Source organism: Fictibacillus sp. Mic-4 (assembly GCF_049843615.1).
Taxonomy (GTDB): Bacteria; Bacillota; Bacilli; order Bacillales; family Fictibacillaceae; genus Fictibacillus_A; species Fictibacillus_A gelatini.
Genome location: NZ_JBBHZM010000032.1, coordinates 1 through 42,224, shown reverse-complemented (window position 1 = coordinate 42,224; position 42,224 = coordinate 1). Strand labels below are relative to the sequence as shown.

At 41.3% G+C, this 42,224-nt stretch carries 46 protein-coding genes and 2 tRNA genes; all 48 read right to left on the bottom strand.

The genetic code is table 11. The features are described 5' to 3' along the window. Positions 1-579: 579 nt before the first annotated feature. The 48 genes from lysS to veg all read right to left on the bottom strand — a co-directional run bounded on the left by lysS (position 580) and on the right by veg (position 42,111). The gene (lysS, locus tag WD019_RS17205) at positions 580-2,073 is read right to left on the bottom strand and encodes a lysine--tRNA ligase (RefSeq protein ID WP_026678080.1); all 1,494 of its coding nucleotides are present in this window, start codon (positions 2,071-2,073) and stop codon (positions 580-582) included. Positions 2,074-2,084: 11 nt separating this feature from the next. Next, the gene (locus WD019_RS17200; protein WP_026678081.1) at positions 2,085-2,510 is read right to left on the bottom strand and encodes a GreA/GreB family elongation factor; all 426 of its coding nucleotides are present in this window, start codon (positions 2,508-2,510) and stop codon (positions 2,085-2,087) included. 96 nt (positions 2,511-2,606) lie between these two features. Continuing rightward, positions 2,607-3,602: a tRNA dihydrouridine synthase DusB gene (gene dusB, locus WD019_RS17195; protein ID WP_425712280.1), complete on the bottom strand. Its 996-nt coding sequence runs from the start codon at positions 3,600-3,602 to the stop codon at positions 2,607-2,609. Beyond that, positions 3,586-3,828 carry a helix-turn-helix domain-containing protein gene (locus WD019_RS17190; protein ID WP_026678083.1) on the bottom strand — a complete coding sequence of 81 codons (243 nt, stop codon included), beginning with the start codon at positions 3,826-3,828 and terminating at the stop codon, positions 3,586-3,588. The genes dusB and WD019_RS17190 overlap by 17 nt, the downstream gene beginning before the upstream one ends. Beyond that, positions 3,780-4,307: a 2-amino-4-hydroxy-6-hydroxymethyldihydropteridine diphosphokinase gene (gene folK, locus WD019_RS17185; RefSeq protein WP_026678084.1), complete on the bottom strand. Its 528-nt coding sequence runs from the start codon at positions 4,305-4,307 to the stop codon at positions 3,780-3,782. The genes WD019_RS17190 and folK overlap by 49 nt, the downstream gene beginning before the upstream one ends. After that, on the bottom strand, positions 4,307-4,669 hold the full coding sequence (gene folB / locus WD019_RS17180; protein WP_026678085.1) for a dihydroneopterin aldolase: 363 nt from the start codon (positions 4,667-4,669) through the stop codon (positions 4,307-4,309). The genes folK and folB overlap by 1 nt, the downstream gene beginning before the upstream one ends. Then, on the bottom strand, positions 4,662-5,519 hold the full coding sequence (gene folP, locus WD019_RS17175; RefSeq protein ID WP_026678086.1) for a dihydropteroate synthase: 858 nt from the start codon (positions 5,517-5,519) through the stop codon (positions 4,662-4,664). Before folP ends, folB begins: the two co-directional genes overlap by 8 nt. Beyond that, the gene (gene pabC / locus WD019_RS17170) at positions 5,516-6,397 is read right to left on the bottom strand and encodes an aminodeoxychorismate lyase (protein ID WP_026678087.1); all 882 of its coding nucleotides are present in this window, start codon (positions 6,395-6,397) and stop codon (positions 5,516-5,518) included. The genes folP and pabC overlap by 4 nt, the downstream gene beginning before the upstream one ends. Beyond that, entirely contained in the window at positions 6,382-6,978 is a 597-nt protein-coding gene (pabA, locus tag WD019_RS17165) for an aminodeoxychorismate/anthranilate synthase component II (RefSeq protein WP_026678088.1), read from the bottom strand. Before pabA ends, pabC begins: the two co-directional genes overlap by 16 nt. Then, positions 6,975-8,372 (bottom strand): aminodeoxychorismate synthase, component I, encoded by a 1,398-nt coding sequence (gene pabB / locus WD019_RS17160; RefSeq protein ID WP_425712281.1) that lies wholly within the window; start codon positions 8,370-8,372, stop codon positions 6,975-6,977. The genes pabA and pabB overlap by 4 nt, the downstream gene beginning before the upstream one ends. 144 nt (positions 8,373-8,516) lie before the next feature. Continuing rightward, positions 8,517-9,449, bottom strand: coding sequence for a cysteine synthase A (gene cysK / locus WD019_RS17155; protein WP_026678090.1), 933 nt, complete (start codon positions 9,447-9,449; stop codon positions 8,517-8,519). Positions 9,450-9,656: 207 nt separating this feature from the next. Then, complete coding sequence (hslO, locus tag WD019_RS17150; RefSeq protein WP_026678091.1) at positions 9,657-10,544, bottom strand: Hsp33 family molecular chaperone HslO; 888 nt, start codon at positions 10,542-10,544, stop codon at positions 9,657-9,659. A gap of 12 nt (positions 10,545-10,556) precedes the next feature. After that, entirely contained in the window at positions 10,557-11,333 is a 777-nt protein-coding gene (locus WD019_RS17145) for a type III pantothenate kinase (protein WP_425712279.1), read from the bottom strand. A gap of 94 nt (positions 11,334-11,427) precedes the next feature. Next, positions 11,428-13,332, bottom strand: a complete 1,905-nt coding sequence (gene ftsH, locus WD019_RS17140; RefSeq protein WP_026678093.1) for an ATP-dependent zinc metalloprotease FtsH — start codon at positions 13,330-13,332, stop codon at positions 11,428-11,430. A gap of 76 nt (positions 13,333-13,408) precedes the next feature. Further along, the gene (gene hpt, locus WD019_RS17135) at positions 13,409-13,951 is read right to left on the bottom strand and encodes a hypoxanthine phosphoribosyltransferase (RefSeq protein WP_026678094.1); all 543 of its coding nucleotides are present in this window, start codon (positions 13,949-13,951) and stop codon (positions 13,409-13,411) included. Positions 13,952-13,964: 13 nt separating this feature from the next. Then, entirely contained in the window at positions 13,965-15,365 is a 1,401-nt protein-coding gene (gene tilS, locus WD019_RS17130; RefSeq protein WP_425712278.1) for a tRNA lysidine(34) synthetase TilS, read from the bottom strand. Positions 15,366-15,474: 109 nt separating this feature from the next. After that, complete coding sequence (locus WD019_RS17125) at positions 15,475-16,452, bottom strand: protein kinase domain-containing protein (RefSeq protein ID WP_425712277.1); 978 nt, start codon at positions 16,450-16,452, stop codon at positions 15,475-15,477. Next, positions 16,409-17,164, bottom strand: a complete 756-nt coding sequence (locus tag WD019_RS17120) for a VWA domain-containing protein (protein WP_026678097.1) — start codon at positions 17,162-17,164, stop codon at positions 16,409-16,411. The genes WD019_RS17125 and WD019_RS17120 overlap by 44 nt, the downstream gene beginning before the upstream one ends. Before the next feature lie 119 nt (positions 17,165-17,283). Next, complete coding sequence (spoIIE, locus tag WD019_RS17115; RefSeq protein ID WP_026678098.1) at positions 17,284-19,770, bottom strand: stage II sporulation protein E; 2,487 nt, start codon at positions 19,768-19,770, stop codon at positions 17,284-17,286. Positions 19,771-19,952: 182 nt separating this feature from the next. Beyond that, positions 19,953-20,474, bottom strand: coding sequence for a hypothetical protein (locus WD019_RS17110; protein ID WP_026678099.1), 522 nt, complete (start codon positions 20,472-20,474; stop codon positions 19,953-19,955). 13 nt (positions 20,475-20,487) lie between these two features. After that, entirely contained in the window at positions 20,488-21,936 is a 1,449-nt protein-coding gene (locus tag WD019_RS17105; protein ID WP_051291483.1) for a ribonuclease YeeF family protein, read from the bottom strand. Positions 21,937-21,943: 7 nt separating this feature from the next. Next, positions 21,944-22,222, bottom strand: coding sequence for a YwqI/YxiC family protein (locus WD019_RS17100; RefSeq protein ID WP_026678100.1), 279 nt, complete (start codon positions 22,220-22,222; stop codon positions 21,944-21,946). Positions 22,223-22,331: 109 nt separating this feature from the next. Further along, a complete protein-coding gene (locus tag WD019_RS17095; RefSeq protein WP_154657979.1) occupies positions 22,332-22,481 on the bottom strand; it encodes a hypothetical protein in 150 nt (49 codons plus the stop codon). Further along, a complete protein-coding gene (locus tag WD019_RS17090; protein WP_425712276.1) occupies positions 22,478-23,200 on the bottom strand; it encodes a hypothetical protein in 723 nt (240 codons plus the stop codon). The genes WD019_RS17095 and WD019_RS17090 overlap by 4 nt, the downstream gene beginning before the upstream one ends. Next, entirely contained in the window at positions 23,148-23,576 is a 429-nt protein-coding gene (locus tag WD019_RS17085) for a hypothetical protein (RefSeq protein ID WP_425712275.1), read from the bottom strand. The genes WD019_RS17090 and WD019_RS17085 overlap by 53 nt, the downstream gene beginning before the upstream one ends. 248 nt (positions 23,577-23,824) lie before the next feature. Further along, positions 23,825-23,899, bottom strand: a tRNA-Glu gene (locus WD019_RS17080). Between the two features lie 106 nt (positions 23,900-24,005). Continuing rightward, positions 24,006-24,079, bottom strand: a tRNA-Met gene (locus WD019_RS17075). Between the two features lie 169 nt (positions 24,080-24,248). After that, a complete protein-coding gene (locus tag WD019_RS17070) occupies positions 24,249-24,680 on the bottom strand; it encodes a S1 domain-containing RNA-binding protein (protein ID WP_026678102.1) in 432 nt (143 codons plus the stop codon). Between the two features lie 65 nt (positions 24,681-24,745). Beyond that, positions 24,746-25,129, bottom strand: coding sequence for an FtsB family cell division protein (locus tag WD019_RS17065; protein ID WP_026678103.1), 384 nt, complete (start codon positions 25,127-25,129; stop codon positions 24,746-24,748). Between the two features lie 17 nt (positions 25,130-25,146). Beyond that, entirely contained in the window at positions 25,147-25,740 is a 594-nt protein-coding gene (gene yabQ, locus WD019_RS17060; RefSeq protein ID WP_026678104.1) for a spore cortex biosynthesis protein YabQ, read from the bottom strand. Further along, positions 25,737-26,042, bottom strand: a complete 306-nt coding sequence (gene yabP / locus WD019_RS17055; protein ID WP_026678105.1) for a sporulation protein YabP — start codon at positions 26,040-26,042, stop codon at positions 25,737-25,739. Before yabP ends, yabQ begins: the two co-directional genes overlap by 4 nt. Before the next feature lie 122 nt (positions 26,043-26,164). After that, positions 26,165-26,437, bottom strand: coding sequence for an RNA-binding S4 domain-containing protein (locus tag WD019_RS17050; RefSeq protein ID WP_425712274.1), 273 nt, complete (start codon positions 26,435-26,437; stop codon positions 26,165-26,167). 1 nt (position 26,438) lies between these two features. Next, the gene (locus WD019_RS17045) at positions 26,439-26,711 is read right to left on the bottom strand and encodes an HU family DNA-binding protein (RefSeq protein ID WP_026678107.1); all 273 of its coding nucleotides are present in this window, start codon (positions 26,709-26,711) and stop codon (positions 26,439-26,441) included. A gap of 117 nt (positions 26,712-26,828) precedes the next feature. Then, complete coding sequence (gene mazG / locus WD019_RS17040) at positions 26,829-28,280, bottom strand: nucleoside triphosphate pyrophosphohydrolase (protein ID WP_425712273.1); 1,452 nt, start codon at positions 28,278-28,280, stop codon at positions 26,829-26,831. Between the two features lie 2 nt (positions 28,281-28,282). Next, positions 28,283-29,878: a putative polysaccharide biosynthesis protein gene (locus WD019_RS17035; RefSeq protein ID WP_425712272.1), complete on the bottom strand. Its 1,596-nt coding sequence runs from the start codon at positions 29,876-29,878 to the stop codon at positions 28,283-28,285. 119 nt (positions 29,879-29,997) lie between these two features. Next, entirely contained in the window at positions 29,998-30,534 is a 537-nt protein-coding gene (gene spoVT, locus WD019_RS17030; protein ID WP_026678110.1) for a stage V sporulation protein T, read from the bottom strand. Between the two features lie 154 nt (positions 30,535-30,688). Then, positions 30,689-34,240: a transcription-repair coupling factor gene (gene mfd / locus WD019_RS17025; protein ID WP_425712271.1), complete on the bottom strand. Its 3,552-nt coding sequence runs from the start codon at positions 34,238-34,240 to the stop codon at positions 30,689-30,691. 79 nt (positions 34,241-34,319) lie between these two features. Beyond that, a complete protein-coding gene (locus tag WD019_RS17020; protein WP_026678112.1) occupies positions 34,320-34,550 on the bottom strand; it encodes an anti-sigma-F factor Fin family protein in 231 nt (76 codons plus the stop codon). Positions 34,551-34,645: 95 nt separating this feature from the next. Further along, positions 34,646-35,206, bottom strand: a complete 561-nt coding sequence (pth, locus tag WD019_RS17015) for an aminoacyl-tRNA hydrolase (protein WP_026678113.1) — start codon at positions 35,204-35,206, stop codon at positions 34,646-34,648. A 110-nt stretch (positions 35,207-35,316) separates the two neighbouring features. Beyond that, on the bottom strand, positions 35,317-35,952 hold the full coding sequence (locus tag WD019_RS17010) for a 50S ribosomal protein L25/general stress protein Ctc (RefSeq protein WP_425712270.1): 636 nt from the start codon (positions 35,950-35,952) through the stop codon (positions 35,317-35,319). 96 nt (positions 35,953-36,048) lie between these two features. Then, positions 36,049-36,999 carry a ribose-phosphate diphosphokinase gene (locus WD019_RS17005; RefSeq protein ID WP_026678115.1) on the bottom strand — a complete coding sequence of 317 codons (951 nt, stop codon included), beginning with the start codon at positions 36,997-36,999 and terminating at the stop codon, positions 36,049-36,051. A 45-nt stretch (positions 37,000-37,044) separates the two neighbouring features. Continuing rightward, entirely contained in the window at positions 37,045-38,427 is a 1,383-nt protein-coding gene (gene glmU / locus WD019_RS17000) for a bifunctional UDP-N-acetylglucosamine diphosphorylase/glucosamine-1-phosphate N-acetyltransferase GlmU (protein ID WP_026678116.1), read from the bottom strand. 164 nt (positions 38,428-38,591) lie between these two features. Beyond that, positions 38,592-38,882: a septation regulator SpoVG gene (gene spoVG, locus WD019_RS16995; RefSeq protein ID WP_026678117.1), complete on the bottom strand. Its 291-nt coding sequence runs from the start codon at positions 38,880-38,882 to the stop codon at positions 38,592-38,594. A 343-nt stretch (positions 38,883-39,225) separates the two neighbouring features. Then, positions 39,226-39,600, bottom strand: a complete 375-nt coding sequence (locus WD019_RS16990; protein ID WP_026678118.1) for a RidA family protein — start codon at positions 39,598-39,600, stop codon at positions 39,226-39,228. After that, positions 39,597-40,433: a pur operon repressor gene (purR, locus tag WD019_RS16985; RefSeq protein WP_026678119.1), complete on the bottom strand. Its 837-nt coding sequence runs from the start codon at positions 40,431-40,433 to the stop codon at positions 39,597-39,599. Before purR ends, WD019_RS16990 begins: the two co-directional genes overlap by 4 nt. Before the next feature lie 105 nt (positions 40,434-40,538). Then, positions 40,539-41,408 (bottom strand): 4-(cytidine 5'-diphospho)-2-C-methyl-D-erythritol kinase, encoded by an 870-nt coding sequence (gene ispE / locus WD019_RS16980; RefSeq protein ID WP_026678120.1) that lies wholly within the window; start codon positions 41,406-41,408, stop codon positions 40,539-40,541. 98 nt (positions 41,409-41,506) lie between these two features. Next, positions 41,507-41,683, bottom strand: a complete 177-nt coding sequence (locus WD019_RS16975; protein WP_026678121.1) for a small, acid-soluble spore protein, alpha/beta type — start codon at positions 41,681-41,683, stop codon at positions 41,507-41,509. Positions 41,684-41,856: 173 nt separating this feature from the next. After that, positions 41,857-42,111: a biofilm formation stimulator Veg gene (gene veg, locus WD019_RS16970; protein WP_026678122.1), complete on the bottom strand. Its 255-nt coding sequence runs from the start codon at positions 42,109-42,111 to the stop codon at positions 41,857-41,859. Positions 42,112-42,224: the final 113 nt, after the last annotated feature.

Here is a 42,224-nt window from a genome sequence, read left to right as displayed (position 1 = left end):
TGGGATGGTTTATCCCTGACTTACCTGGCTTTTGTTTAGTTTTCAAAGAACATTTTAAGATGTTTTTTGTTCCGTCGCTCGTTTTGGCGACTTTGTCATCTTACCACGTTGTCGCTTTTCTTGTCAACTACTTTTTTTAAAAAACTTATTTGTTCTTGCGATTAAGTAGTATTTCCGGCGACAAGAAATAATATACCACCTTTTAAAAACGTGTGCAATACTTTTTTTAGAAAAACTTTATTCTTCATTTTGGATAAGAAAACCCATACGAGACGTATGGGTTTTCAGGCTGTCGAGAAAGAAATCAACAGCCTTTCAAATGGACAAAAGCAGACAGATAGACTTGATTTCTTCATTCGTTGAATTATGCCTTAAGTCGGTTGAATTAATTCTAAAATTGGTTGAATTATGATCAATTTCCGTTGAATTATGATCAAATTACGTTGAATGATCTTTAAAATCGGCTGAATGAATAGGAGTGAGAAGTCGATTAATTTCTTCTAAATAAAAAAGTGTGGCGAAAACTTAGGTTTCCCCACACTCTGAAAACCCATACGAGACGTATGGGTTTTGCGATGATTACTTATCAGCATGGCGCATTTGCGGGAATAACAGTACATCACGGATCGATGGAGAATTTGTAAGAAGCATGACAAGACGATCAATACCAATGCCAAGTCCTCCAGTAGGTGGCATTCCATATTCTAAAGCTTCTACAAAGTCTTCATCCATTAAATGGGCTTCATCATTTCCTTGAGCGCGTTCTTTTAGCTGTTCTTCAAAGCGTTCTCTTTGATCGATCGGGTCATTAAGTTCGGAGAATGCATTTGCATGTTCACGGCCAACGATAAATAATTCGAAACGATCTGTAAAGCGTGGGTCATCCGGGTTCTTTTTCGCAAGCGGCGAAATTTCCACTGGATGTCCATATACAAAGGTAGGTTGGATAAGCGTTTCTTCAACAAAATGTTCAAAGAACTCATTGACAATATGGCCATATGTCATACTTTCTGTTACAGGCACATTATGTTTCTTCGCTAAAGACCGGGCTTCTTCATCGCTCATTTGTGCCCAGAAGTCTACTCCCGTCGCTTCTTTAACGGCATCAACCATGTGCACTCTTTTCCACTTCGGCTCAAGATTGACTTCATACTCTCCGTATTGAACAGTCGTTGATCCATATACTTCTTTTGCAATATGAGCAATCATATTTTCTGTCAGTTCCATAATATCGTGAAAATCAGCATATGCCTCATAAAGCTCCATCATTGTAAATTCCGGGTTATGGCGTGTGGAAACCCCTTCATTCCGGAAGACACGGCCAATTTCATATACTTTTTCTAATCCGCCAACAATCAAACGCTTTAGATGAAGCTCGATGGCGATCCTCATGTAAAGGTCCATATCAAGCGCATTATGATGGGTAATAAACGGACGTGCCGCCGCTCCGCCAGGAATTGAATGCATCGTCGGCGTTTCTACTTCCAAATAGCCTTGATCATCTAAATACCGTCTCATCGCGCGAATAATCTTACTTCGGCTAATAAACGTATCCTTTACTTCAGGATTCATAATGAGATCGACATAGCGCTGGCGGTAACGTTGTTCTACATCTTTAAGACCATGGAATTTATCAGGAAGGGGGCGCAACGATTTCGTTAACAGCTGAAAATCGCTTGCTTTTACAGACAGTTCCCCTACTTTTGTTTTAAAAACAACTCCCGTTACACCAACAATGTCTCCAATATCGATCGAATCAAACAATTCATATTGCTCTTCTCCAACCGCATCCATTCTGACATAAATTTGGATTTGTCCAGTAAGATCTTGAATATGTGCAAATCCCGCTTTACCTTTGCCACGTTTAGTCATAATCCGGCCGGCTATCGTAACACTAATGTTGCGTTCAGCAAGGTCTTCTTTTGTCATATCCCCATATTGTTCAACAATTTCTTTTGCTGAATGGGAACGCACAAATTTTGTACCAAACGGATCCATCCCTTTTTCACGAATGGCGTTCATTTTTTCTCTGCGAACCCGCAGTAGATCATTTAATTCCAATTCCTGGCTCATTTAACCCACTCCTACTTTTTGCAGTTTTGTATATCAACAATTTTGTATGAGAGTACACCCCCTGGTAAGGGGATGTCAACTTTTTCAAATAATCTTTTCCCGAGTATAGCCTTTGCTATTGGAGAATCAAGAGCAATCTTATGTTTTAGCGGATCCGCTTCTAGAGGGTGAACGATCGTATATGTATACTCATCCATATATTCTAAGTCTAAAACCGTAATCGTTCCTCCTATTTCTACAGAATCCCCCGCTTCTTTTTCATCTGAAAGAATGATTGCATTGTTTAAAACTTCTTTTATTACTTCGATTCTCTCGGAAAGGAAGTTAGACTCTTCTTCTTTTAACTTCTGTGAATGTTGTTCACTTAATAAATCTTGCAGCTCCTGCTTGAGTTTCCTCGTTCCTTCATTTGTCAGCATCACCGGTGAAAACGCCATTTGTAATCCCTCCATTTTAAAAATGAAAAGCATGATGAAATCACCAAGATGTTATTATATTCAACAACAGCCAGAAATGTTTCTGGCTGTTTGTTGTTATACTGCCTCTTCTTGCTGCTTCGCCTCTAGTTCGTCAACATAACGATAAAGTAGTTTACTCATCTCATCACGAGTCGTTTGGTTGTTTACATCTTTGCGAACTTGTGCCGTTTTCGGCAGTCCTTTTAAATACCATGCGGCGTGTTTACGCATTTCGCGAACCGCAACGTTTTCTCCTTTTAAATCAATGAGACGGTCCATGTGAAGCATGCATATATCAATTTTTTCCCGTGCCGTAGGCTCAGGTGTTACTTCTCCCGTCTCGAGATATTTTACGGTCTGGTATAACATCCACGGGTTCCCAAGAGCAGCGCGGCCAATCATGACACCGTCAACGCCGTATTCATCTAATGCACGTTTTGCATCTTGTGGAGTAGAGATATCTCCATTACCAATGACCGGAATCGATACGTTTTCTTTTACTTCTTTAATGATATCCCAGTTTGCTTTTCCTTCATACATCTGAACCCTTGTACGACCATGAACAGCGACCGCCGATCCTCCCGCCCGTTCTACGGCACGGGCATTTTCAATCGCAAAAATATGATCCTCGTCCCAACCAATACGCATTTTTACCGTTACTGGCTTTTCAACGGCATCAACGACAGACGAAACCATTTCATAAATTTTATCGGGATTGAGCAGCCATCTTGCTCCCGCATCGCATTTTGTAATTTTCGGAACCGGGCACCCCATATTAATATCAATAATGTCCGCATTCGTATTTTTGTCTACATATTTCGCTGCAGCCACCAATGATTCCCGTTCGCCTCCGAAAATTTGTAAACTTAACGGTTTTTCACGCTCATCGACGTAAAGCATTTTTAACGATTTTTCGTTTTCATAAAGAATCCCTTTGTCGCTCACCATTTCAGCGCAGACAAGCCCGGCTCCGAACTCCTTGGCGATCAGGCGAAATGCCGGATTGCAAACGCCAGCCATTGGTGCTAATACGACGGGATTTTTCAATTCGATGTCACGAATTTTTAACATGCAATTTCACCTCTTTCCCGTGTTGCTCTGGCATTAATTCTTCTATAGAAACCTGGAATATGCTTGCAATCTCTTTGATCAATTCTTCTTTCGGTTTTCGGTTTCCCCGTTCCACTTCACCAAGTACCGAAACAGAAATCCCTAAATCTTTAGCAAGCTCTTCCTGTGTATATCCTTTCAGCTTTCGAAAAGCTCGAATACGCCGTCCCCATTTTTCCTCTTCCATATGCGTACACCTTCTTTATCCTGTAGTTCGCTGAGGATTTGGTCTAGCGAAAACTGCCAACCCGGGAGAGTCACATCCGGAGCAATTTCGCGAAGAGGTATCATCACAAATGCCCTTTCCGTCATTCTTGGATGCGGAATGCGCAAAGTTTTAGTTGTGATACTTTCACTATTATACAACAAAATGTCAAGATCAACTGTTCTCGGTCCCCAATGAATTTCCCGCTTCCGTTTTAAACGGTGTTCAATCGTTTGGATAAGCGCAAGTAGCCGGGTGGCAGAATAGCTTGTTTGAAGCTTAATTACCATATTTAAAAACGGAGGCTGGTCGATGTATCCGACTGGATCAGTTTCATAAATAGAGGAAACACTTTCCACCGAAATACTAGAGTCGTCATTCAAAAACTCAATTGCTTGTCTAAGATAGCCTTCGCGGTCTCCTAAATTTGAACCTAAAGAAAGGTAGACGGTGTTATCCATTATGATCTTCTCCTCGTCATTTCAACCGCTACCGACTCATAATGACCGGGAATAGGAGGATCCGGCTTAATTACTTTTACCGTGCACTGTTTAATTTTTTCAAAACGGGAAAGGAGCGTAGAAGCAATGGACTCTACAACGGACTCTACTAAATTTTTCGGTTCGCCTTCCACAATTTCTTTTACCGTTTTATATACTTCTCCATAGTCCACCGATTGTTCCAGCCGATCTGATTTTCCCGCAGGTTCAAGATCCGCTTCTAATATAAGGTCAACATAAAAACGCTGGCCTAATTTATTTTCTTCTGGAAAAACACCGTGATAACCGTAAAACTCCATTCGGTTCATATAAATTTTATCCATCGATCCCACGTCCTTTTCCTAGCATCGCATCCATCATTTTTGCCATCCGGCTCATTTCCTTCACATCGTGAACCCGGACGATATGGCAGCCTCGTTCAATTCCAAGGCATACCGTCGCGCCTGTTCCTTCCATTCGTTCATCCACCGGTAAATTTAAAGCGTGACCGATCATCGACTTCCTTGATGTTCCTAACAGAACGGGATAACCTAAATCGACAATTTCATTCAGTCTTTTCATCGTTTCCAAGTTATCTTCATATGTTTTGGCAAACCCAATCCCTGGATCCAAAATGATCTTTTCGGAACGAACACCGGCTTTCTTTGCAATTTCAATGCTTTCTTCTAAGTCGGATATGATGTCAGCCATTAGCTCTTGATACTCCATATTGTCGCGATTGTGCATTAATATAATGGGAACTGCGAGTTTAGCGGCAACTTCTCCCATCCGTTTATCGGCTTTTGCTCCCCATACATCATTAATGATATGGGCGCCGGCATGTACCGCTTTTTCTGCTACCTCCGCTTTATACGTATCAATCGAAAGAGGTACATTTATTTCTTTTGCCAATGCTTCAATAACCGGAATCACACGGGCGATTTCTTCTTCAAGACCTACTTTTTCGGCACCGGGTCTTGTTGATTCCCCGCCAATGTCTATAATGTCAGCTCCATCTTCCACCATTTTCCTAGCATGCAAGAGAGCTTTTTCCACACTTGTGTAGTGTCCTCCATCTGAAAACGAATCCGGAGTAATATTCAGAATCCCCATTACAAATGTTTTTTTAGAAAAATCGAGAGTGTATGGTCCGCATTGAATCGTTTGTGATGATTTCTCTTGCAATTGTGTCATTCGCTTTCAACTCCTGCTATCAATAGATCCTTAATACTCCATAGCTTGCGCTTATTAAAATTGTAATACGATTGAATCTTCTTAGTGTGCTTTCCAGATTGACCAGGGAACGTTCGGCCATTCAATAATGAAACAGGAATGATTTCCTGAATGGAATTCGTTAAAAAAATCTCTTCCGCTTCTAAAAGCTCTTCAGAGATATACATCCCCTCGCAGACAACCATTCCTAAGCGTTCTGCAAGAACCATGACAAACTGCCTGGTGATGCCGTTTAAAATGCCTGTATGAAGTGAAGGTGTATATAAAGTCCCTTCTTTTATCCAAAAAATATTGGAGACGGTTCCTTCACTTATAAAACCGTCCTTCGTTAAAAAAAGGCCTTCTTGTTCGAGTGGATTTTTCAGCTCGCGTTTTCCAATAATGTTGTTCAAATAATGGTGAGACTTTAAGCGTGAAAACCCCTCGGGTGTATTTCTTCTCGTTTTTAAGATGACAAGCTCTTTTTCGACATAAGGCCCGTCCTGTGGCAGCGGTTTCCCATAAATAATAATCGTTGGTGCAAAATAAGGGGCCGTTTGCAAGCCGAGTTCTCCGGCTCCTGCTGACACATTGTATCGAATATACGCGTTCGACCATTCGTTTTTCTCTAAAAAAGACTGCACTTCTTCCCAGACTTGTTCGCGACTCAGGCTATAGTCAATATTTAATTCATTTAGCGCGCTTTGAAGCCGCTCAACATGGTTAGCCAATAAAAACGGATGGCCATCGTAGACACGGAACGTTTCAAAAACACCGAGTCCGTACATAAAGCCATGATCAAAAGGTGAAATCGCGGCATCCTTGTCTTTAACGAGTTGACCGTTTAAATAGATATACATAAAGATGATTTTCCTTTATAGGTTGAAATAAAATTTTTCAACAGTCTTTTCCCTTCAAGAGTCATAATCGATTCAGGGTGAAATTGAACACCTTCAACCGGAAGTTCTTTATGCCGAATGGCCATAATCTCATCTTCTTTTGTCCAGGCTGTAATTTCCAGGCAATCTGGAAGTGTTTCTTTTTTGACGATAAGTGAATGGTATCTTGTTGCTGAAAAGGGCTGCGGAATTCCTTCGAAAATGGTTTTTCCGTCATGAAAAACGGGTGATGTTTTTCCATGCATAAGCTGCTTAGCGCGAACGACTTCGCCCCCGAATACTTGAGCAATAGACTGATGGCCTAAACAAACGCCAAAAATCGGGATTTCCCCGGCAAATGCGCGAATCGCATCCATGCTAATACCCGCTTCATTCGGCGTGCATGGCCCTGGTGATATCATTAAAAAGTCAGGGTTTAATGCGCGAATTTCAGCGAGCGTAATTTCATCATTTCTTTTCACCATTAATTCTTCGCCAAGTTCACCTAGAAATTGCACAAGATTAAACGTAAATGAATCATAGTTATCAATCATTAAAATCATCCGTTTTGCTCCCTTTGTCCAAGATCCATTAATTGATTTTCACTAAGGTCTTTTGCTCGCCAGAGGGCCTTAGCTTTTTTTAGCGATTCCTTGTATTCGGCTTTTGGATCTGAATCAATGACAATGCCCGCCCCTGCTTGAACATGGGTCAGCCCATCTTTTACGATCATCGTTCGAATCGCAATGTTCAGCTCTAAATCACCATTATACCCGATCCAGCCTATGGAGCCTGTATAGATGCCTCTTCTCGTCGGTTCCAGTTCTTCAATGATTTCCATTGTTCGAACCTTTGGGGCACCTGTAATCGTACCACCCGGAAACGCCGCTTCGATGACATCAAAAGCATCACATTCTTCGCGAAGCATCCCGCGCACATTCGATACAATATGCATCACATGGGAGTACTTTTCAATAACCATAAACTCATTGACTTCTACCGAACCGTATTGACTCACTTTACCAAGATCATTGCGCTCCAGATCAACAAGCATGACATGTTCGGCCCGTTCTTTTTCATTTTCGATAAGCGATTTGGCAAGTTCGTCATCTTCCATTTCCGTTTTTCCGCGTGAACGGGTTCCGGCAATAGGACGTGTACTGATTTCGCTGCCTTTCTTTTTCACAAGAAGTTCGGGTGATCCGCTTACTAATTGAAACTCTGGTGTATGAAAATAACTCATATACGGTGAAGGATTAATAAGCCGCAGCTGTTCATAAATGTCCATCGCTTGCGTTTCAAGCGGCTTTGACTGGCGCACTGACAGATTCACTTGAAAGACATCGCCTGCTGCAATATACTCTTTTACTTTATCGACAGCTTTCATAAACTGTTCTTCTGTAAATGAAAAAGAATCTTTTTGTTCGATTTTTTTATGAACATGCCTTTTTACGGGTTTTTCAATAATGGCAGCCGTCCAGCTTTGAACATGTTCTTTTAGCCGTTTTTGTGCAAGCGTTTCGGACTCTGTGTCATTCACAATAATCCAGAGGACTTCTTTTTGATGATCATAGACAAATACATCGTCAAAAACGAGTAAATAAATATCTGGCATATCGAGATCATCAATGGCCATCTCTGGCAGGCGCTCAATTTCACGAACGACATCATAACTAATATAGCCGATCGCACCACCGTAAAAATCGGGAAGCCCCTCGATTGGCTCATTTAAATGGTGGGAAAACCACTCTTTCACATTTTGAAGTAGGGGCCCGTTTTTTACGGATTGCTTTCCATTTTCGACAATCGTTAATCGGTTATTTTTCCCTTTTACTATCGCAACCGGCGACAGGCCGATGATGCTGTATGTTCCGCTACGTCCGCTTTCAAGAAGCACGTGGTTATCCATATTTATAGATAATACATGATACCGTTCGAACCATTCGAATGGCTTCATCGGGATTTGTTCATATATCACTTTTCTTTTTTTAGCTGCTTTTTGTGACACTCGCTTCACGCTCCTGCTTTCTCTTATGGTCTTATTGTACATGATGACAGCAACAAAAAAAGCCCCTTTCAGGGCGTTTTTTGTTTCCATTTATTATACAGTTTCGTCAAATTGGTAAAGCGGAGTGCTCAAATAGCGTTCACCATTACTTGGAATAATAGCAAGAACCTTTTTCCCTTTTCCAAGATCTGATGCTACTTTTAACGCGGCACGAATGGCTGCCCCTGAAGAGATGCCTCCTAAAATCCCTTCTTCGCGAGCGGCTCTTCTTGCCCATTCAAACGCTTCCTCATTTTTCACCGTAATGATTTCATCATAAATTTCGGTATTTAATGTATCTGGTACAAAACCGGCACCAAGTCCTTGAATTTTATGAGGACCGGGCTTTCCGCCGGATAAAACAGGTGAATCTGCAGGTTCTACTGCGACAATTTTAATGTTCGGGTATTTTTCCTTTAGCACCTGGCCGGCTCCGGAAATTGTTCCGCCTGTACCGATCCCTGAAACGAAAGCATCCAGGCCATCTGGAAACTGTTCAACAATTTCAGGGCCTGTTGTTAAACGATGAATTTCCGGATTGGCTTGATTTTTAAATTGCTGAGGCATGAAATAACCGTTCTCTTTAGCCAGCTCCTCTGCTTTTGCGATCGCCCCTTTCATTCCTTCCGCACCCGGTGTAAGAACAAGTTCCGCCCCGTATGCGCGCAGGAGATTTCGACGCTCCATACTCATTGTATCTGGCATCACAAATATCGCTTTATATCCTTTCGCAGCGGCAACAAGCGCAAGCCCAATTCCGGTATTTCCGCTTGTTGGTTCAATAATGGTGTCTCCTTCTTTTAATTGGCCGTTTTTCTCAGCCGCTTCCACCATCGCGAGCCCGATTCGGTCTTTAACACTGCTTCCTGGATTCATAAACTCTAATTTTAAATAAACATCTGCTTGTGAATCATCTGTTAAACGGTTCAATTTGACGACTGGCGTTTGCCCAATCAATTCTGTAATGGAATTCGCAACCCTTGCCATTATTATCACTCCTAATTCCGAGTATGTTTATTGGTTTTATTGTATGTGATCAGAAATTAGTTGTCAATTATTTTCTATTATTTTTAGAAAACTTGAATTTAGTAAACCTATCAGCGAAGTCAAAGCCAGTTGCACGTATGCTTTGACTTAGAAGTGATCTTATATTCCGAAATGCCAAAAAAGAGTGGGGAATTGCCCCACTCCGATTTATCCTTTGCTTTCTTTATACAATTCCTCCAGCTCATCACGTGAAAAAAGGTACGTTTCGTTACAAAATTGACAATGCGCTTCAGCCTGGCCGTCCTCATCGATCATCGCTTTTATTTCTTCTTTTCCAAGACTGATAATGGCTCTGCCAAACCGCTCTTTTGAGCATGTACATTGAAATTTGACCGGAAGTTTTTCAAGAATCTTAACATTTTCTTTCCCTAACAGTTCATATAAAATTTCTTCCGGCGATAAACCTTTTTCAATTAATTTTGAAATAGGCGGGATCGTTTTAATCTTTTCTTCCAATAAGTCAATGGTAGCATCATTTGCGTTAGGCATTACTTGTATAATGAAGCCCCCGGCGGCTAAAATGCTGTTGTCCTCCGTATTGACAAGTACTCCTAAAGCAACAGAAGAAGGAACCTGTTCACTCGATGCAAAATAGTATGTAAAGTCTTCGCCAAGCTCTCCGGAAATGATCGGAACTTGTCCGGTAAAGTTTTCGCGCAATCCAATATCTTTTACAACAGATAAAAAGCCATTTCGTCCAACTGCCCTGGCCACATCGAGCTTTCCTTTATCATTCAGTTCAAAATGGACGTGGGGGTTTGTCACATACCCTCTCGTTTCCCCTTTCGTATTCGAGTCAACGATGATGACACCGATCGGTCCCCCGCCCTCGATTTTTACCGTTACTTTATTATTCTCTCCTTTTAACATAGCTCCCATCATCGTAGTCGCCGTCATGGCCCGGCCAAGCGCAGCAGATGCTGTTCTCCAGGTGTCATGGCGCTGTTGTGCTTCTCCTACCATATCGGTTGTTTTTATCGCATAGGCACGTATTTGCCCATCAAAAGCGAGCGCTTTTATTAAATAATCTGACATATGTCCACCTTCTCATCTATCTTCGTTTTTGTTTTTCAAATAAATTAGTTGAAGCCCCTTTAAGGTTAAGTACGGATCGACGTGATCAATCACGTTGCATTCACTGGCAATAAATCCGGCAAGGCCTCCTGTTGCAATGACTTTCGGCTCAAGCCTGGACTGCGCCTTCATTCTATTAACAATGCCCTCAACTTGTCCGACATATCCATATAAAATCCCAGACTGCATCGCAGTAACCGTGTTCTTGCCAACAATGCTATCCGGTTTTACGATTTCAACGCGCGGCAGTTTTGCAGCGCGGGTAAATAGCGCTTCTGTCGCGACATTAATTCCGGGTGCAATCGCACCCCCCATGTATTGCCCTTTTTCATTGATGTAGCAATAGGTTGTTGCCGTTCCAAAATCAACAACAATTAACGGACTTCCGTAATAATGAATGGCCGCTACCGCGTTCACAATTCGGTCTGCACCGACCTCTCTTGGATTTTCATACTTAATGTTTAATCCTGTTTTAATACCCGGTCCGATAATGAGCGGTTTTTTATAAAAATATTTTTTGCACATCCGTTCTAAAGCAAACATTATTGGCGGAACTACAGAGGAAATAACGATTCCTTCCACCATCGTTTGATCGAGTTTAGCATGGCGGAATAGTTCGAGAATAAGCATTCCATATTCGTCTTCTGTTTTCTCACGTGATGTGCTAATTCTCCAATGATGGATCAATTCATTATTTTCATATACGCCTAAAACAATATTTGTATTCCCTACATCGAAAACAAAAATCATAATTTCCCGTCCTCGCCTTTTAAGAATTGCTTTTCCCCCTGAGTTTACCATAAAAAGAAATTGGATGCCCCAGGATGGACATCCAATTTCATACCTACTCTTTATTTTCTTCTTCGTCTTTTTTATGGATGTTAATTTTCACATCATCGCTTCCGGAGGTGAATGCTTTTCTCTCAGGGAGTTTTCCCGTCGTTACAAGCTCTTTAATTTGTTCTTCATCCAACGTTTCAACTTTAAGCAACGTTTGAGCAATAATTTCAAGCTTATCTCTATGCTCGATCAAGATCTTTTTACAACGCTCGTAACAATCTTTAATGATCGCTTGAATTTCAAGATCAATTTCGTGAGCGATGGCATCGCTGTAATTTTGCTCATTGTTGAAATCGCGGCCTAAGAAAACCTGACCGCCAGAGCTTGAACCAAACTGCATCGGTCCAAGACGTTCGCTCATTCCGAATTCCGTTACCATTCGACGGGCAATGCCTGTCGCACGCTGGAAGTCGTTATGAGCACCAGTGCTCACTTCATGGAACGTAATTTCTTCTGCAACACGTCCGCCTAAAAGACCGACGATTTTATCTAACAGTTCCGGCTTCGTCATGAAATAGCGGTCTTCTTTCGGAAGCATGACGGTATAGCCTCCGGCCTGCCCGCGCGGCACGACCGTTACTTTATGCACCGTATCCGCCCCTTCAAGCACTAAACCGATAACGGTATGTCCTGCTTCATGATACGCGACAATATTTTTCTCTTTTTCGGAAATGACGCGGCTCTTCTTAGCCGGTCCGGCAATGACACGGTCAATCGCTTCGTCAATGTCTTCCATGTCAATTTCTTTCTTATTGGCACGTGCTGCGACCAGCGCCGCTTCGTTCAATAAGTTTTCAAGATCGGCACCTGAGAAGCCAGGTGAACGCATCGCAATCGTTTTTAAGTTAACTTCTTTGCTTAAAGGCTTATTGCGGGCGTGAACGTGCAGTACTTCTTCACGACCTTTAACATCCGGCCGGTTAACCGTAATCTGACGGTCAAAACGACCCGGGCGAAGAAGTGCGGGGTCAAGGATATCCGGCCGGTTCGTTGCGGCAATGATGATAATTCCTTCATTCGCGCCAAAACCGTCCATCTCAACGAGCAACTGGTTGAGCGTTTGTTCACGTTCATCATGACCACCGCCAAGTCCTGCGCCACGCTGACGCCCTACTGCATCAATTTCATCGATAAAGATAATACAAGGCGCGTTTTTCTTTGCATTTTCGAACAAATCACGGACACGGGAAGCCCCGACACCGACAAACATTTCAACAAAGTCCGAACCGGAAATGGAGAAAAACGGAACGCCCGCTTCACCAGCGACGGCCCGGGCAAGCAATGTTTTACCAGTCCCCGGGGGTCCGACTAAAAGTACGCCTTTCGGAATGCGCGCACCGAGTGCGGCAAACTTGCGCGGGTCTTTCAGAAACTCAACGACTTCAACAAGCTCTTGCTTCTCCTCATCCGCACCCGCGACGTCTCTAAACGTAACTTTTTTCTTTTCGTCATTATAAAGCCTTGCTTTGCTTTTTCCGAAGTTCATCACACGGCTGCCGCCGCCCTGAGCTTGATTAATTAAGACAAAAAATAAGATAAAGATAATGACAAACGGGATAATCGATGTGAAAAAGGTTACCCAACCGCTTGTTTGTTCCTGTTCTTTAAAATCAACTTTTGCCGTTTTTGCCAGATCTTCAATATGCCTGGCAGCCTCAGGTGATAAAGGAACGTTCGTTTCAAAAACTTTTCCAGGCTCGTAAGACTTCAGCTGTCCCCTCGCCGAATAAACTCCGCCGCTCGGCTGAAGTTCAATGCTCTCGACTTTTCCTTGATCGATGTCTTTTAAAAGCTCGCTGTATGAGATTTTTTGCACTTCGTTATTCTTACCGTTAAATAAGCTAACGATCGCAACAACAACTAAAAAGATCAATAAGTAAAATATGGTATTTCGGAAGATGCGATTCATTCCTTACCTCCTCAACGACAATGAAACGATTACCTCAAAGATTGTCTTTTTACTCAATGTGAGGTTCATCAAGCGTCTACTTATCTTCATAGATTTCTCGTTTTAAAACCCCGATGTATGGAAGATTACGATAGCGCTCACTGTAATCCAACCCATAGCCAACAACAAATTCATCCGGAACGACAAACCCATAAAGATCAGGTTTAATATCAATTTTACGTCCAGTTGGCTTATCTAACAGCGTTACAATCTTCACAGAGTTCGCATTACGATGATGGAATAATTGCACGAGATAACTTAATGTAAGCCCGCTGTCTATTATATCTTCGACAATGATTACATCTCGCCCTTCAAGCGACGTGTCTAAATCTTTAATAATTTTCACTTCACCGGAAGAGACGGTAGATGCACCGTAACTGGAGACGGCCATTAAATCAATTTCGAGATGGATGTCCATGCTCTTAATTAAATCGGCCATAAAAGGCAGGGCACCTTTTAATACTCCAACAACAAGCGGAAAACGGTCTTTATAGTCGTTCGACAATTGTTTTCCAAGTTCTTCAACCTTTGCTTGAAGTTCCTCCCTGTTAATTAAAATTTTTTGAATGTCATCATGCATGTAGTACAGCCTCCTAGACGTCCTGGCAAAAATTTTTATAGCGTAAAACTATCCATCCGTCGGCATTCATTGACGTTTTCATTTCCGCATGTTTTAAGCCCGGAATCCATAAAATGTTGCCATTTCCATCCTCTACAATTGGCCAGACATCGCGTAAGTGTTTCTCTATTTTCTCGTCAATAAATATATCTTTTACTTTTCGGGAACCCTTCATGCCCTTTAAATGAATACGATCACCGGGCGCCCGCGAGCGAACGATAATTGGATAGTTTACATCATTTACAGCACATACAAAAACATCTTTTCCCCGAAATCCACACGGATCATCATCCTCTTTATATTCAGCGGTCAACTCTCCTAAGGGCAGTCGAATCCTTGCAGGAAAGGTTAATTGGTATTCGTACCCTTCCCACTTGATCGGCCGTTCAAACGATAGCGTACAACTTTCATATGAACGTGTGACCAATAGCCCCTCTGGAAAATGAAGCGTTCCAGATGGATGATCACTTGTGAGCAAAGTTAAAAAATGTTCGATATGTACAGAGGAAATAGATGTAAGCTTTTCTTCATATAGATAGTTTAATATTAGTGTAATCATTCTTTTTTGTAAAGGAATTGGCATTGCCAGAAATTTAGAGATCGCAAGACGGACCACCGTCTTATTTTTCTCGATGATGCAATCCTTTAGCTTTTCTTTTGCCAGCTCTATTAAGTACGTTTCATCCTCATGAATAGTTTCACTTAAATATTGAAATTTTTCATGAACCGCTGGATTTTCTTGTTTTAAGAAAGGAAGAACATGATGGCGAAATCGATTTCTCGTGTAGTCATCTCCTTCATTTGTAGGATCCCGTCGTGGAAAAATGTTATTTACGTTACAATAATGCTCTATTTCATCCTTTATTATTCCAAGAAACGGGCGGATAATTTCTCCGCCTGCAAACGGCCGCCGGATCCGCATCCCTCCTATAGAAGAAATTAGCCCTCCCCTCGTCATCCTCATGAGCATCGTTTCAATCTGGTCATCTCCATGATGGGCTAAACAAAGGCTATCTGCGCTATATTTGTTCATTATTTTTTCAAAAAAGGCGTACCGGACTTCGCGAGCTGCCACTTGTGTGCCTAAGCCCTTCTTTTGTTTATACGCCCCGACATCCACTTGCTCTCCTTCAAATAAAATGCCGCGGCTCCGGCAAAAATCCCTGACATACAATAAATCTTCTTCCGATTGCTTTCCACGCAGCATGTGATCGACATGGGCAGCGATCACGCGAATGAAGCCTTTTTGCTCCTTTTTCCATAAATAATGAAGAAGCGCCATCGAGTCAGGACCACCGGAAACACCAACAATGACGGTTTGCCCTTCTGTCAGTAAACGATGCTTTTCTACAAATTGATCGACCGCTGGCCACAATTCGTTAAGTACCTCCCTTCTGTGTGAAATCAAACAAATCCTTTGCATTTCCATAGAAATAATACCATAATTTTTTTAAAATAATGCATCCTTTTCATAGAAAACCTACTCACATTGTCTGGCTAACGAGATAAAACATGTATACGATAAATAAAAACGACGCCAGAAGAAGGGTTTCGAATATAATTTTTGTTTTCTTTTTCTTTTGATTGCTGCGGCGAACACTCCTTGACATCGCCTTCTGGTCAGCTGCTGGCGCCTGTTTTTTATACGTACTTAAGGTATGAACAAGATCGTTGCGCATTTTTTCCGCACTATTGTACTTACCGAATAGTCCGTTGATGACAATTTTGCGATAGCGCTTAAGAAGTGGGCTTTTGTTTACGGCTGCTGCCAGCTGTTTCTCAGGCTGCGCCTTTTTTTCAAATCTCGCCGGATAGGCCATATTTAACATAATCATGCACGCCGCAAATAGATCGTACTCAGGTTCAGCTCTCCTTGACCCTAATCCCCAATAGCCGCGATCAAAAAACTCCGTATATTCTTTGATGGAGCGTCCAATAAGTGTCGTGCCGCCGACATCGATTAAGCGAATGCGATAAGGCGGACCGACTACTATTAAATTGTCTGGCTTTAAATCGCCAAATGCCCATCCTGCCTTATGAAGCCGCTCGAGGTCTGTTAACAATTGAACGAGTAAAATGCCGACCCATTCCTCTCGTTTTCCTTTCATAAAGGATAAAACATTTTCGCCCTCAAGGTATTCCATCGCATAAAACGGATATTGCTTCTTTTCGTAATACCAATCATCCACATCGATTAAAGAGGGCCCAAGGACGTTTCCCTGGACCCTTGAAAATGTCTTTAGCACATTCACTTCAGACGTAATGGACATATTGTCTTGTCCAATTTTCACTGCTACTTTATTGCCGTTTGCGTCTTTTGAAAGATAAACGGCGCCCGTTGCTCCAAACCCGAGCCGCCGCATGAGAGTGTACCGGTTTTTGTGCCATTTCCCGACGATCACCGTTCCAGGCGTTAAGTTACATACCGGACTCTTCGAGAAATTCATCTGATGATGCATCATCGCGGATCAAGCTCCTTTTTGAACGTCTTATCGTAAAGGCTTGAATGGCTTCTTTAATCGCCGGGCCGGTTGGCGTAATCCCTCCAGATGATAGCTTGCTGAATATCGTTGTAAGTGAATCAAGGCGGCCGTTCCAATCCATCAACAATTCAACATCTTTTTTCTTACCTGGAAATGCATACATGGAAAACTGGTTATCTCCAATTCTTGAATTCAATGAAATGGATAAGTCAATCAGCGACTCTTGTACCGTTGCCAGCTTATTTTCCATACTCCCGGAAGCATCAATTAATATAATCACTTCAAGATCCATCGTTTCTCCGAGGTCGTCAACGACTTCAATGACTTCCCCTCTTTTTTCCGGCGGCAGATCATCGACCCGGTAATCGTTGCCGAGGATTTGCTGTAATTCGCTGTTGACGATTCCCTGGATCGTTTGTGTCATCGCTTTTTTCGTTACCATTTGAACTGTCTGCGAAAGTTGCCTTGTGTATACAATTTGGCTAATTCCGCCACCCATCGATGCAATCTCTTCTACTTCCCTTAGTCCACGAGCCTGGTATTCGGGGGTATCTTCATGAAGGACGCCAATGACGTTCACTGTAATCCCCTGTTCCCGGGCAAGGGCGGCCATCGCCACAGGATCTTCTCCCTGGTTCGAACAACCATCTGTAATTAATAGAATTTGCCGCAGTGTACCTTTTCTTTTCACACCTTATCCCTCTCTTCTTTTCGTCCTTTAACTACTATTACCATCCTTGGCACGAAAGGAGGAATTTATACCCGGGCACAGGCTTTTAATCTATTTTTGAAAATAATAGAAGGAGCGGGTTAATTGGCACGTTTAATTTTGAGTTTCGGATAATATGGAATCGTTGCCCATTTTGGTGTATTTCGTTTTATTTTTGCCACAACAACTGTCATATCATCTTCGATTTGATTGCCTGACCGAATGACTTCCTCCATTAATAAGTCGGCAATTTCTTGCGGGTCATCGGTCTTAAATTCACGAATTTTCCGCTTCAACCATGCATCGATGTTCTCCACATGCTTTGGCCCTTCATAGATGCCATCACTCATCATAATGAGCAAGTCGCCCGCTTTCAGCTGCGCGCCGACCACTTCCACATCAAAATCTTCGATGATGCCCATCGGCAAATTGCTCGCTTCAATCATGATAACCTGGTCGCCTCTTTTAATAAAACTCGGCGTTGAGCCGATCTTTAAAAATTTAACGGATGCATCCTGCAAATCCATCATGGCAAGGTCAAGCGTCGAAAAAATTTCATCTGTCGTACGTAGTGATAAAATGGAATTAATCGACTTAATGGCCACTTCTTCATCAATGCCGGATTTCAATATTTTTTGCAAAAGCTGAAGGGTTTCATTGCTTTCTTTATAAGCCCGCTCGCCGTTGCCCATTCCGTCAGAAATCGCGATCGCAAACTTGCCCGAACCAAGCTCGATCATGGAGTGGCTATCCCCGGAAAGCCAAGCCCCGCCTTTTGCTGCACTGGCAAGCCCTGTTTCAACGGCAAATTCTCTGGCGGATTCGAACGAAACGTGACAGAACCCATTACTGTAATAGCCGCACTCTTCTTTTTTAACGAGTATCGTTTCTTCCAATATGTCCGATAAGAGCGGAGCGATAATTTTCTCGCACTCACCGCTTCCATTACAATACGGAAGGCTCATTTCAATATCAATATTTGACTCTTCCAGGCTGTAAATATCGATATGACCAATTTCAACTCCTGCATAATATAACGCTTCTTTAATTTGTTCTTCCTGTATTTGATGATTTTCTTGTTCGCGTTGAATTTCTTTTGCAAAATCCCCCATTACCTGGGAAACTCCGAAAAGCTGATTCGCGACAAGTTTCCGGCTTTCCTTTAATTGCTGTTTCAGTCTCTGATTGGCCTTATATTGCGTTAATTCCTGGGCAATAAAATCCGTCACTTTTTGCGGTTTAATGCAATATTTGTCCCATTCTCTTTTTAATTTCCGATCACGGATTTCGCCGGATAGTTCTTGTTCATTCATAATTTTCGTCATTAATTCATATGTTGTAGAAAAGTTGACAGCCCAGCACTGTTCCTTTTTAAAGCACGTTTGGCACGTCTTTTCCGTTACATTGCTTAAAAACAAATCGACTTCACGTTCATTCTCATCCTCAAATTGACTGATGCCGGCGGATGAAAAAGAGTCCGAAAGCGTTTGGAAAAGCGACGAAAATTGTTCTACACGATGAGCTGTCACGTCACGGATTTTCTTTAAGTATTGCTGCTGTTCCATCGAATATTCCCGGGTCCCCGGAACGTAGCGGGAAATTTTCGCAATTGCCCCTTTCGGCGTCAATAAAAAGAAAAGAATAGCGATTCCGGATTCCATTAACGTTTGTTTAATTTCTTCATTTCCTTGTCCATATAGTCCGATGAGCAGCGTTCCAATCAATAAACCAATGCCGACACCGACCTTTTTGCCTTCCTTTAATAAACCGCCGAGAAGGCCTGAAAATGCAAGAAGGCTCATTTGATAAAGGCTTGAGACATTGGCAAGGCTTAAGATCAACCCTGTAACTACGCCGACAGTCGAACCGATTGCCGCTCCACCAACAAAGGCAAAAAGCAAAACTAAATAACGAGATGCAATATGTTCAACGGAAAAACCTTGAATCTCCCAGCCAATCGTTCCAGTCATTACGGAAGCAAGCAATATCATGAAACAAACAATTTCTTCATTTCGTAATGGTTGCGGGATGCGCTTAATGTTTAATAGAGGGATGCTTTGCAGAAAAATTAAGGTTAATACCATGCCAAGGCCCCCTTCGACAACGCCAATCGCCCAATCAGCTTTTGTCGGAAACCCTTGCATAATATATGTAAGCACCATTCTTGTTGTAAAGCTGGCTAAAAAAACGGCAACAGGAAGCCATTTTGTCCGCTTGTCTGTAAATAGATCAATAACCTTTTGATACACTGCATACATAATGACACCTGATAGAATAAAGACAGCATTCATCGGGGAGTTGGAGACGGCACCAATCAAAAGAGATAAACCGGCAACACCTGCCCGTTCTTTGCGCAATACTGCAATCGATGCGATAAAGGGAAGGGCAAACGGCGAAATTTCAGAGAGAATCATAGCTCGTCCAAGCAAAAAGCCAATGCAAAACAATAAGAGCCTCCAGTTTGTAAGAAGATGCTCTACTTTTATTAAAAAGCGTTTGGTGAGGTTCACGGAGAGATTCTGCGTTTTTTCCAACCAGATCATGCTTCTTAAAGGTTCCACCACGTCCTTGTCCACTTTTTGAAACATTTCTCACACCACCCGTAGTTTTTTTATGGTTTTCATTATAAACAGAAAGTCCATACACATTTTGTCAAAACAACAGAGCGGCATAGAAAAACTTCTCGACGGATTCCTCAGAAAAACCGCAAGAAACGATAAATCCATTAAATAACCCTTGATGGGCTTCATACCATTCAAGGGTGTTTCATTCAAAAGTCCGAAATAACTTCTAATGTTTTAAACGTTTCTAACGAATTAGCTTTTGACGCATAGATTTGGGGGCTTTCTAAGTTAGAAAGTTTGAATATTTGACCCGATTTAAAAGCAATAAACTGCTTTAACTTATCGACCAACACTTTATGATCAATTTTTTCAAAAATTTCACTTTGTAATGTAATAATTATATGAGGATACTGTAGTCGATTGGTTCTACAAATATAAACATTATAATCAAAAGCAGCTACCTCAAAATTTTCTGGAAGACTATAAATAGATATGGATGAAATGCTTTCATTTTGCTCAAGAGAAGTAAGAAGCCTTTTTTGCGTTCGTTTTATCGTGGAAATTTTACCACTTTTAAATGATTCCCCAGAAATCCCAAGGTAATTTGGAGTAAAACCAATGGATTCCGCAAATTCCAAAGAATAATTATAAAACTCTAACCATGTTATGGAATCTGAAGAATCAATATCACCGTATAATACAATTGAAGTAGTTGATTTTTCAGCCATCAATAGACCTCCTTTATTTTTTTATTGGTAATATAAATATATCCCCTGCAGCATCACCTAAAAGTCTTTTATTGTCTTCCATACGTTCAAGTAAATCTTCAATGTTATCTGATTTACTAGGAACTTCATACTGATCAATTTTTCCGTCTTTTCTAACAACCATTATATCAGGTCGCCGATTGGGTTTAATTCCTGGTATTTCATTAGAGAGCCCTTTGTTTAAATAAACTCTTCTGACATCTTCACGTTTAGCTAATTCTTCCGCTTTTTCGACCATTGCTTCCCAATGACCGGGTGTTTTATTCGTATGCGGTTTGTTAGGATAAATAATTTTTGTGTTTTTTTCTACCACTTTACTTGCATACTTTTTTTCTATCTTTTTGCCTAATCCCTTTGCAACATCTTTTGCTAAGTGAGTCGCACCTTTCTTTATAAGGGTTCCAAGCGTGACATAATCTAAAATTTCTAACGGGGTGCCCTCAAATGGAGAGTCTAAAATTCGTCCGGTTTCCACTCTTTGCTCCGGAATCTCATCCACAATCTCAAACTTTCTTTTGAAATGGTTATCGTAATAATCTCTAACAATTATTCCATTTGCATATATATGATAATCGCCATGGAATTCTGAGTAAACATCAATAACCGGAACTGTTAAAACTTTTTTGTCTTCAAGAGTTTCATATTCTTCTTTCGTTAAGTCTCTATCTTGAATATTTTCTATGTACGAAGCCGCCTCTAATTGCTCGTCAACGTCCGGGCGTCTATATGAATTTTCATAAGGATTGGTCTTTTGGGCAAGGTTTGCTATTAATTCATTATACGTATCATAAGATGTAATTTGTTTCACGGAGTAGTTTGAAATCCCCACTTCACCAGTTCTAATGGCCGAATCGATCTGTTTGATATAGTTCACCATCACAGCGAGGTCTTTTTCAACTGTTTCAAGTGCGGAAGTTTGTGCTTTATCAAAAGCATAAAGCTGTTCGATTGTATTTTTGCTGTGTCGTTTCGCTTTCCAGATACTCTCGACAACTTCCGTTTCATCCAGATCCGGCAGGTCAATAATATCAAGGACTTTTTTCATCGCCTCATTCGCTTCATTGACAATGCTGATCGTTGTTCTCTCTATTTTGTTAAGTCCGCTCTTTACATCATCGTCTAAAAAACTCTCGCTAATGAAACCGTTTGGATCAGGCTCAAAATTTTTCAATTGGGTTTTGATCGAATTTAATATCGCTTTATAATCTTCAATGAACGATTCAAAATATAGCAAAAACGAAAGGTGGCACTCCTGGTAGAATGAGCGGATCGCCTGCCCGGCTTTCCCCTTAAGCGAGTCTTCGAGAGAAATGATCCCTTTTATCGCATCTTTTGTCTGTTTGATTTGTTCGCTCAATGATTCCAAATACTTCTCGGTGTCACTAATTGATTCAGTAAACGCTTTGACGTCCAATACCTTCATGAATTTATCACCTCTTTTCTTTTGCCGATGAAGCTAGTTTTTCTTCCGCTTCATGGATTGACTGGACAGCCTTCTCCGATGCCTTTTCATTTTCCAGCAGTAACGTTTGATACGATTGAATGATTTTACGTAATGATTCATTCACACTCTTTAATTTTGTTATCACATCCAGGACATTGCTTCCTTCTTTTACAGAAGGAAATGAAGGCTGTTCGGACGGGACTGCTGATTTTAAACGAGATAAAGCCTCATCAATATCTCCGTAAACGACTTTAATTTCATTCATTGCTTGACCCTTTCGCATTGGTCTTTAAAGTTAAAAAACCGGAGATGAAAACCCCGGTTAATCTTAATGAAGTCGTATACATTTTTAATGGACAGACTTAAATTTATTCTTACCTTCCGCTTCCATGGTCATCGACGAACAGTGTCGAAACCTTCAAATTTGCTTGTGCTATCTGGTCAGATTTTTGAGAATAATGTGTAGTTCCCAAAATTGCAAAAACCGCAAAAATGCTTAACATTAATTTGATCTGTTTCTTCATTTTAACGCCTCCAATTCAAAAATCGTTTCCTTTGTTTCATAACTTAAATTAAAGTAATAACTGGATTTTTCATAATTTTGCTCTTCATAAAACCTTTTTGCTAGCCGTTCGGCATATTCTTGTATAAAATACCATAAACCTTCTTTTTTGAAATATACATTCGCTTCTTGGACAACTGATTCTACTTGAGATGTTTCTAATTCTGGGGAATAAAAAGCTTTTAAAATACTCAAATGGTGAAGGTATTCAGTATTTTTTAAATTATGACAAGACTTTATACCTTCTTCAAGTAAAAACAATGCTTGTTCATTCTGATTTGTTTTAAAGTATTCTCTCGCTAACAAAAAATTTGTTTTGCAGCTGTTAAAATTATATTCCTTTACTTCAACTAAACGGTTGATTGCAACTTCTGATAAGTTTTGTTCCGAATAAAGGTATCCTAAATTATATTTTACGTGGAGTACTAGTTCTTGATCATTACTCTTTACTGCATAGTCTAACGCAGTAAGAAGATGTTCCTCAGCTTCTTCATAATGTTTTAATGCAATGCAATTAATACCTAACAAATTTTCACAATCTGCATATTTTCGTATGTAAGCCTCATCTTGACCGAATATATTTTGCGCTTTTCTAACATGATCTATCGATAAAATGTTTTTTCTTATATCATAATAAACAAAACCTACACGATAATGGAATTTCTGCTTTTTCAAATTCATCTGGTACATGTCCCAGTTCTTTTTCCGCCAATTGATATTGAGTTAAAGCATCGTTATATTTTCCAGTTTTCCAATAGTACATTCCTTGAAAAAAATAAAAATAGTAAGTAAGGATATGATTCATATTTTCCTTAAAAGGTTCAACTTTTCCTAAAAGGATGTCATCCTCAGCGAAGTTTTTCGTCATAATTTTATGACGAAAATCCAATAAAGAATAATATAATAATAAATCCTGATTTTCTTCCATATTCGGCAGTTTTTCATCAATTTCTTTTTTTACATTTTCCGCTTGTTCTACCTCGTGTGACCGCATATGTAAATACCATTTGTTCAATAAATTAGCCATGTAATGTTCACTGATTTGATTTTTCGCCATTTCATATCCCCCTTCTACTTTTCTCATTTTCAGCTAACTTCAATTCCATAAATTTCAATTCCAACTAAAAGTATAACATAAAATGGTAGAGATAAATTTGGGAAAATTACAAAATACCATCAGATAATTTACGCGATCGTATGTTTCATTTTCCCAAAAACGCGATAATTTTAACGGCCTACATGAAAATAGTTATGAAAAAACCCCTATTTTTCTTAAAAAGAAAAATAGGGGTGAACTTTTATGTATGGTGACCCGTACGGGATTCGAACCCGTGTTACCGCCGTGAAAGGGCGGTGTCTTAACCGCTTGACCAACGGGCCATTTTAGGTGTTGGATGTCGGATGTTAGAGGTTGGAATTTTTTATTTTTCATCGAAGAAAGACATTCAGTCTAACTTCCCACTTCTCATTTCTAACTTCTAGAAAGTAGCGGCGGAGGGAATCGAACCCCCGACCTCACGGGTATGAACCGTACGCTCTAGCCAGCTGAGCTACACCGCCACGTTAACGACACAAACAGTATAATACAAGATAACAAAATAGCTGTCAACCCAATTTCGAAATTTTTTCCGCATAATTTTTAAAATCATTTTTCAAAATAAAAAAAGCACCCGAAAAAGGATGCTGAAAGTAGCTGAAAGTGCGTCTTGAGCATTCGCGTAAGCAGCAATTAGCCACGCCGAGCGCCGCGACCGCCTCGTTTAGATTCCGTCTGGCGTTTTAATGTTGCAAGCCGGTCTTCACTATCTTTCAAGAATTTACTCATTTTATCTTCAAAGGACATGGCACTGTACCCGCCTCCACGGTGAGATCCTTTCTTCGGCTTATTAAATCCAGAACCTCCATTTCTTGGTGAAGGGGCCGGTCTGTCTTTTGCCTTTTTAATCGATAAGCCAATCTTCCCATCTTTTTCGATGTTCATGACTTTCACTTCGACTTCGTCACCGACTTTAAGAAATTCATTTATGTCCTTTACATAATTATCTGCAACTTCACTAATGTGCACAAGTCCGGTTGTTCCTCCTGGAAGTTCAACAAACGCCCCAAAATGAGTAATCCCTGTAACCTTACCTTGCAACTTGCTGCCTACTTCAATTGACATGAAGAAAATGCTCCTCCTTAAGTAATTAAATGTAATTCTATTATACATGGGGGGAAAAAAGAATGTCAATCGGACGAAGACCCATGAATGTTAAAAAGCGTCTCGCCTTTTTCTGTCATGAATAAATCACGCCTCGCGATTTCCAAAATGTAATCAGGGTCATTCAGTTTATGCACTTTATCCTTTAATTGTGCCTTTTTACCTTTTAAATGTTGCAATTTACCTTCCAACTGCTTTTGTTGTTGTTCCTTTTCTTCAATGGCAGCCGTTTGCCTGGAAATAGTGGATATGATCACAAAGGCAAAAACAAGAGCAACAATCGCAAAAAGCGTGAGCCTGCGAATTAACCCTCTCTTTCTTTTCGCTTCTTTTCGCTTCAGAAGATGATGTTCCTTCACATAGCTGGAGTTTAATTCAGTAATGTTCCGTTTCTTGTTCAGTTGACTCATACCTGCCCTCCTCGTCTCTATTTCCGAAACCAGTTTTTGACTTTATTCTTCAGAGAAATAAGAATCCCTGCTTTTTTCAGCCATTTTTCTTTTACATTATACCATTTTTGTTTCGGAATGAAACGCCAAATCAATAAACCAAGCCATTTAAACGGAGAAGCAAGTAGTTTTAAAATAAATAAAAGGATTTTCCATGTTACTTTAGCCACCGAAAGTAAAAGAGCGATGATGAGCATAATCAACCACTTAACCGGACGTATAAGAAAGGCTGACACCATTTTTGCCACAAACCGATAAAGAGTGATGATCATGGATATAACGGTTTCCAATAGCCGTTTATAAACATTTTGAAATAATGCCTTATACGCACTAAAGCCACAAAGAAGAGCAACGAAAATGTAAAAACGGATCTCCGCATGATTGACGTGGAGCAGGACGTAAAAGACGATTAACCCTTGCAGAACCCAGAAAAAAATATCATTTATAAAATGGAGCCAGTTCCATTTCCGTTTTTCATGAACAAAACGGCCATACGTATCGATGGCCATCCCTAACCAAATACCCATGCCGACCATAGAAAGCATGGTTTGAAATTGGATAGTGAGCGTCATTTGAACAGTTTGCTAAAAAACCCTTTGGATTTTTCACCGCTTTGCTGATCCAGGTAAACGAGATCAAATACTTTCCCTTCAATGGAAACGTGGCCTGCTTCGACATCCAAATTCCTCATTTTCAAATCGGTTCCGCGTATCGCTAAAAAACCCATCGTCGTCTCTAGTAAAAATTCTTCATTATCAAAGCTTTCAACTTGCTTTACACCCGTAATTTCAAGTTTCTTGCGTCCATACATTTTCACATCATGCTCTGGAACAGAGTTTTTATTTAATGATCCATAGTCATAAAATTGGTTCATGATAATCCCCCTCTTCTCGGTTTATGTTTATGAAAAAAGGGACAACTTTAGAACAAAGTTGCAAGAAGCAACTTTGGACGAAGTGTAAGAAACCGGTACACTCCATATACACAAAAAAGAACCTATTCTGCAGGTTCTTTTTCAATGGATTGTTCTCTGATGATGGTATACATTTTGTCGGCATCTTCTTTACGCGTTGTTTCTTTTAGCTCATCAACCCGGACAGTAACAAGCTTTTGGCCGAACCTTATCGACAGCTCATCCCCTACCTTAAGAATAGAAGAGGCTTTCGCCTGATTGCCATTAATCGCAATTCGGCCCTGATCTGAAATTTCCTTCGCCACCGTTCTCCGTTTAATCAGGCGGGAAACTTTCAGAAATTTATCCAGTCTCATCTTACTTAACAGCTTCCTTTAATTTGTTGCCAGGACGAAAGGCTGGAACTGTTGCTGCCGGAATGGTAATTTCTTCTCCCGTTTGCGGGTTGCGCCCTGTCCGGCTGGAACGTTCACGCGTTTCAAATGTGCCAAACCCAACAAATTGAACCTTCTGGCCGCTTTTAAGCGCATCTGTCACTTCATCAATTAATCCATTAATGACTAGCTCTACATCCTTTTTCGTCAGTCCTGATTTCTCAGCAATATTCGATACGAGTTCATTTTTGTTCATAGCCTTAAAACCTCCTTTTTCTTTCACCAAAAATTTCGAATGAATCCTTTTAAAATGAAGGGTTTCCATTCATTCTCGTGAAACTATTCTCTATTAAAAAACAGAATCCTTCAAGAATCAAAAAAATTGTTTTGCCTTCTCCCAAAGTTGATCCATTTTTTTCAAGTCCACTTCTTCCATTGACAGCCCTTCGTTTTGAAGCGCTTCTTCAATGTACTGAAAACGCCGATAAAACTTGCGATTGGTCAGCTCAAGCGCCTCTTCCGGATCAATTTTGTAAAAGCGCGCCAGGTTGACCATTGTAAACAACAAATCACCGAATTCTTTCTTTTGTTCATCATGATTCGGCGCCGCTTTCCATTCAGCAAATTCTTCATTTAACTTTTCGATAATCGGCTCGATCGCATCCCAATCAAAACCGACTTTCGCTGCTTTCTTCTGATAGGCCAATGCTTTATATAGCGCCGGACTTGCTTTCGGTACACCATCAAGAATAGATTTTCTCTGATCATTTCCTTTTTCCTGACGTTTAATGGCCTCCCAATTTTGTACGACTTCATCGGCCGTTTTGGCGCTTGTCTCGCCAAATACGTGCGGATGCCGGCGGATCATTTTTTCAGTTAACGAAAAGATGACATCATGGATGGAGAAAAAGCCTTCATCCTCTCCAATTTGGGCATGAAGGAGCACTTGCAAAAGAACGTCACCAAGCTCTTCAACGAGATGGTCATCATCTTCTTCATCAATCGCCTCCAGCACTTCGTACGCTTCTTCAAGCAAATACTTTTTTAACGACGCATGGGTTTGCTTTTTATCCCACGGGCAGCCATTCGGGCCTCTTAATTCAGCAATAATTCCCCGCAAATAGTCAAAATCCCGGTAAAGCAACTTTTCATCCTGAACAGGAGGAACGTAAACGGCGGTCAAATTGCTTAATTCGGCGCAATGATCAAGCTCAAACAGCGGAACCCGCTCTATTTTTTCATTCTGGCTGCCAGCCGCGGTGAGAACAACGACCTCATAATCATCCGGATACTTTTCCATTAATGTCAGCTTTACCTCTGATGCAATGAATGCGTCATACACCTGTACAATGATCAGATGATGGCGAATTTGCAATTCTTCCTTTTTTAAACTGGTGCCATCCACGATCTGGCATCCTTCAATCGGATCGATTTTTAAAGCGGCATACATTTCGTCAAGAAAGCTTTTCCCGCCAGCAACATTGATTTCTACTCCATGATGATCCGCTTCATTGAGTAATAGTTGAACGGTTTGTTCGGCGACGAGCGGATGGCCCGGCACTGCATAGACAATATCTTCTGCTTCCGCATTTTTGAAAAGGGTGTCGGCAATTTCGCGATAAACGTCCGCAAATTGCTCATGCTTTTCATAGACTTCGTCAAAAAAGACCATGTTAATTCCTTCAGCCAGCAATTCTTCAACAACGGGATGGTCCTTAGTCCGGGCAAAAACTGCCCGTCCGCTTTTTAGCAGCCGGTAAACTCCGATCGTCATTTGTTCTAATCCGCCTGCTCCTAATCCTAATACTGTTATTTTCTTTGCCATGATTAACTCCTTCTTTCTCTCCACCGCTGAAAAAGCAGACGGAGTTTATGGACGTTCGGAATATGCTCCAGTTCATCTTCGGAAAACACGTGGAATTTTAAAAGTAAAAGAATAAAAACAATACCGCCAACAAGCGATGAACTAACGGCTATTGCTGCCGACATCATTCGGCCTGTCCCAAGAAGAGCGGTTAACCCTTCTTTAAAGAAAAACGTGACAGCTGCCATTATGATCATCACACCGCAAATCCGAATGCTATAAAATCTAGTTTTCGAGAAAAAATGGATTTTCCGTTCGAGATATAAAAGATTGAGAACAGCAACAACAAGTGATGCCGCCACCGTCGCCATACTTGCACCCATTATAAAAAAGTGGGGCATGAAGAGAATATCGAAAGCAGCTTTGACGAAAAAGCCTGCTAAGACGAAACAAGCGGGAATGAAACTAAATCCAAGTCCTTGCAAAAGTCCTGTCGATGTCATGATAAGAGACGCAAATACAACCGAAAGGCATAGCATGGCGATCTCACGGGATCCGGCTGCATTTTCAAACAACATCCGATTCGTTGGTTCCATAATGATCGCAAGACCTACTGATGCAGCTCCCCCGAGAAGAAAAGCCATTTTTAAAGAAAAGCCACACAACTGTCGTATTTTCTCCACATCCTGCCTGGCGCGGGCCATCCCTATAACAGGCACAATGGCTAACGATAAGGAGGTGGCAAAAACAGTTCCTAGTTGCAACAGCGGTTGCCCACGGTCAAATATCCCTTTCATCACTCTGGCGTTACTTAGTAATACCCCGTGTTTAACTAATAGATTAATAAATAAAAAAGAATCCGCAAGCTGAAAAATAACAAACAAAAGAGAACTTACCGAAAAAGCGATTCCAGCTTTGATTAGTTCCAGCGCCATTTTAAGTGCGAACTCGCCTGGTAAAAGAAGCGAATGGAACGGGAAATCGGTTTTTCGCCTAAATAGAAGTAAACTAACGAGACCGCCTATCGCTCCTATTACAGAGCCCGCGACTGCGCCACTGCCGACTGTATAAATAGTTTTACCAATTGAGGTCAGCCACCACGAAATTCCAAGAATGCTTGACACGCGAATGACCTGTTCGATCACTTGTGAAACGGCTGTTGGCTGCATCCTTTCAAATCCTTGAAAAAGCCCCCGGATGACCGATGCAAACGGAATGATAAGAAAAAGAAAAGAAGCCGTTCGTATCGGCGCTGTTAGTCTTTCGTCCCCCATTAAGCTGGCGATTTGTGCTGCACCGAAAAAAAGAACAAAAAAGGCTAAAAGGCCAAGAAGAAAAAAGGTCTTTAGCGCCGTTTGTAAAATGGGCTTAATTTCATCTGCTCGGCCTGTTCCCCGTTTTTCTGAAATGAATCGTGACAATGCTCCTGGAAATCCGATGAATGAAAACGTAACAGCAATGCCGTATAACGGATAGACTTGTTGATAGACATAAAAACCGACATCGCCTGTAATGTTTTGATAAGGAACCCGGTAAACGACGCTTAATACTTTAACAATTAACATGCTAACCGTTAACAAAAAGGCGCCCCGCCACATTCCATTAGACACATTATTCATAGTAACTTCTCCACATGATCATCAATAGTATTTCCATCGTATTATAGCATAATCGTGATTCCGTTCTTCTTTGAACAATGTTAAGAATAAAAAAAAGAAGGGAGCGTTTGCTTCCTTCTTTATTGCTCCATTTGGCGTGCAAGGAAACCAGCGGCTGTTTCGGCAAGTTTTTGCTCAATTTCGCCCGTTTTCTTTCCTTCCTTTGCCAGAAGGAGAACCGCTCCGATTGGATCGCCGCTTGCGACAATTGGAGCGATCACATACGAATAGGATTCCCTTAAGTTTTCTACGATTTCGATTTCACTAATGGATGAATCCATCATTGTTTTTCGTTCGCTCATCGACGTTTCGACCATTCGGCCAACGCCCCGGTTTAAGTAATCCTTCTTTGGCCCCCCGGCAACCGCAATAAATGAATCACGGTCAGCGATAAGAACAAGGCAGCCGGAGCTGTCAGCTAAAGATTCCGCATATTCTTTCGCAAAGTCGCCGAGTTCATTGATCGGCGAATACTTCTTTAAAATGACTTCTCCATCGCGATCTACAAATATTTCCAGTGGATCCCCTTCACGAATACGGAGTGTTCTGCGGATTTCTTTCGGAATAACTACACGACCGAGATCGTCGATGCGGCGAACAATACCCGTTGCTTTCATGCATAATGTCCTCGCTTTCTAATGATGTAAACTCTGGATGAAGACGATAATGAAACCTTCTTTTGTAGATTGTTCCATTCCCCTGAAATTATTATTTGTTACATCATCAGTTCTATACACGAAAGAAATTGCTTTTGCCCGGGAAGCCTATTCGTTATTTTTCGGCTTTTATTGGCGCAACCTTAGCTTTTTCTTTTTTTACCGATTTCAATTTTCTCAAGACCTGTTCCATTGCCTTTAGAAGCTCTTTATCTGAAATCCGTTTTTTCGTCAGAACGACTTTCAATTGATCCTGTTCCATGCCTAGATTAATAAAACGGCCAATTTTATTGACGACATCAAACAGTTTGGCGCCATCAACCTTTGTTGTCGCTTCTTTTGAAAGCAACATCGTAATCACATCGCCCTTTTGCCCAATCGAGACGACGCCTTCCTGCTTCGCAAGTTCTTTAATGGTCGCAATAAGCAAGAGACATTCCACTTCTTCTGGATATTCCCCGAAACGGTCGATTAATTCATCATGAAGCTCATCGACGTCTTGAAGAGAACGCACAGCTTTAAATTGTTTGTACATATCGATTTTTTGCTTGCTGTCTTCGATATAGCTTGAAGGAATATACGCATCAACTTCAATATTAATTTCTATTGGTTCATCCTGTTCTTCTTTTTTCAAGCCTTTACGCTCATTAATGGCCTCTTGAAGCATTTGCGAGTATAAGTCAAAACCAACAGAATCGATAAATCCGTGTTGCTGCGCACCAAGGATGTTTCCTGCCCCGCGGATCGATAAATCACGCATGGCGATTTTAAAGCCGGATCCAAGCTCGGTAAATTCTTTTATGGCCTGTAGCCGCTTTTCCGCTACTTCTGTTAGTACTTTATCCCGTTGATACGTAAAGTAAGCATAAGCGACGCGGTTTGAGCGCCCTACACGCCCCCTGAGCTGATAAAGCTGGGATAAGCCCATTTTGTCTGCATCATAGACAATTAGTGTATTTACATTCGGAATATCGACACCGGTTTCAATGATCGTCGTTGAGACAAGAACATCGAAATTGCCTTCTAAAAACTCAAGCATGACCGATTCAAGCTCATTCTCCGTCATTTGCCCATGGGCATAGGCAACCCGAATATCAGGGATGAGTGTTGAGATTTGTTCGGCCATTCGCTCGATCGTCTCGACCCGATTATAAAGGAAGTATACTTGACCGCCTCTGGAAAGTTCACGCTCGATCGCTTCCCGGACTAATGAAGCATTATATTCGACAACATAGGTTTGAATCGGAAAGCGGTTTTCCGGTGGCGTTTCAATCACTGACAAATCGCGAACGCCAAGCATCGACATATGGAGCGTTCTCGGAATAGGCGTCGCCGTTAACGTTAAAACATCGACATTTGCTTTTAATCGCTTAATTTTCTCTTTGTGGGAAACCCCAAATCGCTGTTCTTCATCAATAATTAAAAGACCGAGGTCATTATATTGCACATCTTTTGATAACAATCGATGGGTTCCGATGACAATGTCGACTGTGCCGTTTTTCAGTCCTTTAATCACTTCATTTTGCTCTTTTCTCGTTCGGAAACGGCTTAACGAACCGATCGTCACCGGAAAGTCGGCAAACCGCCCGCGGAATGTTTCATAATGCTGTTGCGCTAAAATGGTCGTCGGAACTAAAAAAGCAACTTGCTTTCCATCCATGACGGCTTTAAAAGCGGCGCGAATGGCAACTTCAGTCTTTCCATAACCGACATCGCCGCAAAGCAAACGATCCATCGGACGTGGCCGTTCCATATCTTCTTTAATCTCATTGATCGTACGCAGTTGGTCCTCCGTTTCCTGATAAGGGAAGGACGCTTCAAATTCTTGCTGTTCGGCCCCGTCTTTTGAAAAGGCATAGCCAACGCTCGCTTCACGTTCTGCATATAGTTTAATCAAGTCATCCGCAATGTCCTGAACCGATGACTTCACCCGGCTTTTTACCTTTTTCCAATCACTTCCGCCAAGCGCATAAATTTTCGGATCTTTTGCCTCAGAGCCGACAAATTTTTGTACCTGATCGATTTGTTCTACAGGTACATACAGCTTGTCATTGCCTGCATATTGAATATTCAAATAGTCTTTATGGACGCCGTTAATTTCAAGTGTTTCAATGCCAAGGTATTTCCCGATGCCGTGATTGACATGAACAACGTAATCGCCAACCTTCAGCTCGGAATAGCTTTTGATCCGTTCGGCATTCGACATTTTTTGTTTCGTTGGGCGTCTTTTTGCTTTCTTTGTAAAAACTTCCTCTTCCGTTATGACGACAAGTTTTTGCTTTGTCGATTCAAATCCGCTTGCCAGCTCGCCGATCATAATATGATTGACTTTCGGCCGCAATTCCGTTTGCCCGCTGACCAGACTTGCTGTCATGTCGTAATCCGCAAGCACTCTTTCTAAACGATCCGCACGCTCCTTATCTGCAGCGAGAAAAACTACCGAATAATCCCCTTTTTTCCAACGTTCCAGTTCACCTTTTAATACATGAAGCTGTCCATGGAAATTTTGCATTCCCTTACATTCGACATTTACTATATTTTGCGGGTGTGTATGCGGAATATGGCGTAAAAATAGAGAGAGATAAATAATTGGGAATGGAATTTTGCCCCCCGGTATTAATAGATCAGGAGCCAGACGGATGTCTGCTAAAATTTCCCCTTGAGAAAGGAGGGTCGTATGCCATTCCGCTTCTTCTTTTTCAAGCTGACTAAACATCTCTTGAATACGGCCAACTTCATCCATGATGACGATGGCATTGTTCGAAAGGTAGTTTAGTAGAGTAGCCGGTTTTTCGTAAAAAAGTGAAATATACTTGTATATACCTTGAAAGCTTTGTTTTTCTTTTAATTGGTCGATTTCCGCCGTAATTCGCTCGATGAGCAACTCTTTTACATTTTTATCATTGATCTTCTTCAACGTGTTGGCAAGGCCGTCTTCTATCTTGCCGACACCTCTGGCAAACTCTTCTTCATATAAAAGAAGTTCTTCCGCCGGTCCAATTGTAATTTCCGTTATTTTTTCCTCCGAGCGCTGCGTATCCGCTTCGAAATAACGAATAGAATCTACTTCTGTATCAAATAATTCAATCCGCACAGGAAGTTTTTCCGTTAATGGATAAATATCAATAATGCCCCCGCGCACGCTAAATTCACCCGGGCTCGACACCATGCCGACACGGTCATAGCCAATAGCTACTAGTGTCTTGAGTACATGGTCTAAGTCAACCTCCATCCCGATTGAAAACGCCAGCTGACTTTTTTTCCATCGGTCAACCGGCGGCAAATAGCGGCGTACACCCGCTACCGGGGCAATAATGACTCCTTTTTTCGTATTTAATAAAAAATTTAAAACTTCAAGCCGCTGCCCTTTTAATTCAGGACTGGCGATGGCCATTTCCGATGAAATGACATCATTGACCGGATAAAGATAAACTTCATTTTCAGGAAGTAGGCTGCATAAATCATCATATAGTTTCTGAGCTTGATACAAATTATGGGTGATAACAAGCTGGGGTTGATTTGTATGTTCATAGAGTGAGGCGATTAATAGCGTACGTGCAGAACCGGAAAGTCCAGCAACAAGCTGTTCATTTAAACCTTCGTCGAGCCCTGTTAAAACAGCACGAAAATCTTCCCCCTTGCTGAAATAGTGCTTTAAACCTTGCATTTTAACCTCCCCTTAATGGATCTAACCAAAAGTACAAACATAGAAAAAGGCCTTGGTTGGTCACCAAAGCAAATTTCCTTTATTGAATAAATGAATGTAATGCATAATAATCCGGATTTCGATCAAGCGCTTCCTGACAGTCTTCACAAACTGTTTTCACATGAATATCCCCTTTATTATCATACACGATCATCTCCTGGCGTTCTTCATGTGTCAGCTCGTGAAAGCCTAACTGTTGTGACGTTAACTCTACATCATTTAACGTTCCAATTCGATGTTTACAATGCTTGCACGTATAATGTATTGCCATTCGAACAGCCTCCTTCGTTCTTTACGCACCTATTGTTAGTATGAGCAGAACGAAGGCTCCATATACGGGCATAACCGTTTTAAACGTATATTGTCTTAGCCATTAAATTTATTCATCACTCTGTCAAATGATTCCGTTAACATAAGAGAACAAGCTTCTAGCGCCCGTTCAATGGACGATTCGATGACTTCCACTTCTTCAGGAAGAAACTTACTTAACACATACTTCGCTACAGGCTCACCATTTTTAGGCCGGTCAATCCCAAAACGAATGCGATTAAATTCCTGTGTGCCTAAGTGGGCTATGATGGATTTAATGCCATTATGGCCACCTGCACTCCCTTTTGTTCGCAGGCGAAGCTTTCCAACCGCCGTATCAAGGTCATCATAGATAACGACAAAGTCTTCAATCGGTATCGAAAAATAATCAAGAAACGGGCGCACGGATTCCCCGGATAAATTCATATAGGTGAGCGGCTTTAATAAATAGACCTTTTCACCGTTAACAATACCCGATCCGTAGAGGCCTTTATGTTTCGATTGATTTAATGGGATATTGAATTTTTTTGACAACTCATCTATCACCATAAACCCAATGTTATGACGGGTTTTTTCAAATTCCCTTCCAGGATTACCTAGACCTACAAACAATTTCAATTTGATCCTCACCTTTTAGTGTCGCTACTAGTATCACTTTATTATACATCATATCCACATAAATGCGAAAAAAACGCAAGCTCAAGTGGCTTGCGTTTTCCACAATTTATTTAAGCGGATGGTTCTTTGTCTTCAGCATCTATGGCTTCTCCGGCCTTATCATCTCCATCTTGTTCAGCCTCGTTCGTTTCAGGAACGGTCGGAGGCAAAACGGTTAAGACGACTTCATTTTCATCATTAAGAATTTCATAGGAAGCCGATTGCGGGAGATCATTTACAACGAGAGAGTCGCCAATCATTAATTGGTCGATATGAACGTCAATCTGTTCTGGCAGCTCGTTAGGCAATGCCTTCACTTTGACCGTATGAAGAACACGCTGCAACACGCCGCCTTCTTTAACACCTGGAGATTCTCCGGTTACATGTACCGGAACATCAGCCTCAATTTTCTTCTTTAAATCAACGACAAGAAAGTCAATATGGGTGAGCGAGTCTTTTAATGAATCTTTTTGCATATCCTGAACCATTACATTAAACGTTTCATTATCTTCCGTCTTTAACGAGATAATGCCGTTTTTTCCAACTTCACGAAGGACTTTAATAAACTCTACTTCTTGAACCGCAAGATTTCGCGGGTCTGTCCCATTTCCATATAAAACAGATGGAACATTTCCTTCCTCCCGAAGCCTATGCTTGTACGACCGTTTAAAGTGGTTTCGATTAATCGCATTTAATGTTGTTGCCATAAATACTTTCACCCTTCCTAAAATAAGAGTCTCTCTTTCACTTTACCCGTTTTCAGGAAGTTTCAAACCCATTTTTGGAAGGGTGATTTCATTCATTTAATCAAAAAGCTTAGACACGGAAAGCTGTTCATGAACGCGAATAATGGCTTCTCCTAATAGTGGCGCGACCGAAAGTTGGCTCACTTTTTCGATTCGTTTTTCTTCTGGGAGAACAATCGTATTGGTTACAACTAGTTCTTTAATCTTTGAATTTTGAATGCGTTCCATTGCAGGTCCTGATAGTACCGGATGTGTACAACACGCATAAACTTCTTTCGCACCGTTTTCAACCAATGCATTCGCCGCAAGCGTAATTGTACCAGCCGTATCAATAATATCATCGATAATAATCGCCGTTTTTCCTTCAATATTACCGACAATGTTCATCACTTCAGCGACGTTTGGACGTGGACGCCGCTTATCAATGATAGCGATCGGTGCTTTCAAGCGATCCGCCATTTTCCGTGCACGGGTTACACCGCCGTGATCCGGTGAAACGATGACAATATCCTCTAAATCTTTGCTTTTAAAGTAATCGGATAAAATGGGGACACCTAATAATTGATCCACCGGGATGTCAAAAAACCCTTGAATTTGCGTAGCATGCAAATCAATCGCGATGACGCGCGTCGCCCCTGCTGTTTCTAATAAGTTTGCAACCAGTTTGGCTGTAATTGGCTCACGGGCGCGTGCTTTTCGGTCTTGACGCGCATACCCATAATACGGCATTACAACATTAATGGTGTTTGCTGAAGCGCGTTTTAGCGCATCAATCATAATTAATAGCTCCATTAAATGTTCATTTACCGGGTTGCTTGTTGATTGAATGACATATACTTCACAACCGCGAATACTTTCCTCAATGTTGATTTGAACTTCACCGTCGCTAAATCGAGTAACTGAACATTTGCCGAGTTCGATTCCGATATGATCTGCAATCCCTTGAGCTAATTCGGGATTTGAATTGAGTGAGAAGACCTTTAATTTAGGGTCATTATAGGTTGCCATTTACATCCATTCCTTCCGTGAATTAAAAAATTTAAGATAAACCATTTAACGTTCTTGTTGTTTTTCTTTTAATTTTACAGCATAATTTTCCTTTGTCGTTTGCCTTGCGCGGGCAATTGCCAGCGACTCATCGGGAACGTCGTTTGTCACGGTAGAGCCGGCTGCGACATAGGCATTTTTGCCAACGGTAACAGGCGCGATAAGATTGGAGTTACAGCCGATAAAGGCACCGTCTTCTACTTTCGTTTTATATTTATTGACACCATCATAATTTACCGTAATTGAGCCGCAACCAAGATTCACATCTTTTCCGATTTCGGCATCGCCAATATAGCTTAAATGAGAGGCCTTGCTTCCACTGGCCATTGTTGACTTTTTCACTTCAACAAAGTTCCCTATTTTCACTTTTTCACTAATTGTAGATAACGGACGAATGTGAGCAAATGGCCCAATTGTTGCAAAGTGCTCGATTGTACTATCATGAACGACGGATTGGCGAATGACATTTCCATTTCCGATCGTGCTATCTTTAATTTCTGTGTTTGGTCCAATACTATTATTCTCGCCTATTTCAGATTTTCCTGAAATAATGGTTCCCGGATAAAGGACCGTATCACGTCCAATGACGCTATCCGCGGAAATATACGTATGATCCGGATCAATGATCGTTACGCCATTTCTCATATGTTTTTCGTTAATGCGTTTTCTCATTAAACTTTCGGCTTTAGAAAGCGCAACCCGATCATTCACACCAAGTGCTTCTTCAAATGAAGCTGCCTGGCAAGCGGTTACAATCTCTCCCTTTTTCCGGATAATCTCGATCACGTCAGGCAAATAATATTCGCCTTGCGCATTATTATTATTAACTTCTTTCAAAGCCTCAAATAATGTTCTATTGTCAAAGCAAAAGACGCCTGTATTGATTTCTTGCACTGCCTTTTCCTCAGCACTCGCATCTTTTTGTTCGACGATTCGTTCTAAATTGCCGATAGCGTCCCGAATGATCCTTCCATAACCGGTCGGATCTTCTGCCTTTGCCGTTAAAACGGTTACTTTCGCTTTTGCCTTTTCATGTTCTTCCATCAACTTTCTAATCGTTTCCGCCTGAATAAGCGGTGAATCCCCGCATACAACAAGCGTAAGCCCTTCAGAAGAACCGATTTCGCTTTCTGCTTGCATGACAGCATGAGCCGTTCCAAGCTGCTTCTCTTGCAATACGAAAGTAGTGTTTCCACTTAACGACTCTTTCACTTTCTCTGCCCCATGTCCAATAACCGTCACAATTTTGGTGACTTCCAATTCATTTAATTGGTCAATGACATGTTGAACCATCGGTTTGCCGCAAACCGGATGAAGCACTTTATATAGACTGGATTTCATTCTTGTCCCTTGACCTGCAGCCAATACAACTGCATATCGATTTATCATTATGAACCTCCACTTTGGTAATCTCCTTTTATTCCACTACGAATATATCTTATAATTACTTGCTTTTCAAGGAGTGTGAAGGATTTGTCATTCTATTGTCTAATTTTGACAAAACTAAAAAGAACCCCGAAAAAATACGGAGTTCCATGAATTTTCTATTTTTTTTACGATGCGCCTGCTTCTTCAAACGCAGATTCAATTTCACCCATTCGGTGATATTCGGTTAGCACCGCATCTTGAATTTTTTCGCGTGTGCTTGAAGTAATGGGGTGGGCAATATCACGAAATTCTCCATCCGGCGTCCTTTTGCTTGGCATCGCAACGAACATTCCGTTGTTTCCATCGATCACCCGAATATCATGAATCACAAATTCATGATCAATTGTAATGGATGCAATTGCTTTCATACGTCCTTCTGTATTGACGCGTCGTAATCTAACGTCAGTCACTTCCATTTTAAAACACCACCTTTTTCCATAAATAAGAACGTATTACATCATTTCTCCATTTAATCGCAGAATCCTTCTTCAAAACAAAAAATTTTTTAAAAATTATGCAAAAAAGAAAAGCGCAAGCACCCCGCTTAGCCCCGACAGCTGCTTGCGCCTCATCCTCAATGTCTCTTTTTCTACACGAGAAGCACAGAAGCCTGTAGCACACGAGACAACTCGAAGCTTATTCGTGAAGTAGATGCTCGTGGCTGCCGCCTTAGGGAAGCAGACCGAAACTCGAAGGGCCGGGCTGCTTGCGCTGGACAAAAAAGAAAAAACACTGTTTCAAACAGTGTTTTTTCTTTTTTTATTTTACAAGTGCAATGACTTCGATTTCGATTTGGACATCCTTTGGCAGTCTTGCCACTTCTACGCAGGAGCGGGCCGGTTTATGGTCACTGAAATATTGGCCGTACACATCATTAATTAACCCAAAGTCGTCCATATTTTTTATAAAAACCGTTGTTTTAACGACTTGATCTAAAGAAGAACCCGCTTCTTCCAATACCGCTTTTAAATTGGCAAATACCTGGTGGGTTTGAGCGACAATATCTCCTTCTACGAGCGTTCCATCCGGCTTCAAAGGAATTTGCCCTGAACTGTAAAAGACGTTATTAACGATCATTCCTTGAGAGTATGGACCAATTGCAGCTGGCGCGTTAGATGTTTCAACCTTTTTCATTTCTGTTCCTCCTCAAATTGATTAAAATAATTTCCCGTTTCGACTTCAATCCGCTTTTCTTTTTCATCTACTTTCGCCAAACGGGTAATGGAAACATAATCATCCACAAGGCGTTCGGATACATCTTCAGCTTCAACAAGCACGCCGATACCCGCTACATGTGCCTGAAACTCATTAAGAAGGCTAATCATCCCTTTAATGGTGCCTCCTGCTTTCATAAAATCGTCAATAATGAGCACATTTGCATCTTTTTGAATGCTTCGCCTTGCCAGAGCCATCGTTTGAATTCGCTTTGTCGAGCCGGATACATAATTAATGCTGACGGTTGATCCTTCGGTTACTCTGCTGTTGCTTCTTACAATTACAACCGGTACATTCAATAAAGAGGCAACTGAATAAGCTAAAGGAATCCCTTTTGTAGCAATCGTCATGACCACATCAATTTTCTTGCCCGCAAAAACGGAGGCAAACAAAGCCCCGACTTGGTTTACCAGCCTCGGATTACCGATGATGTCAGTAACATATAAATAGCCGCCAGGCAAAATTCGGCTCGGATCTTCAAGCAAGGTAATCAACTCATGAATAATCGTTGTCGCTTCTTTTTTGGACATGGAGGGAATATATTTCACGCCTCCGGCAGCCCCCGGAATCGTTACGATGGTGCCAATCCCTTGCCATTCAAAATTTTCTTTAATAATCGCCAAATCTTCACTTATGGACGACTTTGCCGACCCATACCGTTCAACAAAAAAAGTTAATGGAATTAATTGCTGTGGATGGTGCAGTAAATAGGTTGTTAAATCGACCATTCTGCCGCTTCGTTTTAACTTCATCACGACCCTCCAAAAAACCGAATGATTTGAAGTTAATATACCATTTTTATACGGTTTTTAGCAATAGCTCGATAGTGCATTTACATTTGCAGCTAAAAACGCGGCTCACTCCCGGTCGCCTAATAAACGAACGGCATACACTTCATTACAAAATCCCCTGAGCCCGTTATACACTCTGTTCACTCTTGATTCATGCTGGAATAAACCGAAAACCGTCGGTCCGCTTCCGCTCATGAGCACGCCGTCTGCTCCCAGACGCATCATTTGCTCTTTTATTTGCCGAACTTCCGGGTAATTAGGCAATGTGACACTTTCAAGCACATTTCCAAGATTGTCGCAAATCCCTTTATAATCCTGGCGGTTAATCGCGTCAACCATGCTTTTGACGTTCGGATGCTTAATCTTTTTCACGTTTAACTTTCGATATACTTCAGCGGTCGACACGCCGATTGGTGGTTTAGCAAGGAGCACCCAGCAGGCCGGAGGTGTTTTAATATGTTCGATGATTTCTCCTCGTCCTCTGGCGATGGCTGTTCCTCCATAAACGGCAAATGAAACGTCGGATCCAATTTTAGCGCCGAGTTCTGCAAGTTGATCAATGGATAGACCGAGCCCCCAAATTTCGTTTAATCCCTTAAGCGTTGCTGCAGCGTCACTGCTCCCTCCAGCAAGGCCTGCTGCGACCGGGATGTTTTTTGTAATATGTATGAGAACCCCTTCTTTGACGTTGTACATTTCTTTTAAAAGCGATGCCGCTTGATAAGCAAGATTGCGTGCATCAAGAGGGACAAACCCACCCGTTGACTCAATGACAATCTTATTTTCCTTAAGCAACGTCAGCTCGATCCTGTCGGCCAAATCTACCGTTGTCATAACCATTTCTACTTCATGATACCCGTCCTCACGCTTTCCCAATACATCAAGAGAAAGATTAATTTTAGCGGGTGCTTTCACCGATATCTTTTTTTCATTCATGCAAACTTCCCCTACTATAAATTAAGCTAAAGCTATCATATCATATAAAAACAAAAACAAGAAAACCGGAGCTATAAAGAGCTCCGGGATCTCGCATATTATTTATTCTGGGCAAGGTTTTTCTCAGCAATTTCAATTGCCCGCTTCACCATGTTTCCCGCATCTTTGGCGCGTATGCCTCCCCAACCTTCCTTTTGGACGGTATCATAAAACCCGAGTTCCTTTGCCAATTCAACTTTGAATTTTTCGGACATAATGCCTCTTCGTCTTCCCATGATGCAAACCCCCTTCACAATATGCGATACATATAGTATGAGCCAGGCGGCTAACGTTATGTAAAATTGGAAACGGCAAATGGAGAAATATCCGATTCCTGATCTTGCAGTGGTTTGGAAAGGATCTTTTTCAAACCAATAAAAAAAGCAGTAAGATAATCTCTTACTGCCCTTTAAACCACCTGGTTGGTATCATCTAAAAAAGTTAACTCAACCGTTTCCGTTAATACATCTGCATAGCTGTAGGAAACTCGTTCAAAAGCATTGGTGTCCTGATCCAGTTTGATAATAAATACGGCTGGGTACGTTTCTTCCAGCGTGCCAAGACGTTCAATCGTTTTACGACGGCCACCGTTTGCACGTAATGAAAGTCGTTTACCCACGTTGGACTCTAAAACACGTTTTATGTCCACGATCGTTTTACCCATATCGGCTCCACCTCACTAAGACAAATTATAACATGAATCGATATATTTTGTCAAAATAAAATTTAAATTATATCAGCGACAAACGTAAACTGTCAATGATAAAAAATTATTTG

Coding starts and splice junctions, on each gene's coding strand:
- lysS (WP_026678080.1), bottom strand. CDS start 2,073: ATGAGCCAGGAATTGGAATTAAATGATCTACTGCGGGTTCGCAGAGAA.
- WD019_RS17200 (WP_026678081.1), bottom strand. CDS start 2,510: ATGGCGTTTTCACCGGTGATGCTGACAAATGAAGGAACGAGGAAACTC.
- dusB (WP_425712280.1), bottom strand. CDS start 3,602: ATGTTAAAAATTCGTGACATCGAATTGAAAAATCCCGTCGTATTAGCA.
- WD019_RS17190 (WP_026678083.1), bottom strand. CDS start 3,828: ATGGAAGAGGAAAAATGGGGACGGCGTATTCGAGCTTTTCGAAAGCTG.
- folK (WP_026678084.1), bottom strand. CDS start 4,307: ATGGATAACACCGTCTACCTTTCTTTAGGTTCAAATTTAGGAGACCGC.
- folB (WP_026678085.1), bottom strand. CDS start 4,669: ATGGATAAAATTTATATGAACCGAATGGAGTTTTACGGTTATCACGGT.
- folP (WP_026678086.1), bottom strand. CDS start 5,519: ATGACACAATTGCAAGAGAAATCATCACAAACGATTCAATGCGGACCA.
- pabC (WP_026678087.1), bottom strand. CDS start 6,397: ATGTATATCTATTTAAACGGTCAACTCGTTAAAGACAAGGATGCCGCG.
- pabA (WP_026678088.1), bottom strand. CDS start 6,978: ATGATTTTAATGATTGATAACTATGATTCATTTACGTTTAATCTTGTG.
- pabB (WP_425712281.1), bottom strand. CDS start 8,372: ATGAAGCCATTCGAATGGTTCGAACGGTATCATGTATTATCTATAAAT.
- cysK (WP_026678090.1), bottom strand. CDS start 9,449: ATGGCAAGGGTTGCGAATTCCATTACAGAATTGATTGGGCAAACGCCA.
- hslO (WP_026678091.1), bottom strand. CDS start 10,544: ATGTCAGATTATTTAATAAAAGCGCTCGCTTTTGATGGGCAAATACGT.
- WD019_RS17145 (WP_425712279.1), bottom strand. CDS start 11,333: ATGATTTTTGTTTTCGATGTAGGGAATACAAATATTGTTTTAGGCGTA.
- ftsH (WP_026678093.1), bottom strand. CDS start 13,332: ATGAATCGCATCTTCCGAAATACCATATTTTACTTATTGATCTTTTTA.
- hpt (WP_026678094.1), bottom strand. CDS start 13,951: ATGCATGATGACATTCAAAAAATTTTAATTAACAGGGAGGAACTTCAA.
- WD019_RS17125 (WP_425712277.1), bottom strand. CDS start 16,452: ATGATGCATCATCAGATGAATTTCTCGAAGAGTCCGGTATGTAACTTA.
- spoIIE (WP_026678098.1), bottom strand. CDS start 19,770: ATGTTTCAAAAAGTGGACAAGGACGTGGTGGAACCTTTAAGAAGCATG.
- WD019_RS17110 (WP_026678099.1), bottom strand. CDS start 20,474: ATGGCTGAAAAATCAACTACTTCAATTGTATTATACGGTGATATTGAT.
- WD019_RS17105 (WP_051291483.1), bottom strand. CDS start 21,936: ATGAAGGTATTGGACGTCAAAGCGTTTACTGAATCAATTAGTGACACC.
- WD019_RS17100 (WP_026678100.1), bottom strand. CDS start 22,222: ATGAATGAAATTAAAGTCGTTTACGGAGATATTGATGAGGCTTTATCT.
- WD019_RS17095 (WP_154657979.1), bottom strand. CDS start 22,481: ATGAAGAAACAGATCAAATTAATGTTAAGCATTTTTGCGGTTTTTGCA.
- WD019_RS17090 (WP_425712276.1), bottom strand. CDS start 23,200: ATGAATTTGAAAAAGCAGAAATTCCATTATCGTGTAGGTTTTGTTTAT.
- WD019_RS17085 (WP_425712275.1), bottom strand. CDS start 23,576: ATGGCGAAAAATCAAATCAGTGAACATTACATGGCTAATTTATTGAAC.
- WD019_RS17070 (WP_026678102.1), bottom strand. CDS start 24,680: ATGTCAATTGAAGTAGGCAGCAAGTTGCAAGGTAAGGTTACAGGGATT.
- WD019_RS17065 (WP_026678103.1), bottom strand. CDS start 25,129: ATGAGTCAACTGAACAAGAAACGGAACATTACTGAATTAAACTCCAGC.
- yabQ (WP_026678104.1), bottom strand. CDS start 25,740: ATGACGCTCACTATCCAATTTCAAACCATGCTTTCTATGGTCGGCATG.
- yabP (WP_026678105.1), bottom strand. CDS start 26,042: ATGAACCAATTTTATGACTATGGATCATTAAATAAAAACTCTGTTCCA.
- WD019_RS17050 (WP_425712274.1), bottom strand. CDS start 26,437: ATGAGACTGGATAAATTTCTGAAAGTTTCCCGCCTGATTAAACGGAGA.
- WD019_RS17045 (WP_026678107.1), bottom strand. CDS start 26,711: ATGAACAAAAATGAACTCGTATCGAATATTGCTGAGAAATCAGGACTG.
- mazG (WP_425712273.1), bottom strand. CDS start 28,280: ATGGCAAAGAAAATAACAGTATTAGGATTAGGAGCAGGCGGATTAGAA.
- WD019_RS17035 (WP_425712272.1), bottom strand. CDS start 29,878: ATGAATAATGTGTCTAATGGAATGTGGCGGGGCGCCTTTTTGTTAACG.
- spoVT (WP_026678110.1), bottom strand. CDS start 30,534: ATGAAAGCAACGGGTATTGTTCGCCGCATCGACGATCTCGGTCGTGTA.
- mfd (WP_425712271.1), bottom strand. CDS start 34,240: ATGCAAGGTTTAAAGCACTATTTCAGCAAGGGGGAAGATTTTCGTGCT.
- WD019_RS17020 (WP_026678112.1), bottom strand. CDS start 34,550: ATGGCAATACATTATACGTGCAAGCATTGTAAACATCGAATTGGAACG.
- WD019_RS17010 (WP_425712270.1), bottom strand. CDS start 35,952: ATGGCAACAACATTAAATGCGATTAATCGAAACCACTTTAAACGGTCG.
- WD019_RS17005 (WP_026678115.1), bottom strand. CDS start 36,999: ATGGCAACCTATAATGACCCTAAATTAAAGGTCTTCTCACTCAATTCA.
- glmU (WP_026678116.1), bottom strand. CDS start 38,427: ATGATAAATCGATATGCAGTTGTATTGGCTGCAGGTCAAGGGACAAGA.
- spoVG (WP_026678117.1), bottom strand. CDS start 38,882: ATGGAAGTGACTGACGTTAGATTACGACGCGTCAATACAGAAGGACGT.
- WD019_RS16990 (WP_026678118.1), bottom strand. CDS start 39,600: ATGAAAAAGGTTGAAACATCTAACGCGCCAGCTGCAATTGGTCCATAC.
- purR (WP_026678119.1), bottom strand. CDS start 40,433: ATGAAGTTAAAACGAAGCGGCAGAATGGTCGATTTAACAACCTATTTA.
- ispE (WP_026678120.1), bottom strand. CDS start 41,408: ATGAATGAAAAAAAGATATCGGTGAAAGCACCCGCTAAAATTAATCTT.
- WD019_RS16975 (WP_026678121.1), bottom strand. CDS start 41,683: ATGGGAAGACGAAGAGGCATTATGTCCGAAAAATTCAAAGTTGAATTG.
- veg (WP_026678122.1), bottom strand. CDS start 42,111: ATGGGTAAAACGATCGTGGACATAAAACGTGTTTTAGAGTCCAACGTG.